A 57,671-nucleotide genomic window follows, 5' to 3' on the forward strand; every position below is an offset into this window, starting at 1 on the left:
CGTTGTTATGATTGAGTTTTCATATGCATCTGATTTTAAAAATTTCTTTCTAATAGGAACATTGTAAAATAAATCTCTAATGTAAATTGTTGTTCCTAAATTCATCCCTATCTTATTTTTTCTAATAATTTTATTATTTTCAAGATAACAGTGAATTCCGAATTCACTGTTCTTTGTTCTTGTATTAATGTCAACTTTTGAAATTGCAGATATACTAGCTAATGCCTCTCCTCTAAATCCATAAGAAAGAATAGAATATATATCTTCAAAATTATTTAATTTAGATGTAGCATGTTTGGTAAATGCCAACTCTATATCATCTTCTTCAATTCCACAGCCGTTATCAGAAATCATAATTTCTTTTTTACCTGCATTTTTAATTTCAACTTTAATAAATGTTGCACCTGAATCTATTGAATTTTCAACCAACTCTTTTATTACAGAATAAGGATTTTCTATAACTTCTCCTGCTGCAATTTTTTGAATTGTATCTTCTGACAATAATTTTATAGACATATAAATCTCCTATCTATTCATTATCACTTTTAGCTATATTTATTAAATCATTTAATATACCAAAAGCTTCCATTGGGCTTATTTTTTCAATATTTATACTATTTAGATTAGTAATTATTTTATCATTGACCTTAGTTTTTATTACATTTGAACTATCAATAATATCTTTTTCTATTTGAATTTCCTTCTTTTCAATGCTATCTAAAATAATTTTTGAACGATTTATAACTTCCATAGGAAGTCCCGCAAGTTTTGCAACTGCAATACCATAACTCTTATTAGCTCCGCCATCCATTATTTTTCTTAAAAAGACTATTTCATCATTTTCTTTATCTTCAATAACTTGAATATGTTTATTTTTTATGCAAGCAAAAGTATGTTCTAAGTCAATTAATTCGTGATAATGTGTAGCAAATAATGTTTTCGATTTTATATTTTTTGTAATATACTCAAGAATTGCCCAAGCGAGACTTAATCCATCAAAAGTTGAAGTTCCTCTTCCAACCTCATCAAGTATAAGTAAACTATTTTTAGTAGCATATCTTAAAATATTATTAACTTCTTTCATTTCTACCATAAAGGTACTTTCTCCTTTATATAGATTATCTGAAGCTCCAATACGAGTAAATATCTTATCTACTATCGAAATATTTGCACTATCAGCAGGTACGAATGAACCAATCTGAGCTAATATAACTATGAGAGCTATCTGTCTTATATAAGTTGATTTTCCACTCATATTAGGTCCTGTTATAATCTGAATTAAATTATCACTTTGCCCAATATTTGTATCATTAGGGATAAATTCATTTATTGAACTTAAAAAGCTTTCAATAACAGGATGTCTACCATTTTTTATATCTATTATCCCTTCTGAATTTAAAGTCGGTTTACAATAATTATTTTTAAATGCAACTATTGATAAAGAAAATATAGAATCTATGAATGAAATTATATCTGATAATTTTTGTAATGTTTTAATATTCATTTTTATTGTATTTCTTATTGAAATAAATAATTCATATTCTTTTTCTATAATATCACTTTCAGATCCGAATATCATATTTTCAATAGTTAGAAGCTCATTTGTTTTATACCTATTTGCATTAGTTAAAGTTTGTTTTAATTCAAAATATTTAGGAACTAAGTTTTGATATGATTTTGTAACTTCAAAAAAATAACCTGTTTTCTTATTAAATATTAATCTTAAATTTTTAATTCCGGTAATATTTCTTTGATCAACTTCATATTTAATTAGCTTTTGTTTTCCAACTATTTTATTATTTCTTATTAAATCAAGTTCGTCATCATAACCAATCTTTATCAAATTTCCTTCTTTCAATAAAATTCCTACGTCTTCAAGAATAGCTGAATTTATAAGATTATAGATATATTCGGTATCAGGAATATTTAAAGCTATATTAGAAAATAAAGTATTACTATCTAAAAATAATCTTTTAATCTTTGGAACAGCTGATAAAGAATTTTTTAAATGAATTAAATCTCTTGCATTACAATTTCCAAAAGAAATTTTTGAATTTATTCTTTCTATATCAGAAATACTTGCTAATAGTTCTTCTAATTCATTTCTTAAATTTGAGTTTAAAACTAAATCTTCAACCAACGATTGCCTTCTTTGAATTTTTTCTATTTCTATAAGCGGTTGATCTAACCATTTATTAAGTAGCCTAAATCCCATAGGAGTTTTAGTATAATTTATAACTGATAATAAAGAGCCATTTATGTCATTACTAAAATTATTTTTTTTAAGTTCCAAATTAATTCTTGAATTAGCATCAATTCTTAGATAATCACTTAATTTATATAAATTAACTTTTTTAAAATCATTCAATTTAACATTAAATCTGCAAACATATTTATAAAAGTTATCTATTGAAAAAAGTAATATTTTATTACTAAGATTATTAGAATAAAATTCTTCATTATTCTCTCTTAAAGATTTAAAATCTTGATCTATATCTACTTTTGTATAAATAATTCTTAAATTTTTTAATAATTTAACAACACTTTTTTCTAATGATTTTAATATATTTGAATTTATTATAACTTCTGACGGAGTTGTACGAATTACTTCTTCCTCTAAAGCGGTAATTAAATTATCTCTGTTCATTTCAAAAATACTTGTACAGAATATTTCACTGGTTGAAATATCAGAATATGTGATACTTAAATTTGTAGAATCCATATAGATACTCATAATATAATTATTTTTATTAGTAGCTAATTCATCAAATTCATCAATAGTTCCCGGAGTTACTAATTTAATAACTTCTCTCTTTACAATTCCTTTAGCAAGTTTTGGATCTTGAACTTGTTCACAAATAGCAACTTTAAAACCTTCAGAAACCAGCTTATACAAATATTGATTTACAACATGATGAGGAATACCACACATTGGTGCAGTTTTTCCACCACCACAATCTCTTTTAGTCAAAGCTAAATCCAATATTTTTGAAACTATTTTTGCATCATCAAAAAACATTTCATAAAAATCACCTAGTCTATAAAATATAATACAATCACTATAATTAGATTTAACTTCTAGATATTGTTTCATCATTGGTGTAAAATCGCTCATAATTACTCCTTACTAAACTATCTCTCCTTCAAGTGCAAATGAATTATGTCCAGTTATTTTAACGTTAACTAACTGTCCAATATTTCTTTTTCCACCTTTAAAATGTACTAATTTATATCCTCTTGTTCTACCTGTAAGAATATCTGGATTATTTTTACTAATTCCTTCAACTAACACTTCAAGAGTTTGTCCTAAACATTCTTTGTTTTTTTCATAAAAAATTTTATACATAGAATCTATTAGTCGCTGAAATCTTTCTTGTTTTACTTCATGTGGTATTTGATTTTGCATTTCAGCAGCTTTTGTACCTTTTCTTATAGAATATAGAAAAGTAAATCCTTGGTCATATTTAACCTTTTCCACCATGCTTAATGTATCTTCAAAATCTTCTTCCGTTTCACCTGGAAATCCAACAATTATATCAGTAGAAAGAGTAATATTAGGTACTTTCTCTTTTAATTTTCTGATTAATTCCAAATAATGTTCTCTAGTATATACTCTATGCATATCCTTTAGTATCTTATTACTACCAGACTGGAATGGTAAATGAATATTTTCACAAACTTTATCCAAATTTGCTATGGCATCTATTAATTCATCAGAACAGTCTTTCGGATGACTTGTCAAGAATCTAATCCTTTCAATTCCTTCTATCTCATTAACCATTTTTAATAATTCTGGAAATGTCACTTTAGGTCTTAAAGTTTTTCCATATGAATTAACATTTTGTCCTAATAATGTTATTTCTTTATATCCCTTTTTTGCCAATTCTTTTATTTCATTAATTATGCTTTCAGGGGTTCTACTAATTTCTTTTCCCCTAGCATAAGGAACTATACAAAAAGTACAATAATTATTACAACCTGTCATTATATTTACATAAGCAATAAATGGATGTTCTCTATTTATAGGAGTTTCATCATCAAGTATGTCTTCTTCTTCAATATCTACGACAACTTCTCCTGTACTTCTATGTCTTGAGATAAGAGAAGGCAATCTTGAGATATTTTTCGTTCCAAAAATTATATCTACATGTTTATATTTTGAAATTATAGTAGCTCTTGCATCACCTGTTTGCATCATACAACCACAAACGGCTATAATCATTTCCGGTTTCTTTCTTTTTAAATTTTTCAAAGCACCAAGTTGTCCATAAACTTTAAGTTCTGCATTCTCTCTGACTAAGCATGTATTATATATAATAAAATCTGATTTTTCTAAATCATTTTCTTTTGTATAACCTAAAGTTTCTAGTAAATATGATATTTTTTCTGAATCATGATGATTCATTTGACAACCATAAGTTATAATTGTATATTTTTTGCTCAAAAAATTCACCTCTATTTATATTTATTTTTTAGTGCATACTGTATCTTTCTCTCGTGTTCTTTTTCAAGCATACTGTCTCTCTTATCATAATTTTTTTTACCACGAGCGAGTGCAATGTCAAGTTTTATCCATCCGTTTTTAATATGAACATTTAAAGGAATTAATGAATAACCTTTTTCTTTAGTTTGTCCAATTAATTTATTAATTTCTCTTTTATTTAAAAGTAACTTTCTTTCTCTTGTAGGGTCTAAATTATATATATTCCCATAATCATAAGGTGTAATATTCATTCCAAGAATAAAAACTTCTCCATTCTTAATTGAACAATAACTTTCCTTAATAGAAACTTTTCCCTGTCTAATACTTTTGACTTCAGTACCTGATAAAGAAATTCCAACTTCATAGATATCTTCTAAAAAATAGTCATGTCTTGCCTTTTTATTATTAGCTATTATTTTTATAGTTGTTTTATCTCTCATAATATCACCTATTTAAATAAAAATTAATTTCATTAGTTATCTCATTAACTTTAGAAACAATAACTTCTACATCCATTCCTATATCAAATAATTTTTTTGTTCTTCTACCAACAGCAGTCAAAGTTTGTTCATCAAATTCATAGTAATCATCCATAATATCTTCATATTTAACTAATCCTTCAACAGTATTTTCTAATTGCACAAAAAGCCCGTATGAAGTAACTGAAACTATAATCCCTTTGAAAATTTGTCCTATTTTATTTTTCATAAATTCCACTTTTTTAATATCTTCCAACTTTCTTTCTGCATCTATAGCTAGTATTTCAGTATCATTTATATGATTAGAAATTATATCTAGGTAACTTATATAATTTTTTGGTATTTCATTATTTGAATGTAAATAATTTTTTAAAGTTCTATGAACGGTTAAATCTGCATATCTTCTTATTGGAGAAGTAAAATGGCAATATAAAAATGTTGATAATCCAAAATGAATATCAATATTCGGAGAATATCTAGCCTTAGTCATAGATCGTAAAATAGAATAATTTATAAAATCAGATTTATTTGTATCTTTAAATTGATCTACAATTTCACTTAAATATTTTGAAGAAATCATATCTATTGATTTCATTTTTATATTCAAACGATTTAAGTGATTTCTTAATATTTCCAATTTATCTTCAGGTGGTTTAGAATGTATTCTATATATAATCGGTATATCAAGATCTCCAAAATGCTTACCTACCACTTCATTAGTACAAATCATAAATGATTCTATTATTCTATTTGCAAGACCGTCTTCTTTTTTTGTTATATTTTCTACTTCACCATCTTTATTGAAAGTAATGTCAATTTCAGGAAAATTAAAATCTATAGTTCCTCTATTGATTCTTTTAGTAGTTAATATCTCATCTAATTCTTTCATAACAAATAACTTTTCTTTTAGTATTTCATCATCATAAAAATGCTTTTTACCTTCTAAAAAATTAGTTACATCGTCATAAACTAGTCTATAATTACTGTTTATTACAGATTCATAAAATTTATATTCTTTAACATTACCATTTTTATCTATAATCATTTTTACAGATAAAGTTAGTTTTTCTGTATTTGGATTTAATGAACAAAGATTATTAGAAAGTACTTCCGGTAACATAGGGACTACATAATCAAATAAATATACACTATTACCTCTTTTATATGCTTCCCTATCCAACTTGCTATCTTTTTTAACATAATGAGATACATCTGCTATATGAACATAAAGAACATAATCGTTCCCTTTTTTATCAATAGAAATAGCATCATCAAAGTCCTTTGCATCAGCTCCATCGATTGTAACAGTAAACAAGTTCCTAAAATCTACTCTATTTTTGAATTCTTTTTTTAAATCCATTTGAGATAATTCTTCTAATTCTTTATTAATCTTATTTGAAAATTTATATGGAATTTCCATATCTTTTAATAAAGAAATTATTTGAGCGTTTTTATCATTTTTATTTCCTATTATTTCAATTATTACTCCCTCAGGATTTTTCTTTTTATCTGGAAATTCAACTAATTTACATACAACCTTATCATCAGTTTTTGCTCCATTCTTATCGCCTTTTTTTATAAAAATATCATAATTACATTTAATATCATCAGGAACTACAAATCCAAAATTTTTATTTTCAGTAAATGTACCAACTATTAAATTACTATTTCTATTTAAAACTTTTATTACTCTTCCTTCGGCTTTTGAATTTACTCGCTTTTCTTTTATAATTTCTATTTCTACATCATCATTATGATTAGCATGATTTAATTCCTTTTTTGGAATAAAAATATCATCTATGTCTTCTTCTGAAACAAAAAACGCATTGCCTTTTGGAGTAAAAGTAATCTTTCCTTTTAATGTTTCCTTTTTTTCATAGATACTATATCTAAAATCATTTAATGATATTTTTTTACTATTAACAAGAGAATCTAATATTTTAAAAAATTTTTTTAAACTATTAAAATGAACATTTAATGCAACAGCAAGTTCTTCCTTTGTTAATGGAATATAATTCTTTTTTTTCATAAAATTTAATATTTGTTTTTCTAAATTCATTAAAATCTCCCTATATGTAAAAGTAAAAAAATATAAGGTAATACCTTATATTTAATTATATATATTAAGCAAAACTATAAGCCGTGTTCTGTATTTGACAATCATCTATCTAGACAAATTGTTGCCAATTTGTTCAAGCAATCTACCTATGAACGTAGCGAGCAACTACAAAAGTTCAATCTTGATCTTGCACCGAATGGGGTTTACATAGCCACATAGTCTCCTATATGCTGGTAAGCTCTTACCTCACCTTTCCACCCTTACCATTATAATGGCGGTATATCTCTGTTGCACTAGCCTTAGGGTCGCCCCCACTGGACGTTATCCAGCATTCTGCTCTATGGTGCACGGACTTTCCTCGTGGAATATCCACGCGATTGTCTGTCTTACTTAATTAAATTAAAATATATTTCTTTTAAAAATGTTATTTTCATAAATTAATATCTTTAAATCAATATTTTTATTTATAAAAAATTCTTTTAAAGATAACAAACCAAAAATTTCAGATTCATAATGTCCTAAATCAATTATCTTTAAATTATTTTCTAAAGCTAATTGAATATCATGATACTTAAAATCTGAACTGATTAATAAATCAGCTTTCTTAGAAATTGCATTCTTTATAGAAAATGCACCTGAACCGCCCAAAACAGCAATTTTTGAAATGATATTATCAGTATTCCCATAATATAACATTGGAAATTTAAAACTATTTTTTAACTTTGCAAGATAGTTTTTAAATGTATCATTTTCAATACTTCCAATTATTCCGTAACCATATCCTTCTTTATAATCAATGAAAACTTCCTTATTACTTAAAAAACATTTATCAGCCAAAAATTTATTAACCCCATTTGGATGAATATCTAATGGTGTATGTATAGAAATTACATTAACATTATTTTGCATCAACAGTTCAAGCTTTTTATATAAGTCAGAATTGACTTGCAAATTTTGAATTTTTTCAAAAAATAAAGGATGATGTGTCAAAATACAATTAATATTATTTTGTATTGCATAATTTATAGAATCAACTGTTAAATCAAGTGCTAATAAAATTCCTCCAACTTCATCTTCGTAATTTCCAATCTGAAAACCTGAATTGTCCCAATCTTCTTGCAAATAGAATGAATATTCAGTATTTAATAATTCTACTAAATCACTTACTTTAAAATTCATTTAAAATACCTCTAATTTCATTGATTAAATTAGTTATTTCTAAAATTCTTTCGTTACTTTTGCTTGCTAAATTTATTTTATCTAAAATATTCTCATACTTTTTTAATTCATTTTCTAAAAATATTCTTAAATTTTCAGATTTGTTTTTTATAAGCAACTTACCATATAGGAATTCATAACCATTTCTATAAAAGTCTTTGCCTCTTTTTACTTTCAAAATTTGATAATATTTTTTATTTTCTATTACATCATCTTCTTTTTCAATAACAAAATTATTTTGCAATAAAAACTTTCTTAAAATATCCAATGAATTATTTGGTGATAGAATTAAACTGTTTGCTGTCTTTGCAACAGACAAATTTTTTTCTAAAATTTCTTTAATTAGTATACCACCCATACCTGAAATAATTATAGTATCAACTTCAAATTCATCAAAACAGTATAGTCCATCAGATACTCTGGTTTCAATATTTACTATGTTACTGTTGTATATTAGTTTATGCTCTAATTTCTCCAAAGAATTTTTACTAATATCAGTTGCAATAATTTTTTTTGATATACAACTTTTTGATAATTCTATAGGAATTATACCATGATCTGTCCCTATATCTGCCACAATGGAATTTATATCAACTAAATTGCAAATCTTCTTTAATCTTAAACTAACCATATCTTTATTCCAAGAAATCTTTTAGTTTTTGACTTCTACTAGGATGCTTTAATTTTCTAAGCGCTTTGGCTTCTATTTGTCTTATTCTTTCTCTAGTAACCTCAAATTCTTTACCAACTTCTTCCAAAGTTCTAGGTGTACCATCATTAAGACCAAATCTAAGTTCTAAAACTTTTTTCTCTCTATCGGAAAGTGTACTTAAAACTTGGTTTAATTGCTCTTTTAACATTGAAAAATTAGCTGCTTCATCAGGAGCGATTGCTGTCTCATCTTCAATAAAATCTCCTAAATGACTATCATCTTCTTCACCAATAGGAGTTTCTAAACTAACAGGTTCTTGAGCAATTTTTCTAATTTCATTTACTTTATCAACTTCAATTCCCATATGTTCTGATATTTCTTCATTAGTCGGTTCTCTTCCTAGTTCTTGAACTAATTGTCTTTCAATTCTAACTAATTTATTTATAGTTTCAACCATATGAACGGGAATTCTTATTGTTCTAGCTTGATCAGCTATGGATCTTGTAATTGCTTGTCTTATCCACCAAGTAGCATAAGTACTAAACTTAAAACCTCTTCTAAAATCAAATTTTTCAACTGCTTTCATAAGGCCCATATTTCCTTCTTGTATTAAGTCAAGAAATTGCATTCCTCTACCGACATATCTTTTTGCAATACTAACTACAAGTCTTAAATTTGTTTCAGCTAATTTTTTCTTAGCTTCAATATCTCCGGTTTCCATATTTTCCGCTAAAATTCTTTCTTCGTCAGCACTAAGTAATGGTATTTTCCCAATTTCTTTTAAATACATCTTAACGGGATCATCTATATTAAAACCTTTTAAATCAGAAAAATCTTCTAATTTTATTTCTTCATCTTCAGAATCTTCTTTTTCATCCTCTAGGTCTATTAAATCATCAGTAATTTCAATATCTTCTAAATTTTCAATTTCATCGATAAACTCTACCTGATTTTCAGCTAACTTAGATTTTATTTCTTCAATATCATCAATATCAATAAAATTAAATAAATCTAACGATTCAAGATACTTATTATTAACAAAACCATTATGTTCATTAGCGTATTTAGTAAGTTCCTCTACTATTAGAATTTTTACTTCATCATATTCAATATCATTTAATTTATTATTCATGATGAACCCCTTTCTCAATATTTTTAAGATTTCTGTTTAATTCCATTAACTTTTCAACATTAAAATTTAAATTAGAAATTACTGCTTCATTATTTTTATCCATTTGCCTTAATTTTTCAATATTTCTAGTTGTTTTTCTAATTTCATAATTTAAAATAGTTATATCAAGTAACTTAATATAATCTAAAGTTGATAATTTAATTTGCTCATTATAACATTTAACAATATATTCTACTATTTTTAAATTATCAACATTATTCTTAAATTTCTCAATTAGAGCTGATGGAACAGTTATCGTATTATTCTTTACATTATTTTTGACATACCAAAAAATATCATATAAATTAGAAGTTTTACATAAATCTTCTAATTTATTACTTATATCTACTACATTATTTTCACATCTCATCAATAGTATAATACCCATTATTAAAACTTTTTTGTCAGAATTTAATAATAAATTTTCCGATTTATAATCCATTTCAATTTCTTTTTCTTTTTTTTCAATTATTTTATCTTTTTTATCAAAATTTAGAAAATCTTCTTTTAACGAATTTTTATCTATTCCAAACTCACTAGATATTTTATTTATATACAAATCTCTCAGTATATTAGTATCTATTTTTGTTAAAAAGTCTAAAATACTTTCATAAAAAATTGTATTATCAGTAATAGAATTACTATTTTTTTTGCTTTTTTTCAAAATTTCATAGTTAAAACCATTAATATCATATGGTGACTCTAAAAGTTTATTAAAGTCATTCAATCCATATTTTTTTATATAATCATCAGGATCCAATTTATCAGGAAGCATTATAATATTAGGTTTAACAGAAATTTCATTAAAAACAGAACTTGTTTTATTTGTTGCACTTATTCCTGCATTATCACCATCATAACATAAATAAACATTGTTTCTGAAATATCTTTTTATAAGTCTTGCCTGGTTTTCAGTAAATGCAGTTCCCAGCCCTGCAACAACATAATTAATTCCATTTTGATACAAAGATATAACATCCATATATCCTTCAACAATTAAAACTTTATCTCTTATATTATTTTCTATTATTTTATCAAGAGCATAAATATTATCACCCTTTTTAAAAATTACACTTTCAGGAGAATTTAAATATTTCGCACTATCATCAACAATAGTTCTTCCTCCAAAACCTATTACTTTTTTATTTTTATTTAAAATAGGAAACATAATCCTATTTCTAAACCTATCAACATAATCGCCAGTCTTAGTTTTGATTATAAGTCCAAGCTCTTCTGCAATTTCAATATCCATTTTTTTAAATTTTAACTCATTATAAAGAGCTTTCCAATTTTCATCAGCATAACCAATAAAAAAAAGATTAATTGATTTTTGATTAATACCTCTTTTTAGTAAATACTGTTTAGGAACAGAATTTTCCATCATCTTTTTATAATAAAACCTTGCGACAAATTCATTCATTTCATAATATTTATCAAGATTTTTTTTATCTATATAATCAAAAGAGTTGTCATACTCTAATTCTATTCCAAATTTTTCAGCTAATTTTTTTAAAGCACTAACATAATCCAAAGATTCCAATTCCATAACAAATGAAATGCTATCTCCATGTTTACCACATCCAAAACAATGGAAAGTATTAGTTTCAGGATAAAGAAAAAAAGAAGGAGTTTTTTCACTATGGAAAGGACAATTTTCCATATAATATCTTCCGCTTTTTTTCACAGATAAATAGTCACTAACAACAGAAATAATGTCCGCTTTTTCCTTTATTTCCTCTATTTTCTCTTTTTTTATATAAGACATTTTTCATCACCTTAAGTTAAAACTGTTTAATTTGTATATGTTAAAATTCAAACAGAGTGCATTTATCATTATTCCAAGAACTCTTGAAAAATCATATTTAATATTGTTTAATTCAGATTTTTCAAAACAATCTAAATTGTATAATAAGTAAATAAAATCAAATTCATATTTATCCAATACATAATTGTATTTAGAATTTAATTTTAAGCTTGAATTTATAACTAATTCATATATATCAAAATTAAAAGCTTTCGCATTTTTATCATTATCAAATAGTAGATGATAACCGTTAAAAAGTAAATATTTAATTATAAAATAAGTTAATAACATTTTATAATCAGTTTTTTTAATACTCAATACTTCTTTTATTAAATTATAAATCTCTAAATTTTTAAGCTCTTGCACACTTGTTTTTAAAATTATTTCTGAGAGAATATTCAAAAACAAAATATGTTCTTTTGATTCAAAAGAAATAAAATCTACAAGTTCATATTCATTACAATAAAAAAATTCATTTCGATAATTTAATTTAAAATTATAATTAGAGTACATAGATAAATACATTTCAATACTTTTACTATAAATTGAAATAAGTCCAAACTCATCAGTATAAACTTTGAATATTTTTCCTTTATTCAAATATGTGCTTTCTGAAATAATATATCCATTTATGTTATTATAAATATTATTTTCTAAAATATCCAAACTCTTTCACCTTAAATGATTTATTTCTCCAGTCATCATCTATCTTAACAAATAATTTTAAATTGACTTTTGAATCTAAAAACTTTTCTATATCTAATCTTGCAGATTTTCCAATCTTTAAAATCATATCTCCATTTTTCCCAATTACCATACCTTTATGTGATTTTTTTTCAACACAAATAATTGCGTCTATATCAATTATTGGTTTGTTTTTTCTTATTGAAAATTTTTCAATTAATACATTAATTCCATGTGGTATTTCATCTCTTAAGAAAGTAAGAGTTTTCTCTCTAATTATTTCTCCAACTATTTCTCTTTCAGTTTGATCTGTTATCATATCATCTGAGTAGTATTTAGGTCCATAAGGCAAATAAGATTTTATACAATCTATTAAATTATATACATTTGTTCCTTCTGAAGCGGATATAGGGATAATTTTTTCAAATAATTTCATATCTTTATATTTTGAAACAAGTTTACATATCTCCTCTGAATCCAAAGTATCTATTTTATTTATAATGCAAAGTTTTGGAAGATTTATCTTCTTTAACATATCAATTATTAATTTATCCAATTCTCCAATTTCAAAATTAACATCCACCATGTATAAAATTAAATCAACATCTTTTAGAGAATTTCGTGCTTCTTTTAGCATAAATTCTCCTAATTTATTTTTGGGATTTTGTATTCCGGGAGTATCTAAAAATACTATTTGAGAATCCAATGAATTATATATTAATTTTAAATTTGATCTCGTCGTTTGTGGCTTGTTAGAAATAATTGAAATTTTTTCTCCAATAATCCTATTTAACAAAGTTGACTTACCGACATTAGACCTTCCAACCAAACTTACAAATCCCGATTTTATATCATTCATATTATAAATCCTCTGGACCAAAACTATAAGGTAATAACTCAGAAAATTTTATTATCTTATATTCTTGTTCGTTTTTTATTACAATTATTTCACAATCAATAGTGCAAAATTCTCTAATTACCTGTCTACAAACCCCACAAGGAAATGTCAAAGAATTTTCTTTACCGACAACTGCGATTTTTTTTATCTTTTTTTCTCCATCATATATTGCTTTGAATATAGCCACGCGTTCTGCACAAATTGTAGGAGTATATGAAGCATTTTCAATATTACAACCACCATATATTTTACCTGATTCTGTTAATACAGCCGCTCCTACATTAAATTTAGAATATGGTGTATATGCTCTTTTTTGGCTATCTAAAGCACATTTAATCATTTTTTCATAAATATTCATTTAACCACCAACTATAACTAATATTTTAGGAATAAATATTAAAAGTCCAACTATTATAGATATAAAAGCTGAAACTAAAACTGCACCCGATGCCATGTCTTTAATAATTTTTATATTTAAATTATAGTCTTTACATAAAAAATCCATAATATTTTCAATGATAGTATTAATAATTTCTAAAGTCAAAACAACTGCTATCATAATTAATATTACAGATAATTCTACATAAGATAAATTAAAAATTAAAGAACAGAACAATACTAACACAGAAAACATTATATGAAATCTAAAATTTCTCTCTGTTTTGAAAATGTATATTATACCTTTAAAGGCACAAAAAAAACTTTCCATAAAACTAGAATTTTTTTTCATTTTTAAAAACTTCCATTAATTTCATAGTTTCTTTTTCCTTATTTCTCATAATTATTTTTTCAGACTCATCAATATGATCATATCCTAATAAGTGAAATACAGAATGACAAACTAAATATAAAATTTCTCTTTCAATACTATGTCCAAACTCTTGGGCCTGTTCAATTGATTTTTCTGTAGAAATTATAATATCTCCTAGAATAAAAGGCATACCTTCTTCTGAAAATTCAAACTCCATCGGAAAAGAAAGCACATCCGTTTCCCTATCAATATTTCTAAATTCAGAATTTATACTCTTTATTTCTTCATTTGTAACAAAAGAAACTGATACCTCAATATTATCTATCATTTTATTTTCAACTTTTAGAGCTGTTTCGATACATTCTATAATTTTTTCTTTAAGATTATCTGTAACTATGAATGCATCTTGCCTATCATCAAAAAGAACATTCATTATTTTTTCTCCGCTAAGCTATCTTCATATTTTGTATAGGCATCTATTATTTTCATTACTATACTATGCCTTACAACATCAGAACTATCAAAATAATTAAAATTAATTCCCTTAATATTATTTAAAATTTTACTTACTGAAACAAGACCTGAAATTTTTCTTCTACCTAAGTCAATTTGAGTAATATCTCCAGTTATAACAGCTTTAGACTCAAAACCTATTCTTGTTAAAAACATCTTCATTTGTTCATTGGTTGCATTTTGAGCTTCATCAAGAATTATAAAAGCATCATCTAAAGTTCTCCCTCTCATATATGCTAAAGGTGCAACTTCAATAATACCTTTTTCTTTTAGTCTAAGGAAATTATCATAACCTAATATATTATATAATGAATCATATAAAGGTCTTAAATACGGATCTATTTTTTCTTGTAGATCTCCTGGTAAAAATCCTAAATTTTCACCTGCTTCAACAGCGGGTCTTGTTAATATTATTTTTGAAACAGTATTGTTTTTTAATGCTTTAGCAGCCATTGCAATAGCTAAAAAAGTTTTTCCTGTTCCTGCAGGACCAATACCGAAAGTAATTATATTATCTTCAATTGCAGAGATATATTTTCTTTGTCCTAAGGTTTTTGGCTTTATAGGTTTTAATTTTGCATTCAAACAAATAACATAATCTAACCAATCATTTAATATCTCTTTATTTTCAGATTTTACTTTTTCAATTATATAAGAAATTTTTTGCTTATCTAAATTTTCGGAAGGATTATCTTTAACTAAAAACTCAATAGTCTTAACACATAATAAAACCATTTTTTCATCTCCTGTAATAGATAAACCTTCCTCACTATTTTTTATAGATACATCAAATTTTTTAGAAATAAAATCTATATTAGAATCTAAATTTCCAAATAAATTCCGAATATCATCAATATCTAAAATCAAATTTTCAGTAACTTTATTCATTCTTTCTCCAATTATTTCCTTAACTCACTTCTGTTATTATCCAAAACAGTAATTAAATCTCTCAATTTTTCTTGAGTTTTAGATAAAACATCATCTACATAAGTATTAGTTTGCATTTTTATAGTTTTAGCGTTTTGTTCAGCTTTCAATAATATTTCATTTGCTTTACTTTCAGCAGCAACAACAACATCATTTTCATTAATCATCTTTTGATATCTTGCTTCAGCATCAGCTTTAATTTTAGAAGCTTCTTTATTTGCTTGTTCTAAAATTTGATTTGCATCTTTAGTTGCATCATTTAAAATTCTATCTTTTTCTTCGTGAATCCATTCTGCTTGTTTAATTTCTTCTGGAATATTTTCTCTCATTTCTTTCAATATAAAAAATAAAGCTTCAGAATCTACCATAACTTTCTTTGAAAAAGGTAAACTTGAACTTTCTTCTACTAAGTCTTCAATACGATCAATTAATTCTAAAATTTCCATTACTCATTCCTCCTAAATTTTTCACCTAATATATCTAAAACAACTTTGTCTACATATAATTCGATATTGCCACCATTAAAATACACATCCTTAACAACAGTTGAACTTATATGTTCATCTAATTTATCAGAGAAAAACAAAATTGTTTCCACACCACAAAGTTCCTTATTAACTTTAGCATTTATCTTTTCAGATTCAAAGTCTAAAGTATTTCTAACCCCTCTTACCAAAACACTGACATTATTATTACTAATATAATCACATAATAATCCATAATGAATATGTACGTCAATATTTTTATATTTTTTAAATATATCTGAAATAATATTTTTTCTTTCTTCAAGAGAAAAAAGAGCTTTTTTATTGAAATTATTTAAAATTACAATATCTACATAACCGAAAATATCTAATGCTTTTAAAATAATATTCTTATGTCCATTTGTTAAAGGATCAAAGCTTCCCGGAAAAATCACCTTCATAATTATTTTTTCCTTCCTAAAAAAATCACTTTAATTTTTGAATATTTCTTTTCTTTTATTATTTCAAAATTTTCTATAGAAATATCTTTATCCGTTTCTATAATAATTATTCCATCTTCTTTTAAAATATTATTATTCCAAATAAAATCCAAAGCCTTTTTTATATACTCATATTTATAAGGCGGGTCCAAAAATATATAATCAAATTTCAAACCATTATTATAAAAATAGTTCAAACAATCCATATAATCCTTATTTATGATTATTGATTTATCTAAGAATTCAGAATTTTCAAGGTTTTTTTTTGTGGTTTTCAAACTATCTTCTGAAAAATCACAAAAATATACTTTTTTAGCTCCTCTACTTAAAAATTCAATACCAATTGCTCCACTTCCACAAAACAAATCTAAAACAATAGAATTATAATCTATTTCAAACAGAATATTAAAAATAGATTCCTTAATTTTGTCTGTAGTTGGTCTAACACTATAATCTACAGGTGATAATAATTTCAATCCCCTCTTTTTACCAGATATTATTCTCATTTTCCAACCCTAATCTTAATATTTTTTTACTTATAATATATATGAAATAAAAAATAATATTCAAACAAATATATTCATACTGAATTATACCATAAAAAGATTAAATTTTCAACATTTTATTAAAAAACTTTTTTGTAAAATATTATAAAAATTCAAACTTTTTTGTAAATAAAATATTTTTAAATTAAAAATAATTTTTTATAAAAGGAAAAATATGATATAATGTACTAAGATATAATTTACTAAAATATTATAATAGGAGGAGATATATGGACTTAAGAGAAAATTCTTTAGAAAAAAGCAAAATTATTGCTAATGAGTTAAAAACTTCTTTAGAAGAAAAAAATATTTTTCATTTAAGAGATATAATTTATGATACAAATGAAGTAACCCTTGCAAATATATTTGAAGAATATTTTGAAATTAAAGACATCCTATTTATGTTTAAAGTTATAAAAAAAGAAAAAACTGCTGAAATTTTTGCCTATCTTCCTCAAAATATGAAACAACAAGTAATAAATGGCTTACAAGATCACGAAATAAAAGTTATGTTAGATTATATGTTTACAGATGATATTAGTGAGTTTTTAGAAGAATTACCTGCTAATATAGTAAAAAGAGTTTTAAATTCTGCATCTAATCAAAGACGTAGTGAAATTAATATGATTTTAAACTTTAAAGAAAACAGTGCTGGGTCTGTAATGAGTACTGATTATGTTGAATTAGATCCGGAAATTACAGCAGATGAAGCTTTAAAAATGATTAAAGATAAGGAAAGGCTTGCAGAAACAATTTCTTATTGTTATATAACTAATGATCAACATATACTTTTAGGCTTTGTTTCAATGAAAAGTATATTATTAGCTTCTGCTAATACTTTGATTTCTGATATAATGGAAACAGATGTCATATCAGTAGAATGTGATGAAGACCAAGAAGAAGTCGCTAAAATTTTTACTAAATATGACCTGTTAGTTTTGCCTGTTGTAAATGATCAACATAGACTTATTGGAATTATTACAATTGATGATGTATATGACATTATTCAAGATGAAGTTACAGAAGACTTACAAAAGATGGGAGGTATCACTCCAATAGAAGGCTCTTACATAAATATGTCAATTATTGAAATGGTTAAAAGTAGAATAACTTGGCTTTTAATTTTAATGATATCAGCAACTGTTTCTGGACTAATTTTATCAAAAAATAGTGATTTAACTTTAAAAATCCCATCTTTAGTTATTTTTATTCCGATGTTAATGGATACTGCCGGAAACGCCGGAAGTCAATCAAGTGCAATGGTTGTAAGAGGAATTGCTGTTGACAATTTAAACATAGGTGATTTTAAATATGTTATTAAAACTGAATTTTTAAATTCTTTGATTTTAGGTGCTATTTTATTTGCCGTAAATATTCTTAGAATTTTAATATTTATGCCAAAAATTTCAATGACTATTGCTATTTTAATTTCAGCAACAATTTATATAATTGTCACTATTGCTAATTTAATTGGAGGGATTCTGCCATTATTGGCTAGTACATTAAAACAAGATCCTGCTTCAATGAGCGGACCGATTTTGACTACTGTTTGTGATGCAATTTCTCTTACAATATATTTTTCTTTAGCTTCATTATTTTTAGGAGGTGGACTATATGGAATATAACTTTTTAGAATACAGTAAAGAACAATTATCTTCCCTACTTCCTGAATTAATTAAAGACAAAAAAGTTTTATTAATTCGTGAAATATTCGACGAATATAATATAGTTGATTTAAGTGAAATATTTAGTGAGTTAGAACTAGATGAAGCAATATTTGTATTTAAAATTTTACCAAAAGATATTTCTGCAGAATTGTTTACCTATCTAGATTCCGAACATCAAGAGAGATTAATTTCAGCATTGTCATCTATGGAAGTAAAAAACATTCTCGACAATATGTTTAGTGATGATATAATAGATTTTCTTGAAGAAATGCCTGCAAATGTAATAAAATATATTTTAGAAAATGTCCCTGCAGATCACAGGAAAGAAATTAATACCCTTTTAAGTTACGAAGAAAACACTGCCGGTTCTGTAATGAGTACGGATTTTGTAGAACTTCATGAAGAGGATACTGTTGAAGAGGCAATAATAAAAATAAAAAAACAAGCTGAAATTGCTGAAACGATAAATGTTTGTTTTGTAATTGATAAAAAAAGAGTTCTTGTTGGTGTAGTAAACTTAAGAGATATAATTATTGCAAAAAATGATAAACTTATTTCAGAAATAATGGACAAAAACATTCACTATGTTTACACCAATACCGATCAAGAAGAAGTAGCTCGATTACTAAGCAAATATGACTTAACAACTATTTGTGTGTTGAATGATCAACATTGCTTGATTGGGATTGTTACCGCTGATGATGTTTTGGATATTTTGACTGAAGAAGCAACTGAAGACATTCATAAAATGAGCGGTATTATTCCAACAGATGGTTCATACTTAAAAACAGGAACTAAAGAAATGGTTAAATCCAGAATATCATGGCTTTTAATTTTAATGATTTCTGCTACTTTCACAGGATATATTTTACAGTATTTTGAAGATAAACTAAGCGCAGTAGCTATTTTATCTGCATCAATTCCAATTATAATGTCCACTGCAGGAAATGCAGGAGCACAAAGTTCAACAATGGTTATAAGAGGTATAGCTGTTGATGACTTAAGTATAAACGACATATTTATTGTCTTGAGAAAAGAACTTTTTGTTGGTTTGCTTTGTGGGGCGATATTATTTATTACTAATTTTATAAGGTTATTTATATTTGGATCAAAAAACACAACATTTAATATAAGTTTAGTAGTTAGCCTAACTATAACGATATCTTTAGTTTCTGCTAACATAGCAGGTGGAGTTCTTCCTTTACTTGCAAAAAAATTAAAAATGGATCCTGCGAGTGCCGCTGCTCCCCTTATTACGACTATAGTTGATGCAACAAGTTTAATAATATATTTTATGTTAGCAATAGTAATACTAAAAATTTAAAAACTCATAGTTTAGATATTATTCTAATATTTATAATATACAGAAAAAAGTGTAGATGAATTTATAAAACATCTACACTTTTTGTATTTACCATTTATATTATTTTTAAAACTATAAATTAACACAATACATAACAACCTTACCTAGTATATTAAATTCATCGTCTTTTGAAAATTTAAAATCTGTAAATGAATGATAAGTAGAAGCGGGTCTAAAAATTATATCATCTCCATCTCTAAAAAACAATTTTAAACTATACTCCCCATTATCAGAAAATACAACAATATCCTCATCTTCCAAGTTGTAAATAGGATAATTTAACTTAACAGCAATATAACTTCCATTAGGTATTATTTTATTCATACTCTCCCCGTTAACATGCATTATTAAAATATTATCATCGTTTGCGTATGGTCCCATAACAGAATCACTTATTTCAATTTTCTCAAAATCAACCTCATAATTAGGTCCATCTGGACTTCCCGCTGATACTCCATAAGGCAAATAATTATATAATGATGCCTTTGTAGAATTAGGTGTATTTGAATAATGTTTCCATCCCAAAATTTCTATTGGACTTGAATTATAAATTTCAGCTAACTTTACTAAACGATCAATTGGAATATTAGTAATTATATCATTTTCATATTTAAATAAATTTTGTTTACTTGTACCTATTAGTTCACCCGCATCTTGTAATGTAAGATTTGCTTTTTGTCTGAGCTCTTTTAATCTTTCACCTGTAGTCATACTATCACCTCTACTATTCTATAATAATTATACAATAAAATAACTTAAAAAGCAATTTATTTTTTATATTTTTAAAATTTTTCTCAAAAGTATCTTGACAAGTTATTTTTTATAGTATATAATATTAGTAACTTAAAAAGTGATTTTTTGATTGGAGGAAACAATTATGCAAAAGAGAAAAAATAAGAATCAAGATATAAATACTTTAGAAATGGTTAAATTACTATTAACTTTCACAACTTTTACTTTATCCTGTTTTTTCATGATAATGTATGGAGTAACTGGAAAGTTGATTTAATATAAATTTTAATTATTAAGAAATAATTTTTATTTTATTAATTGTTGAGCAATACTGGATTAAAGAAACATTTCAATATTGAAAATATTGAGATGTTTCTTTATTTTTGTTATAATTTTTGTAATATATATATATATATATATATTAGGAGGATTTTATGAGAAATTATGATATCATTTTAGCAAGTAACTCACAAAGGAGAAAAGAGCTTTTAAAATTCATATACAATGAATTCAAAGTAATTCCTGCTAATATTGATGAAAGAAAATTAGAACAAAAATTTTTAAGTAAAACATTTAAAGATAATAAATCAAAATTTAGTGAATTATGTGATATGCTATCTTTCGAAAAATGTAAGGACGTAAGTAAAAAACATAGTAATTCTCTAATCATTTCAGCTGATACTATTGTTTATGATGATAAATATTTATTTGGAAAACCTAACAATCTGGATGAAGCCAAATATATGTTAGAGTATTTATCCGGAAAAGAACATATTGTACAAACCTCAGTTACAATATACTTTAATGATACTTTCTCAACATTTTGTGAAAAAAGTTATGTATCATTTTATGACTTAGACGATATTCAAAAAGAAACAATTGAATCTTATATTAAAAATGAAAATCCATATGATAAAGCTGGTGGATATGGAATACAAGATGGTGCTAGTCTTTTAATAAAACACATAAATGGTGACTATTTTAATATCGTTGGACTTCCAATTTCAAAACTGAATAGAAAATTATTAGAAATTATATATTAAAAAATCTAGTGACTAAACACTAGATTTTTTCAATTTATTATATAATATTATTCAATTAAAAATTTGAAATACTAGATATCATCAACTTTATAGAATATATTTGTCATTTTTAATAATTTCCCATTTACTTGTGGAATAAGCTCTCCAATACCAATAAAAATATTATCACAGTATATTTTAAATATTCCTTCTTGTTCAATATCGAATGTTTTTCGAAGTCCATTTACAATATGTTTAAAATACTTTTTATCAAAATTTATTCTTTTATATTCAAGTACATCCTCTATTTTCACCAATGAATTATATAATTGTTTTTCATCAAACTTTTTAAGTCTTTCCAAAGAAAAAGCATTTTCAATTTTAAAAATTCCATATTTATTTCTACATAGAGAACTCATATAGGCAAAATTATCAGTATCTAACGCTATATCATTAAACAATGAGCGAATATATGTTCCTTTAGAACAATTTACTTCAAAACGTATTTTATTATCATAAAAATTAAGAATTATGAGCGAATCAATTTCAACTTCTCTTTTCTCTCGTTCTACTTCAATTCCTAACCTTGCATATTCATATAATCTTTTTCCACCTTTTTTCAAAGCAGAATACATTGGTGGTGTTTGCAAAATTGTTTTGTTATTATAGCATTTTATAACTTCAAAAAATTTATTCTTATCAAAAAAGATTTCCTTAGAATTTAGACTTTCTCCCCAAATATCTAAAGTATCAGTCTCTATCCCTAAAGTCATTTCTCCTATATAACATTTCCCCATACTTTGAATATAGTCAACAATCTTTGTAGCATTGCCAATAGCAATAGGTAAAACCCCTGTTGCATTAGGATCAAGTGTTCCGGCATGTCCAACCTTTTTAGTTTTATATAACTTTCTAACAACATTTACTACATCTCTACTTGTAAATCCTTTTGGCTTATAAACATTTAATATACCATTAAAATTCATTTGGATACTCACTTTTCAATTTTTCTAAAAACAAATCAACAACACAATCAAAATTACCATCTATAAGACAACCAGCTGCTTTTGTATGTCCCCCACCATTAAGATGTTTACATACTTTAGATACATCAACAAATTCTTTACTTCTTACACTACCTTTAAATTGATTATCTTTTAATTCTTTAAATAGTATAGAAACTTCAAATCCATTTATATCTCTATAATAATTTACTATATCATCAAGCATATCCATTGTTAAATCTGTACCTTCAAAATCCGATTCAAACATTCCGATTACAGCAACTTTATTATCAAAATATAATCTTGCTCTATTTATTAATTTATTCTTAAGCATTTCTACTTCAAAACTGTTATTTTGATAAAGTTTTTTATAAATAAAATCTTTATCCGCTCCTAAATCATAAAGGTCTGCACAAGCTCTTAATGTAGAAGCTGTTGAAGTTTCGTATAAAAATCTATAAGTATCAGTATTTATTCCTACTAATAAAGCATTCGCTACATCTTTTGAAATATTAAAATTAAATTCTTTAAACAAATTATAAACTATTTCACAAGTTGAACTCATATTAGGAAACACATAATTTAAGTCTCCAAAATAATCATTAGTTTTATGATGATCTATATTTATAATTTTTTTTGCTCTTGTTTTAAAAAGCTCACCAACTTCTCCGGGTCTATCTATTTCTCCACAATCTACATAAATTAATAAATCTAAATCTAGCTCCTCAATTTCTTTTATATTTTCAAGAGTGTCTAGAAATAATAAATTTTTTGGAAAGTTATCAACCTTTATTCCAAATATATTTTTATTTAGATTTTCTCTAATACCGAGTATTACTGATATTGTAGACCCTATATTGTCTCCATCAGGATTTTTATGGGAAATAACTCCAATTTTTTCAGATGATTTTATTATATTTAAAATCTCTTCCGGACTATTGTTCTTCTTCATCAACATTACCATATAATTCTCTCTTTTCTCTGTCCTCTTTTGAAACTTTTATGATTAATTCATTCATTAATGCTGCTTTTTCAAAAGATTCATCTAATTTAAAAATTAATTTTGGAGTGTGTCTTAAATCTAAAGATTCTGAAATTTTTTTCTTCATATATCCGGTTGCACTTTCTAAACCTTTCATAGTTTTTTCTTTAGTTTTTTCATCTCCAAAAATACCTATGTTAACGTAACAAATGCCTAAATCATTTGTTACGCTAACTTTAGTTATATTTGTTATTGATGGATTTATTCTGTTATCTTTTATTCCATTATAAATAGCATCTGATAATACTCTATTTATTTCAGATTCTATTCTTCCTAATCTTTTTTCATTCATAAAAAACCTCTATCTTTCAACTTCCTTATCAATATAGGCTTCAATTATATCAGTTTCTTTCAAATCATTATAATTTGCAATTCCCAATCCACCTTCATATCCGGTTAAAAGCTCTTTAGCATCATCTTTAAATCTCTTCAATGAACTAATTTCACCCTCATGTAAAATTATTCCATCTCTAAGAAGTCTTACTTTTGCATTTCTGGTAATTTTCCCATTTAAAACATAAACTCCAGCTACAGTACCAATTCCAGGAACTTTAAATGTTGCTCTAACCTCTGCTCTTCCAATTACTTCTTCAACAAATGTAGGAGCTAACATACCTTTTACAGCTAATTTAATATCTTCAATTGCATCATAAATTACTCTATATGTTCTGACATCAACATTTTCATGTCTTGATAAATCAATTGCACCTTGTGAAGGTCTAACATTAAATCCAATTATTATTGCATTACTAGCTGCTGCAAGCATTACATCAGATTCATTAATACCTCCAACTGCACCATGGATTATATTAACCTTAACTTCTTCATTACTTAATTTTTCTAAAGAATTCTTAACTGCATCAATTGTTCCTCTAACATCTGTTTTAACAATAATTTTAATTTCTTTTAAATTACCATCTTGAATTTTATCAAATAAATCATCTAGAGAAACTTTATTTCCGGAAGCAATCATATTTTCTTTTTGTACATTTATAATTCTTTGAGCATATCCTCTTGCAGTTTTTTCATCTTTAACTGCATATATAAAGCTTCCAGCTTCAGGGACTTCTGAAAGTCCTAAAATAACAGCAGGCATTGAAGGTGTAGCTTTTTTAATTTTCTTTCCTTTATCATCAAACATAGCTCTAATTCTACCGGTAGATGTTCCTGAAATAACTATATCTCCTGAATTTAAAGTACCTTTTTGTACTAAAATTGTAGCAACAGGACCTCTACCCTTGTCAAGTTGAGCTTCTATTACAGTACCAATAGCCATTCTATTTGGATTTGCTTTTAATTCTTCAACTTCAGCAACCATTAGAACCATTTCTAATAGTTCATCAATTCCTTCTCCCGTTTTAGCTGATACAGGCATCGTAATTACATCTCCACCCCAATCTTCAGGTAATAGTCCATTATCAGCAAGTTCAGTCTTTACTCTTTCAGGATTGGCTCCATCTTTATCTATTTTATTAATAGCTACAATAATTGGAACTCCTGCAGCCTTTGAGTGATTAATAGCTTCAATAGTTTGTGGCATAACACCATCATCAGCTGCAACTACAAGAATTGATATATCTGTAACCTTTGCACCTCTTGAACGCATAGCTGTAAATGCTTCGTGTCCAGGAGTATCTAAAAATACAATTTTACTATTATTAATATTTACAGTATAAGCTCCTATATGTTGTGTAATGCCTCCGGCTTCTTGAGTTGTAACTTTAGACTTTCTAATATAGTCTAATAAAGAAGTCTTACCATGGTCAACATGACCCATTACAGTTACAACAGGTGGTCTAGTTACCAAGTCTTCTTTTTTATCTTCATAGTCAAGTGATAAAATTTCATTTTCATCTGTAATTTCAGGAGTTTCTAATACTACTGTTTTTCCAAATTCTTCTGCAATTAAACTTGCACAGTCAAAATCTATTTCTTGATTTAATCCTGCCATTATTCCAAGAGCAATCAATTTTGAAATTACTTGGGAACCACTTACTCCTAAAAGTTCTGAAAAATCCTTTACAGTTATACTTTCAGGAATTTTTATTTCTCCAACATTTTCTATTTTGTTTTCAAATTCTAAATCACTATCACTTTTAGTTTTATGATTGGCTTTATTTTTCTTTTTTGCAGGTTTTAAAATAAGATTTGGATTTCTGTCTTCTCTCATTTTATGTTCATTTAATGACTTATTCTTTTTGTTTTTTTCTTGACCTTGAAGATGAGTTTTTCTTGCATCCCTTTTTTCTATTGATGGATCAACAACTTCAACAACATCATCTAAAAATTCTCTATTTCTATCATCAAACTTTCTTCCAAAATCTTTTTTATCCTTTGTAAAATTCTTACTATCTTTACCAAAACCATCTTTTTTATCTTTGTTAAAAGGTCTATTATCTTTATTGAAATTTTGTTTTTTATCTTTGTTATAACCTTCTTTTTTATCTTTACTATATCCTTTATTATCTTTGTTAAAGCCTTCTTTTTTATCTCTATTAAAAGGTCTGTTATCTTTATTGAAATTTTGTTTTTTATCTTTGTTATAACCTTCTTTTTTATCTTTACTATATCCTTTATTATCTTTGTTGAAACCTTCTTTTTTGTCTTTATTAAAAGGTTTATTATCTCTATTATTACCTTCTTTTAAATTTCTATTATCTTTATTGAAATTATCTTTTCTGTCTTTATTCACGTTATTTTTCTTTTCGTCAACCTTATTATCTGATTTTACTACTTTTTTTTCTTCTTTTTTAGACTTTTCAGATTCGATTTTTCTAAAATGTCCAATTACAACTTCTAAATCTTTTCCTTCAAGAATAGACATATGACTCTTAACTTCTACTCCCAATCCGTTTATTATATTTATTAATTCCTTGCTTTGAAGATTTAATCCTTTTGCAAGTTCATGTACTCTAACTTTACTCATACTAGCACCCCTTTGCTATTTAATAGAATCTACATATTCTTTCAATTCTTCATAAAATTCTTTACTAATTTCTGATTCTAATGCAACATTTAATCTTTTATTTTTCTTAGCTTTATCAACACATTTATTAGAAATACAGATATAAGCACCTCTTCCGTTTTTCTTTCCTGAAATGTCTAATAAAACTCCTTCTTCTTTATTATTTACAATTCGTATTAACTCTTTTTTTTCTTTTTGCTCTCCACAAGCAACACATTTTCTCATAGGAATTTTTTTCGTTTTCATACAATCTCCTATAGCTTAAAACCATTATCTATAAAATCTTGTTCTCCATCAAAACCGACTTCTATCAATCCGTTTTTTATATCTTCTTTATACTTTTCTAACCCTTTAATATCTATTCTCCAATTTGTAAGTTTAGCTGCAAGTCTAGCATTTTGACCTTCTTTACCTATAGCCAACGATAATTGTGAATCAGGAACAATTATTCTTGCTCTATTTTCACTTTCATTAGTAAATACAGCAACAACTTCAGACGGACTAAGTGAGTTTGATAAATATTCTTTTACATCTTTGCTGTAAACTATTATATCAATTTTTTCTCCTTTTAGCTCATTAATAATTGAACTTACCCTAGATCTTTTATAACCAACACAAGCCCCTACCGGATCTACATCATCATTTTTAGAAAAAACTGAAATTTTTGTTCTACTTCCAGGTTCTCTTGCAATTGATTGAATCTCTACAGTTCCATCTAAAATTTCAGGAACTTCCAATTCAAATAATCTTAGAACAAAATTAACATCAGATCTTGAAAGTAATACTTGTGCTCCTTTAGTAGTATTCTTTACCTCTTTAACATAAAATTTTAATCTTTCACCAACACGATAAACTTCTGTTTTTATTTGTTCTGGAGGAGTTACAATAGCTTCAAGTTTTCCTAAATTTATAAATAAATTGTTTCTATCAATTCTTTGAATTTGTCCTGATATAAGCTCTCTTTCTTTGTCTTGAAAGTCATTATATATTACTTCTCTTTCAGCATCTTTAATCTTTTGTATAACAATATTTCTTGCGGTTTGAGCAGCAACTCTCCCAAAGTCCATTGTTTTCAATTTTATAGAAACATCGTCACCAAGTGAATATTTTGTACTAATGGATCTAGCATCATCCAAAGAAATTTCAGTTATATTATCATCAACTACCTCAACTACCTTCTTAATAGCAAATAGTTCGACTTTACCTGTTGTTCTATTTATATTTATTTTTACATTTTCATATTCACCAAAATTTTTTTCATAACTTTTTAAAAGTGCTTTTTCTAAAGAATCAAAAATTATTTCTTTAGAAACTCCTTTTTCACGTTCAATTTCATCTAATGCTCTTAAAAAATCTGTTGTTCCTTTCATTATCTTCTCCTTAAATTTCAATTTGTGATTTAATTATAGCAATATCTTTTCTCAAAAAATCAAAACTTGATTTGCCAATTATTAAAGTTAATTTTTCATTATCAAAAGATTTCAAATTTCCTATAAATTCTTTCTCATTGTTTATCTTTTTATAACTTTTTACTAAAATTTTTTTCCCAATAAATGTTTTTAGTTGTTCATCATTTTTAATTTCTCTTTCTGCTCCAGGAGATGAAACTTCTAAAAAATATGAATCTTCTATAGGATCTACTTCATCAAGCCAATCACTAATTAAATTACTTGCAATTTCACAAGAATCCAAATCAACTCCACCATCTTTATCAATAAAAATTCTGAGCACATATCCCCTTGGTTCTTTAACATATTCTACATCTACAAAATATATACCTTTTTCTAAAAATATATTTGTAAATGTGTCTTTAATAGTGTTTAATAATTCAGTTTCTTTTTTCAATTTTATCTCCTTTCAACTACTAATTAAACTAAAACGAAAGAGTGGGATGACCCACTCTTAACTTAAAAGAATATTTTTATTTATTATAACATATATTATTTTTATTTTCAACTAATTTTATAATAAATTACATATCTCTACTTGCAACTATATTTGCACCAGTATCTAATACATTTTCTAAAATAACATCGCCAACTTTTATTGGAGAAATAACTTCAATTTTATTTAATTCTCTCATAATATCAAAAATCATATTTTTAGGAATTTCTGATGAAGTCTTAACAGGTAATCTATTGTGAATGGCATTCTTTATCTTCACAGTAGAAGTGATAGTTCTAGTTGGAAAAGTTAATTCTTTCTTTCCATAATTTGAACCTTTTGGACATTTATTTCCGATTACTTTATAATCATTTTCTTCATCAACAGATATTCTACAACCAACCGGACAAACAATACATACTATATCCTTCATTATTATTCATCTCCCTTTATCATTGAAATAACAATCTTATCAGTAGTAACAGACTCTACTTGCTTTTTTGTTAAGGCAATTTTTTCCATTTCTGCAGGTGCAACATGAGGTCTTTTAAATTCTTTTATAAGATTTCCATTCTCATCTGCAACTGAAATTACAATATTTTTTTCAACACTTTTAACTCTGAAAAATATTTCCAATCTATTTTCCATATTTTCAACTCTTATATTTTGAGGAACAGTATAAAAAATTCCTTCCCCATTTAGAATTTCAATTTTTCTAAAATTAGAATTAGAATTTTCTAAAATATATTTTGCGGCAGCTCTTCCTGCTTTTTGACTTTCTCCTGTAACAAAATCAACTAAATCATGGACATGACATACATTTCCACAAGCAAAAACTCCATCCATACTTGTTTCCATATTTTCAAATACAAAAGCTCCTTTAGTTCTTGAATCAATATCAATCCCAATTTCACGAGTAATTTCATTTTCTGGAATTAGTCCGACAGAAAGTAACAATGTATCACATTCCAATTCTATTTCAGTACCTTTTATAGGTATTCTATTATCATCAACTTTACTAATAACGACTTTTTCAAGTCTATCTTTTCCTATTATATCAGTAACTGTATGTGAAAGTAACAAAGGGATGTTATAATCATTCAAACATTGAACTATATTTCTTGCTAGCCCATTTGAATATGGCATAAGTTCAACACATGCAATGACTTCTGCACCTTCTAAAGATAGCCTTCTTGCCATAATCAATCCAATATCTCCAGATCCTAAAATTACAACCTTTTTCCCACACATAAGTCCTTGCATATTAACATACATCTGAGCAGATCCTGCAGTTAAAACTCCAGAAGGTCTATCACCTGGAATAGAGATAGCCCCTCTAGTTCTTTCTCTACATCCCATTGCAAGTATAATTGCTTTTGCTTGTATTACTTGATATCCATAATCTTTACTTATCGCATGAATAATTTTATTTTCATCAAAATCAAGAACCATTGAATTTAATCTAATCTCAACATTGTATTCTTTTGCTAAATCTATAAATCTTTGAGCATATTCTGGTCCTGTTAATTCTTCTTTAAAATAATGTAATCCAAAACCATTATGAATACATTGATTTAAAATTCCCCCTGCTTCTTTATCTCTTTCTAAAATTAATACTTTATCTATTCCATTTTTCTTGGCTTCACAAGCAGCTGCAAGTCCAGCAGGTCCGCCTCCAATAACCACCAAATCATAATTTTCTATATTAGACATTTTTCTCCCCTTCTTTTGTTCTTCCTGTTATTATATAACTTCCAAAATTTGTATTATAGACTTCTTCAGGAGGAATATTTAATTCTCTTGAAATAATATCTAATACTTTTGGACCACAGAATCCACCTAAACATCGTCCCATACCGGCTCCTGTTCTTTTCTTAACAGCTCCAAGAGTTCTAGGAGGTAAAGGCATTTTTAAAGAATCTATAATTTCTCCCTCAGAAACAGTAATACATCTACATATTATATTTCCATAAAGAGGATTTTCTTTAATTTTTTCAGCCCTTTCCTCAGGTGATAAATGTTTTATTCTAATAATTTTTCTACTATCTATATAATTTTCTTTTTCTATAAAGTTCACACCGATGTCTTTTAAAATATCTAAACACATTAATCCAATAGCTGCACAAGAAGCCAACCCTGGAGATTTTATTCCTGCCAAGTCAATAAAATTTTTACAACTTTTAGATTCTCTGATTATAAAATCAGCCTCTGTACTGTTTGCTCTTAATCCTGAAAAATTATTTATATTTTCCCAGTATGGAACATTAGAAATAGTTTTTGAAACTTTTTCCTTTACTTCATTTAATCCTTCAAAAGTTGTAGATTTATCAGAAAATTCTGAATTACTTTCAGCATTTGGTCCTATAATGATATTATTATGTGATGTAGGAGCAATCAAAACCCCTTTACCAACTTTAGATGGACATTGAAATAGTACATGTTTAACAAGATCTTTTTGACTCTTATCCAAAATAAAATATTGTCCTTTTGAAGGAATTATCTCAAATTCCTTATCACAAACCATATTATGAACTTTATCTGAATTTACTCCTGTTGCATTTACTATATATTTAGATTTATATGTATTATCATTTGTTTTTACTAAAAATGTATCATCTTCTTTTATAATATCTACAACTTCACTATTTAATTTTATTTCAACCCCATTAGAAACAGCAACTTGTGACATTGCAATACATAATTCCCAAGGATCAATAACTCCAGCTCCTGGTGAATACAATGCTTTAGTAACAGTTTTATTTATATTAGGTTCAATTTTTTCAATTTCTTTTTTATCAATTATTCTTAAATTTTCAACGCCGTTTTTAATACCATTATCTAATAATTTTTCTAATGTTTTTTCATCTTCTTCATTAAAAGCTAAAACTAAAGAGCCGCACTCATTGTATTGGACATCCAATTTTTTTACTAATTCTTTAATTCTTCTTGAACCTTCCACATTTAACTTTGCCATTAAGGTTCCTGGTTCTGGATCATAACCTGAATGCAAAATTCCACTATTAGCTTTTGTTGTTCCATCAGCAACATCAATTTCCTTTTCCAAAACTAAAACTTTTAGATTGTACTTAGATAATTCATAGGCAACGCTGGCGCCAATCACCCCACAACCTATCACTATAATATCATACATTTCTTGTATCTCCTGTTAATTATTCATATTTTTCATAAATGGATTATTTTCCTTTTCAAATCGTAAATTACTCTCTGCACCGTGACCAGGTAATACTCTATAATCTTTTTTTAAATCATATAGTTTCTTTATTGAATTAATTATTTCGTCAAAACTTCCAGTGGGTAAATCGCTTCTTCCTATGCTCGTTCTAAATAATGTGTCTCCTGAAAACATAACATTCCCCATAAGAATACATATACTACCAACTGTATGCCCTGGAGTTTCCATTATATAAAGTTTTTCTCCATAAAAATCAATTACCTCTCCATCATAAAGCCATCTATCAGCTATTAACTCTATATTTTTAAAAGGTGGAATTGACTTTGATAAATTTATAATAGGATCTTTTAGTAAATCTTTTTCTTTTATACTGGCATAAATTGGTACATTAAATTTTTCTTTTATTATATTTACAGCTCCTATATGATCTGCATGTCCGTGAGTAAGTAATATAAACTCTAAGTTTATATTTTCTTGTTCAATAAACTTAATTATGTCCTCACTATCTCCACCCGGATCAACTATAAAGCCTTTTTTTTCATTATTATATACTATATAACAATTAACTGCATATACTCCAACAACAATCCTTTTTATATTCATCTTTATCTCCTAGTAACACTTTTTAGAATCCAATTGAATTGTAACTGGTCCATCATTTTCCAATAATACTTTCATGTCAGCTTGAAATTTTCCCGTTTTTACTACAATATGATTATCATAAAATAGTTCTAAAAATTCCTCATATTTCCTTTTAGCTTCAATACTGGATAAACTATTATCAAAACTAGGTCTATTTCCTTTTCTACAATCTCCATAAAGTGTAAATTGTGAAACAATTAATATTTCATATCCTTTATCTAAAACAGACAAATTCATTTTAAAATTTTGATCTTCAAAGATTCTGAGATTTAAAACTTTTTTAAAAATATATTTTAAATCAACATCCGTATCTTCCTTACCAAAACCGACAAAAAGAAGAAGTCCTTTTTTTATTCTGGAAACTTCTTTTTTGTCAACTTCTACACTTGCAAAATTAACTCTCTGTATTATAGCTCTCATTAAGCACGTACCCTATATACGTCTAGTATACCCTTTAAAGATTTTATTTTATTGATTAATCTTTCTAATTCGTCTATATTTTTTATTTCAACTATAATATTTGTAATAAAAGTTTTATCCTTTCCTGTTTTTGCAGTTATCCCTACTAAATTCAATTTAGACTCCGAAATAATATGTGCTACATCAGCCAATGCGCCAACTTGATCTAAAGATATAACAGCAACTTCTACTTTATAATATAAATTTTTAGTATTAGTCCATTCAACAGCAATAAGTCTATCTCGGTTTTCAACATTTTTTACATTAGGACAATTACAATTATGAACAGAAATTCCTCTACCTTTTGTTATATAACCAACTATTTCATCGCCTGGAAGCGGATTACAGCATTTTGCAAAACTAACTTCTATATTATCAATACCTTTTACAATAACGCCTTTAGAATTATATTTACTAGAAGATTTTTCACTTTTTACTTTATTTATTATATCATCAGCAGATTCTTGATAGTAATCACTATAAAATTCCTTTAATCTTGGAATAATTTGTTTTAAGTTAATACTTCCAAAACCTATTGCTGCATACATTTCGTCAATAGTATTAAAACTTAATTTCTTTGCTATTTGTAAAAGCCAATCTTCTTTTAATATCTTACTATAAGTAAATCCTAATCTTCTAACTTCCTTTTCAAGCATATCTCTACCTTGAACAATATTTAAAGCCTTATTTTCCTTTTTAAACCATTGTTTTATTTTTGTTCTTGCTTGAGAGGACTTAACTATCTTAAGCCAATCTTTACTTGGTCCAGATGAATTTGGATTAGTAAGTATTTCTACAATATTTCCATTTTTTAATTTATAATTTAATGGAACAATTCTACCATCAACTTTAGCACCAACACAATTATTACCAACTGCAGTATGAACCTTATAAGCAAAATCTATTGGAGTTGCCCCAGCTATTAAATTTATGACATCTCCTTTTGGTGAAAAAACAAAAACTTCATCGGAAACAAAGTCCTCTTTAAAAGAAGTAATAAATTCTCTATTGTCATTTACTTCTCTTTGCCAATCCATAAGCTGTCTAAGCCAAGTTAATTTATCATCAAAACTAGTACTTCTATCAACACCTGCTTTATACTTCCAATGCGCAGCAATACCATATTCTGCTGTTTTATGCATTTCAAAAGTCCTTATTTGAACTTCAAAAACATCACCAGAATTACTAATTAGAGTATTATGCAAAGATTGATATAAGTTGGGCTTTGGAACAGCAATATAGTCCTTAAATCTTGAAGGAATTGGTTTCCACTTAGAATGAACTATTCCTAAAACAGCATAACAATCACTAATAGTTGGAACTATAATTCTAACTGCAGTTAAATCAAAAATTTCATCAAAACTTTTATTTTGTTTATACATTTTTTTATAAATACTATATAAACTTTTTGGTCTTCCGCTAATTTCTCCTTGAATATTGTGCTCTTTAAGACTTATCCTTATTTCTTCAATTATATCATTTATAATCTTTTCTCTTTCACTTCTCTTTTTCTTAACCCTTTCAGCTAAGTCATAATAAATTTCAGGTTCTAAATATCTTAAAGATAAATCCTCAAGTTCCCATTTAACATTACTCATACCTAATCTATAAGCCAGTGGAGCATAAATTTCTAATGTTTCTTTAGCCTTTTCCAATTGCTTAGCTTTTTTCATATATTCTAAAGTTCTTATATTATGAAGTCTATCAGCAATTTTTATTATTATAACCCTAATATCTGAGTTCATAGCTAATAGCATTTTTCTTAAATTATCTGCTTGAGATTCTTGCTTACTTTGATACTTTATCTTCTTAAGTTTTGTAACTCCATCTACAAGATTTGCAATTTCCTCATCAAACATTTCTGCCATCTGTTCGAATGTAACTTCAGTATCTTCTAATACATCATGCATAAGCCCGGCGATAATTGTCGAATCATCCATATATAAATCTGCTAAAATATTAGCAACAGCTACCGGATGAATAAAATATGGTTCTCCCGAATTCCTAAATTGACCTTCATGACATTCTTTAGTAAAATTATATGCCTTTGTAATTTTTTCAACATCAGCATTTGGATTATAACTTTTAATTTTTGATAATAATTCCTCTAACATTTTGCTCACCTCCTACCTTATATCTTTTATAAGTAATTGAATAGATTTAGTATTCATATACTCATTAATTACAGGAGTATATAAAATATCTATAAATTTATTTTTAATATTATTCTGTTCTGATATAATGTCATTAGTTTTGAACTTTTCATTAAAATATTTAATATATTTTTCAAAATTTGTAAAAATAATTCCGCTAAATTCTAAATCATCTTGACTCAAGACTAACTTTATAACATTTTTATTTTTACCTATTATTGAAATCGACTTAATTTCTACATTTTTCGCACCGAATAAAGGTTCCGGATTTGCCTTGCCATAAGGTTCCAATAACTTTAATTCCTCAACAATATTATAATTTAATAATTTAAAGTCCAAAGAACAATCTATCTTAACTTTTTCTATAAAATTTTCTAAAATCAAATCTGAATTTTTATTTAATTCATTTCTTAATATTTCTAAATTTTCTTTCTTTATTGAAAAACCGGCTGCCATAGCATGTCCTCCCAGTTTTTCAAAAAGATTTGAAAAATCTCTAAGTTTTGAAATTATATTATAATCTTCAATACTTCTGCCACTTCCCTTTAAAATACCATCTTCTTTTGCATTAGAAAAAACTAAAGTGGGTTTATAATAATAATCTTTTATTCTTCCTGCAACAATTCCTGCAATTGATTCATGAATTTTATCATCATATACTACAATAATATCATCATCAAAATACTTATTATCTCTAATTTTTGAATTTACTCTGGAATAAGCTTCATTAGTTAAATCTTTTCTCTTTTCATTCAACTCAACCAACTTTTTTGCATAATTACCAGCTATTTCTTCATTTTTTTCTAAAAACAACTCTACACCTATACTTGCAGATTCTAGTCTACCAGCAGCATTAATGCAAGGTCCTAATTTATATCCTAATGAAGTAGTTGTAATCTTTCCAACTTCATTTTCTGCTTTTAACTTATTTATTCCAATATTATCACTTGAATTTAGTATTTCTAATCCTTTTTTCACAAAAAATCTATTCTCATCAACCAAATCAACAATATCACAAACTGTTCCCATTGAAACAAATTGTAGTAAGTCTATTAAATAATCTTCATCTCCACCTAACTCATCATATAATGCCTGCATTAATTTAAAAGCTACACCGGCACCACATAATTCTTTAAACGGATATTCACAATCTACTCTATGAGGATTAATAACAGCACTAGCTTTAGGCAATATTTGATTTCCTTCATTGTCAAAACACACTTGATGGTGATCTGTTATTATCATTGGTATATTCAAAGAATTACAATAATCCGCCACTTCAAAAGCTGATATTCCATTATCACAAGTTATAATTAAATCTACTCCATTCTTTTTAGCATTATCTACAATTCCTTTTGAAATACCATAACCATCTTCTATTCTATGAGGAATAGCAAAACTTATATTATCAGTAAAAAAACCTAGACCTTTCATTAAAACAACTGTTGCAGAATTACCATCTTGATCATAATCACCGACAATTTGTATATGTAAATTATTATCTATTGCATCAACTAGAATTTCGATTGCTGTATCTAAATCTTTCATCAAAAAAGGGTTATGAAGGTATTTATAATCAGGATATAAAAAATTTTTTACATTTTTATAGTCAATTTTTCTATTTGCTAAAAGTTGACAAGTTATATAAGAAAATTCACTATTATTTTTAAAATTTTCTTTAGTCAATCCATTATCAGACTTAATAAACCATCTTTTCATAAATACCTCCTTTTTATACTATCTATAAAGAAAAAATAGACGAAATCCGTCTATTTAATAAAAACTAATTTTCTTCACTATCTTCCTCTTCATCATCTTCTTCAACAGAAGACTCTTCAGATTTGCTAACGACAGAATGAATAGCAGATTTAATAAATTCTATTTTTGTTCCATCATCAGATGTCTCAATTACAACTTCAGTATCGCTAAGTTCAACAATCTTACCTTTTATACCTCCAATAGTAATTATATTATCCCCTATCTTCAAATTATCTCTCATATCCATTATGGCTTTTTGTCTTTTCTTTTGTGGTTTAATCATAAGAAAATAAGCAATAACCATAAAACCACCTATAATAACTAATTGCATAGTTAACTGATCCATAATATTCCTCCTAAACTTAAATATACGACTATATTTTAACATAAAATGTATTTTATTTCAAATATTTATTTTAATATTTTTCAATCAATTCTAAATAAATTAGATAAAAGAGCTAATATTTTCTTAGCTCTTTATCTTTTTAAAATACAAATTTATGAAATACAAATTTTTCCGTCAATATTTTTAAAATAAATTGTAGAATTTGGAGTAATTTTACCTTCAATTATCTTTGTTGCTATTTCCGTTTCAATATGTTTTTGTATATATCTTTTAATTATTCTAGCTCCATAGTTAAATGAATATGTTGAATCTAAAATTAATTTCTTACATTCTTCATCTAAATTAATTTTTACACCTATATCTTGTAATCTATTTTCAATTTCTGAAATAGTCATATCAATTATCTTGTAAAGTTCTTCTTTTTGCAATGGTTTAAATAACACTATATCATCAACTCTATTTAAAAATTCAGGTCTAAAAGAATTCTTTAATTCTTTCATAACCTCATTTTCAGCTTCTTTTGTTATTTTGCCATTTTCATCAATTCCATCTAATAAATAAATTGAACCTATATTTGAAGTCATAATAATAATTGTATTTTTAAAGTCTACAACTCTTCCTTGATTATCAGTAAGTCTTCCATCATCTAGTACTTGTAATAGAATATTAAAAACATCAGGATGAGCTTTTTCTATTTCATCAAATAGAATTACACAATATGGATTTCTTCTAACTTTTTCGGTAAGTTGTCCACCTTCATCATAACCTACATATCCCGGAGGAGCTCCTATAAGTCTTGAAACTGAATGTTTTTCCATATATTCACTCATATCAATTCTAACAAGATTTTTTTCGCTATCAAACATACTTTCACATAATGTTTTTGCTAATTCTGTTTTACCAACTCCTGTAGGACCTAAGAAAATAAATGAACCAATAGGTTTATTTTCATCTTTTAATCCACTTCTTGATCTTAAGATACAATCTCTAACTAAATCAATTGCCTCATCTTGTCCAACAACTCTTTTATGCAAAATTTCTCCAAGATGCAATAATTTTTCTTTTTCACCTTCGACTAACTTCTTTATCGGAATATTAGTCCATTTTGAAATTACTTCTGCTATTGTTTCTTCAGTAACTTCTTCTTTTAAATAACTTTCTTTTTCTTTTTTCTTTTCATTAAGTTCAGCTAATTTTAATTCTAAATTTGCAAGTTTTCCATATCTTAATTCAGAAAGTTTTTCAAAATCATACTCTCTTTCCGCTTTTTCAATATCAATTCTAACAGAATCAATTTCCGCTTTTACAGCTTTTATTTCATTAATATCTTTCTTATCACTTTCCCATCTAGCAAGTTCAACATTGTACTTGTTTTTCACATTTGAAAGTTCTTCCTCTAAATCTTGCAATCTCTTTTTACTAATTTCGTCTGTTTCTTTAACAAGACCTGCCTTTTCTATTTCCAATTGTAAAACTTTTCTTCTCATATCATCAATTTCTTGAGGCATTGAATCAATTTCAGTTCTTATCATAGAAGATGCTTCATCCATCAAGTCAATAGCCTTATCTGGTAAAAATCTGTCAGTAATATATCTATCACTTAAAGTTACACAAGCAATAACAGCTGCATCTGTTATTTTAATTCCATGATGAATTTCGTATTTTTCTTTTATTCCCCTAAGTATTGAAATTGTATCTTCTACAGTAGGCTCTTTTACTAAAACTTTTTGAAATCTTCTTTCCAATGCTCCATCTTTTTCGATATATTTTCTATATTCATCAAGTGTTGTTGCTCCTATTGTATGCAATTCTCCTCTTGCGAGCATCGGCTTTAACATATTTGATGCATCTAAAGCTCCATCTGTTTTTCCTGCACCAACAAGAGTATGAATTTCATCAATAAATAGAATTATTTCACCTTCTGAATTTTTGATTTCTTCAAGAACAGCTTTTAATCTTTCTTCAAACTCTCCTCTAAATTTCGCTCCAGCAATTAAGCTTCCCATATCTAATGAAAAAATTATCTTATTTTTTAATCCATCAGGTACATCATTATTTACAATTCTCTGTGCCAAACCTTCTACGATAGCTGTCTTACCAACTCCTGGTTCACCTATTAAAACAGGATTATTTTTTGTTCTTCTTGATAAAATTCTAATTGAATGTCTTATTTCTTCATCCCTACCAATAACTGGATCAAGTTTACCATTTCTTGCTTCTTCGGTTAAATTCCTTCCATATTTTAACAACTCTTCACTTGTACTTCCCTCTTTATGTTCATTTTTCATATTCTTAATTCCCATTAAAGCATATTTAAAAGAATTGTATGTTATATTATACTTTCTAAAAATATCTGATGATTTTATATTCTTTTCTTTCAAAAGAGAAAGGTAAATATGTTCAGGTAAAATTGTACTATCTCCTGTTCCTTTTATTTCATCTTCGGAATTAAGCAAAATTCTTTGATAAACGGTATTTGGATAAATGTTAGAATCTCCATATTGTGAAGGTAAATTATCAAATGCAAGTTTTACATCATTTCTATAATTATCTATATTTACATTCATGATATTTAAAATTTTAATAATTATATTATCATTATCAATCAAAGCTTTGTGTAAATGAATATCTGATATTTCTACATTTGCATTTTTTATTGCTAAACTTTGAGACTCTTCTACAATTTTCATTGCATCACTACTAAATTTTTCTAAATTCATAATACTCCTCCTTTTTTTGAATTTAACTTTTCACTTAAAAATTAAATTCAACATAATTAAATATTTATTGCATAATAATAAAACTTTATTCAACTTAACATATACATTCTGTAATAGATAAGTTAAATATCATTATTTTAATCTTATTTTTCCATTAATTTTTTATATAATTCTAATTTTTCACCTGATAAGTTTTTAGGGTTATTTATAACTATTTCAAGATATAAATCTCCTGTTTTTCCTTTTAAATCAGTATATCCCTTGTTTGAAATTCTTATTTTTTTCATACTTTCTATCTTTGCAGGAATCTTAACTCTAACATTTCCGTTTAAAGTTTCAATAACCTTTGTAACTCCAAAATATGCTTCCCATGGATATAAACTAACTGTCTTTATTAAGTCTAAACCTTCAAGTCTATATTCATCATTTATAACATTTATTTTTACATATATATCACCATCAAGCTTATACTTATCTCCATTGACTTTTACCTTTTTACCTGTTGTAATTCCTCTAGGTATCTTAACAGTTATTTTTTTAGGAGAATTATTTATATTGACGTAAAGTACTCGCTCTATTCCGGAATATGCTTCTTTAACAGATAAATTCAAGCTAGTTTCATATTTTTGTCTTTGAGGTTGTCTTCCAAATCCTGAGTAAGAATTTCCAGAATATGCATTTGAATTTGTAAAACCATCAAATCCTGAAAATCCGCTAAAATGTGATGAAGTTTTTCCACTTCCACCAAAAAACATATTAAAGAAGTCAGAAAAACCACCCATATCACTTCCACTATAGGAAGCACTAAATCCATAATTTCTTGGGTCAAAATTATCTCCACCACTAAAATTATAATTTGATCCGAACATATCATATTGTTTTCTTTTTTCTTTATCAGACAAAACTTCATAAGCTTCATTTATTTCTTTAAATTTATTACTTGCAGCTTCATTATTTTGATTAACATCAGGATGATATTTTTTTGCCAACTTTCTATATTCTTTTTTTATTTCTGCATCAGTCGCGTTCTTATCGACGCCTAAAATTTTATAATAATCTTTATATTCCATAAATTCCTCCTTGATTTGACTTTCTTTGACCTTTAATTCTATTATACCCTGAATAGACTATTTAAACATTACTTTTTACAAAAAATTATATTTATATAACTTTTTTAAAATTTATTTAACTTCAAATTTAATATTTTTATTCAAACTTAAAGTTTTATATTAATATATATAAAAACATAAATTATACGATATACACAATAACTTGTATTAATAATATTTATATTGTATAATTACATTGTATAAATTAAATTTTTTGGAGGTAAATTATGAAAGAAATTAATGCAAAAGGTTTAGCTTGCCCTCAACCTTTAATTTTGACTAAAAAAACTATAGAAAGTTCAGAAGAAAAAGATTTTTTAGTTATAGTTGACAATGATACTGCGGTTAAAAATTTAGAAAAATTTGCAAAAAGTAGCAATTTGGATTTTAGATTTGAAAAAATTTCTGATAATGAATTTAATGTATTTGTTTCAAAAAATACAGATACAGAATTAAAAGAAGCAGCTGCTTTTTGTTCAATCGAGAACTCATCAGGTACAGTAATTGCAATTTCAAAAGATTTTATGGGAAATGGGTCTGAAGAATTAGGAAAATTATTAATTAAAGGATTTATTTATACATCAAGCGAATATGAAAAATTACCTAAAACTTTAGTATTCTTTAATTCAGGTGTTAAATTAACTTGTGAAGAATCACCTTGCATTGATGACCTACAAAAACTTCAAGAAAAAGGAGTGGAAATTATTTCTTGTGGAACTTGTCTTGATTACTTCGGATTAAAAGAAAAACTTTTAGTTGGTGAAATAAGTAATATGTACACAATATATGAGACTCTTTTCAATGCAGGAAAAGTAATTAATATCTAGTAAGCAAAAACCGGCTAATATTAGCCGGTTTTAACTTTAAATTATAATTTATATGATAATACTCCAATTATATTCTTTTCATAATTTTTTAAATTTTGTAATAATTTTTCAAAAGATGAATATCTAGTTATTCCATATTCTTCAACTAATATAACATTTTTTAAATTCATTATATTATTTAAGTCATTTGTTTTCAATATATTTACTTTATCAATATTACAATCATTTAACTTATTAATAATATTTGAATTTGAACTAATTATACTTAATTCTTCAATATTTTCATTATTAATTTTATATTTCAGAACTTCAAACAAATCATTATTATTTTTTATTTCTTGAACAAATTTTATATTATATTTTCTATAATCTCCTTCTCTGTTAATAGTTGGATCAAATATATACATAACAAAATTCATAATAGCAACTAAAATTATTAATGCTATTTCAATTGCAAAAACTTTTACTAATAATTTTTTCATACTATATCCACTATTAATATTTTCTTTAGAACTAAGTTCTTTAGAATAATTAGATTCAACTTTTTCAATAGTAACATTATTATAAACAGATTTATATTTATTTATTAATTCATCAAATTTTTTTTCAATCAAATCATTTACCAATTTACTTGGTGTTAAAATTTTTACAGAAACGCCTAAATTAGTTGAAATATAATTTACTACTACTTTTTTGTCCCAATAATCAAAATTTGAATTTTTTAAAGTTACGGCTGATGTATCTAATTCTTTAGCCATTTGTGATAACTCTTTATCACTTACGTCATTAAATAAATAAGCACCATTTAAATTAGATACTAGTAATTTTTCATAAAAATCAGAATATCCTCTTCTACCATATAGTGCATTTGCATTGTCAGTTTCCGGAGCAGTAATCTTATAAGCCAAATAAGTAGAATATTGTACCCCTTCTTTTACTACTGTTTTTTTGTTTATCGTTTGTAAAACCAACGGACAAACCAAAACAACACTCAGTACTAAAAACGCTACTAAATTTAAAACTCTTTTTTTATATATATTGGATAGTAAATCTCCAAATGAATAATTTTCAAACATATCATATCTCCTTCATTTTAAAAATTGTATAACAATTATCTTTTGATATTAATTTTGCTACTACAAATATTAATAAAACTATAAACCAAAATTGGAATGTAAGTAATATTGAAAAACTTTCTGAAAAACTGCTTCTAGGCATAAAAAACAAATTATTCAATATTATTAATGTACAAATAAAGCGTAAAGTTTTATTCTTATAAGAAACATTAAGCATTCTTATAAATAAAAAACCTAAAAATATACTAAATAAAAATACACCTAAGTATCCAAAATCAGTATAATTTTCCATTATAAAACTACTTCCTAATCCATGCCCTTGTAAATAATCATCTTTTATTGCTATATAAGAAATATTATGAGCATAACTATTACTTTTTATTGCTAATTCAATACTATTCGTTGTAGTTGTAAATGGCTTTGTATCAAACAATAACTTACCAAAATTTCCATAAGTAAAATATTCAATAATCGGTCCAAAAGTAAAATTTGTAAAACTTCTTACAGCAATATTGCTATTATACAAAAATCCTCTTGCTAAAACTCCAAAACTTGTTCCCTGTTTATAGATAAAATCTACAAATATATCAAATATCTTAAAATTCGAAACCTCAACATTATCTCTGACATAATTTAAAAGTCCCATACCAACAATTATTATTGGAAGACTTGTATAAATTAATATCCTTTCTTTTACTCCTATCCATTTATTTTTAATATCTTCTTGTCCTCTTATAAAGTAATATATAAAAGAAAATATCAAAGTTAAAATAAATGGATTTCTAGTCCCAATAACTAAGTATATTGCATTTGCAAACAAGTTGCTGATTAACACTATAGTAGCATTTCTTTTGTTTGGTTTAGATGCCAAATATATACACATAGAATATACTGTAAAAACCGACAATATATATGTAAAGTAAGGCAAATTACTTTTAAATGATGCATAATATGTGTAATAGGATGTATTTAACTTAAATATCAACCTTTCAATTAGCCTTAAAGTATAAAATGGATATGTCAATATATATACTGCAAGTGAAACAATTCTTACATTTTTTAACCAAATAATATTTTCTATTTTTCTACTTTTATCATCTAATTTTTTATTTTTTTTAGTTTTTAATAATGCTTTAGAAATAATTCCTCCAATAAACAGTCCAGAAAGTGAAATCATAACTATAATAAAAGCAAAAACATAAGCATCTTTTTGATAAGTATTAAAACTATAATTTCTTAAATAATCTATTGTAGGTCTTGAAACTAAAAATATAAAAATAGTTATATAAAAAAATAAATGTATTATATAATACTTTATATCAGTAAAACAAAATATTATCAAGCTAACAAAAAAGGATAATAATGTAAAAAGTAATATATCCAATCTCTCTGTATATAAGTAGCTCACTCCAAGAAATAGAGTGAAAATAAAAGAAAATGCTGTAATTAAAGAATAAAATTTTTTAAAAGTAATATTCATATAATTATCTCCATTATTCTATAATTTCATTTATATTTTTTATTTGTTCTGGAATAGTAAATTTTGTTATAAAATTTTTCATTTCTGATTTATCCGCTATTCTACAAGTTTCAAAAAAGTCAACAATATTTTCACAAGCTTCATCAATAGAGTTTACAATTCTACCAAATTTACCGTTATTTGAAAGTTCCTTTACTCCTCCAACATCTGTAGAAATAAAAGGAATTCCTAAAGCTAATCCTTCAACAATAGCACCTGAAAAACCTTCTTGTTTAGACATTGAAAACATCAAATCCATTTTTTTAATATATTTATATGGATTTTTTTGATATCCTAAAAAATGAATATAATCTTCCAAATTGTCTTTTTTTACCAACTCTTTTATATAATTTTCCAATTCTCCAGACCCTAAAAAATATAAATGATATTTTTTATTTAAATTTTTGTGTAATTTTTTAATTGTTTCATAGACTTCTAATGAACCTTTTAAGTTTTCAATTCTACCAATTACACAAATTGCATTTTTTTCAATATTAATATCTGTAACCTCATTTGATTTACCCAAAATACTATCAAAATCATAGCCATTATAAATAGTTAAAACTTTATCTTCGTACTCAGGATAAACCGAAATTATAGACTCTTTAGTTTTTTCTGATACAGAAATTATTTTATCAACCTCCTCTAAATGTTTTCTATGATTATTTCTTTTTTGAGAATCTTTCATAAAATCTTCAATACTTCCATGTATCCAAGCAAATTTTTTTACATTCTCATCTTTTGAAAATTCAAAAGGAGGATTGATTATAGTAAATGAAATTTCTATATCATATTTTTCTTTAACCATTATTTTTCTTACTAAATTTGGAAAAAACTTTCTTATTCTCCACAAAATAGCTCTTTTTACCTTAGATTGTCTATAATCTTGCCATGATTTTAATACTCTTACATTATCACTAACGGGCTCATAACCCTTATCAAAATGCTCAATTTCAAGTATATCAATATCATATTTTTCACTATCAAGATTATTTACAATTGTTGATAATATTTTTTCAGCCCCTCCCCCTAAAGAAAAGGACCATAAAAAAAATAATATTTTCTTTTTTTTCAAATAATCACCTTATTTCCAAATTTCTTCATAATTTGTATAGCTATTTTTTAAATCTAAAAAGAGTAAATCATGATGCGGTATTTGTTTTTCTTTGGGTGGTAATTTCATATAATCTCCAAATGCAGTTTTTAAATATCCATCATATCCAATAGGAATTGGCATTTTTGTATCTTCAAAGTCAAAATACTTCTTATCTACAAACCATTCTTTTCTATACACCTTTTTCATATAATACGGTCCAGAACAAAGCTCTGTAATATATTTTGAATCATCAATTTTATATTTAGTCATCTTTTTTTCCGCGAACTTCCAAATTTTATATCTAATGTTATTAGATTTAAAAATTGATAATAATAATTTAGAAACTTTTTTCTTTAAGCCTCCATGCTTTTCAGGTAAAACCTGAGCACAAAAAAGAGAATAAATAAGTCCCCACATAATTTGAAATTTTCGCTTAAATTTTCCTTTTGGACAACCATCAAGAGGTAAAATATCAAGCGCTACTCCATGACATATATTTAAGCCCTTTTGATATGGTTTTATAGCTGTTGTTTCGTTATCCCTAATAGTTATAAAAAGGTTATGGTCAACTAAATCTTTATTAGCTTTAACAAGTGAATATTTTTTAGTATTTGCCTTTTCATTCCATATCATAACTAATTTTTCATAATCTTCTCTTGGCATAAAAAAGTCCAAATCATCATCCCACGGGATAAATCCAGAATGTCTTAAACTGCCAATAGCTCCACCACCACAAAGATAACATAATAAATTATTTTCTTCACAAAAAGAGACAAAATATTTTCCCATTTCTAAACTCTTAAGTTGTAATTCTCTTAAATTTATTTCTTCCATAATTTATAAAATTTTTATTAATTAAATATTCCACTTTGCAACAGTTTTAAAAGGAGTATTTAAGTCATTTTTGAAAAATCTGTGAATATCATCAATACTATTTATTTCATCATCTTCAAATACAATAGACTTAAATCTATTTTGAATTTTTTTGTTTTCAAGCATTTTTATAGCTTCTTCAAAATCTATCCTTCCTGATCTGGAGCATCCAATTAATGTTAATCCTTTCTCCAATATATCTCTAGTATTAACTGCAACTTTATTTTCACTAACACCCATCAACATAATTGAACCTTGAGGTTTAATATACTTTATTATGTTATTAATAGCATCTTCACTTCCGGGTCCTCCAGCACACTCAAATCCATGATCTGTAGAAAAACCTTCAGGAATATCATCACTTGAATATACCTCATCAACAAATGAAAATATTTTTAATTTTTCCAAGTTTCTGCCGACAACAACTATTTTACTATTAGGAAATTTATATTTTAAAACATTTGCCATAATAAAACCTAAACTTCCATTTCCAAAAATAGTTATAGTTTCTTTACTTTCAAGTGAGTTTTTTACAAACCTATCATAAGCATGAAAACCTACCGAAATAAACTCTAAAATAGAAGCTACAGGTAACTCAATGTTATTAAACTTAACAAGTCTATCTGGAGAGATTTTTACAAATTCTCTCATAAATCCATCATGACCACTTGACAAAAAATATGAGCCTTTTACATAATTTTCATAAATTCTTTCATCAAAATTACAAGGTGGTGTATTTGGAATCATTGAAACTAAATCTCCAACTTGAAAAGTATTTGTAGGATCAAAAACAACCTCACCACAAGATTCATGGATTGGAGCCATTGGTAATTTTTTTTCTAATACTTTCGGATCTCTTTTTCCTAAATAATATCTCTGATCTGCATGGCATAAAGATACATATAAAGGTTTTACAATAACTTTATCTCCTAAAAAGCTTTCATCAACATATTTAACTGAAATAAAACCCGGTTTCATTAATTGAAAAATTCTATTTATCATTTTAAATCTCCATTAACATTGCTTTAGCTATCTTTAAATCTGTTACCGTAGTAATCTTTATATTTGAAAAATCACCATTAACCAAAAATACTTTTTCTCCATTTAATACAAATATTTTACAAGCATCTGTTAAAATATTTTTTTCTTCATCTGTTAATTTATTATAGTATTCCATAAATTTATTAATTTTAAATGTTTGAGGAGTTTGTCCTTGAAACATAGTTTTTCTATCAGGAATAGATGAAATAAATTTACCATCTTTAGAAACAACAATTGTATCAAAAGCGGGTACTACTGTGTCAATAATATTATATTTTTTGCAACTTTCGATGTTTTCATCAATCATTTTAATTGAAACAAAAGGTCTAACTGCATCATGTGTCACAAGAATATCTTCATCTGTTAATCCATTATCATTATCAATAGCTGAAATAATATTTAAAATTGTAGAATTTCTATCTTTACCACCATCTACAACAACAATTTTTTCAGATAAATAATTATAATCTTTTTCTATTATATCAACAAGATAGGAATTCCAATCAGGATTTACTCCCACATAAATTTTGTCAATTTTGTTACTTAATAGAAATTTTTCAATTGTATGAATTATTATAGGTTTATCTCCAATATTTAAAAATTGTTTTGGGATATTGGAAATATTCATCCTACTACCTATTCCTCCGGCAAGAATACCAGCATAAATCATAGCCTAGTCCTCCTTATTATATGTTTTTAAAAATGATGGGATTTTTAAAAATCCTATCAGTGTGCCATATCCATAACTTATATGTAAAAGGAAAAATACAATTGGAAGCAATAAATTATAAGGATTAAATTTTCCTTTAAAAATTGAACTTAGAGACATCAATATATTCACTATAATATATGAACCAAATACCATTAAAAATAAGTATTTAGTAAAAAATAGTGAAATAATTGATACAAAAAGTGCCACTAAAAAAGCAAAAGGAATATAATGATATAAATTTAAACACTCAGGACAAACTGCAGTCGTAAGTCCTATCCACATTCCATTAGCTTTCTTTTGTTTAATCATTTTTGAAAGTGAATTTCTAGTATGTTGATAAGAAATAATATCATCATCATAACAAAGTTTATATCCAGCTTTTCTAATTCTATAGTGAAATTCATTGTCCTCAGTTCTTAATAATTTTTCATTAAAAAATCCAACTTTTTCCAATACTTCTCTTTTATACATTGCATGAAACATAGACTTTACATATTTTTTTACTGATGCATTTCTAAAAGGTGCAATCCCACTACCAAACATAGATGACTCTGCTTCCAAAAGCATTTTTTTATAAGCAGTATCCTCATCAATAATATTTGGTCTTTTTCCTCCTGAAACATCTTCTCCTGATTCTATATTTCTAACATTTTTTTCTATAAAATCTTTTGGAACTGATGAGTGTGCATCTATTCTTACTAAAACATCCCCTGTAAAATTTCTTATCACTATATTCCATCCTGCAGATTGAATCTTTTTTGGATTATCTATAATTTTAACATCTAAAAAATCATTATTCTCTTTAAAATCTTGCATAATTTTTTTTGTATTATCTGTAGATATTCCATCAACTAAAATTATTTCAATCTCGCTATGGGGATATGTTTGTAATTCAAAATCTTTAAAAAGAGAAGGTAAAGTTTTCTCCTCATTCAAGGCAACTACACCAATACTAACCTTCATTATTTTTTCCTCCAAAAAAAACAGATAAAAATGTTTTGAACATAATTTTTATATCATACCAAAAAGAAAATCTTTCAATATATTCTAAATTATACTTCATTTTATCCGGTAAAATATAATTCACATAAATATCATCAATATTTGAATCATTATCTAAGTGTTTTGATATTATTTCATCCTCATCTTTATAATTTATACTGGAATATGATGTAAGTCCCGCAGGGAGCAATAAAGTCGCATACATATAATCAGAATACCTTTCAACATATTTTGTTACTTCAGGTCTCGTTCCAACAAAACTCATTTCTCCTAAAAATATATTAAAAATTTGTGGAAATTCATCTAATCTATATTTTCTTAAAAATTTTCCAACTTTAGTTATTCTCGAATCTGATTTCACAGTTACAAGTGTTCCAATTTTATCCGCATTTGAAACCATTGTTCTAAATTTAAAAATTCTAAATTTTTTACCGTATGTTGTAACTCTTTCTTGTCTATAAAATATACTACCTTTTGAATCTAACTTTATAGCTATAGAAATTATAACTATCGGAATAAATAATATCAGTAAAATTAAAACAGAAAAAATAATGTCAAATATTCTCTTAAAAACTAAACTTAGTCTCTTTTTTGAAACTATTTCATAATATTTTTTTACAGAATCATTTTGAAATTCTATAGGCAAATCTTCATATTTAATCAAAATATTTTCTCCTTATTTAAACGTCTGTAATATAATAACATATATTTAAAATAAAGTAAAATTAAAGAACTTTAACATCACCATCATAAACTAAACCACCAACAGTATCTATTGTTACAAGTTGTTCATCTTTAATCAAATTTGTTGCATTTTCAGCACCAATAATTGTTGGAATATTAAAATGTAATGCAATTATTGCTGCGTGTGAAGTTAACCCTCCCGTTTCAACTATAATTCCTGATGCTCTATCAATAAATTCGACATATTCTCTATCCGTGAATTTAGATACTATTATATCTCCATCTTTAAATTTATTTTTTAAATCATCTTCACAATTTATTACACAAACTTTTCCTGTAACTGAATCTTTTCCAATTCCAAAGCCTTTTATCAAAATTTTTCCAACTGTATGCACTTTAATTAAATTTGTTGTTCCTGCTACACCTACAGGTATTCCGGCAGTTAAAATAACTGTATCACCATCACTAATATAATTTGCATTTAAAGTAGCTGATATTGAACGTTCAATTACTTCATCTGTATGATCTGATTTTTGAGATATCAAGCTAGTAACCCCCCAAAATATTTGCAATTTTCTTCTAACCCTTTCAGAGTATGTTACAGCTATAATATCAACAAATGGTCTAAATTTTGAAATTGATACTGGCGTAATTCCTGAAGCTGTAGCACAAATAATTGCTTTTGCTTTTAAGTTCTCGGCAATTTCCTTTGTAGATAAACTAATTGAATTCATCGTATTTAAAGTGTCATGTCTGTTTTTGTTTTTTATACTATTTTGAAAATCAAATGAATTTTCTGTTGTAATAGCTATATTATTCATAACTTTAACTGCATCCTTTGGATATTTTCCTGCAGCTGTTTCACCGGATAACATAACACAATCACTTCCGTCAATAATTGCATTTGCAACATCTGTAACCTCTGCTCTTGTTGGTCTAGGATTTCTAATCATTGAATCCAACATTTGAGTTGCAGTTATTACAGGTTTTCCTATCAAATTACATTTTCTAATAATTTCTTTTTGAATTTTTGGAATAAATTCCGTTTTAATTTCAACACCTAAATCTCCTCTAGCAACCATTATTCCGTCTGATGCTTCTATAATTTTATCAATATTTTCAACACCTTCTTGATTTTCAATTTTAGATATAATTTTAATATCAGAATTATTTTCATCTAAAATTTTTCTTATTTCATAAACATCTTCAGGTTTTCTAACAAAAGAAGCAGCAATAAAATCTAAATCATTTTTTATTGCAAATAAAATGTCACTCTTATCCTTTTCTGTAATTGAAGGTAAATGTATTATTTCATTTGGAATATTCACACCTTTATTGCTCTTAATTACTCCGTTATTTTTTACCAAACATTTTATTTCTTTATCTGTTTTTGAAATAACTTCCATTTCTACCAAACCGTCATCAACTAAAACTGTTCCGCCAATTTTAACATCGTTTGGTAATAATTTATATGAAACAGAACAAATATTTTGATTTCCTAAAACCTCATCTGTCGTAAAAGTATAAATATCTCCTGCTTTCAAAACAACTTCATCAACACTAAATTTTCCAAGTCTAATTTCAGGTCCTTTAGTGTCAAGCATTATCGCTATAGGTAAATCTAATTCTTCTCTTGACTTTTTTATATTATCAATTCTAACTTGATGTTCTTCCTTGCTTCCATGTGAAAAATTCAATCTACAAACATTCATTCCACAAAGCATTAATTCTTTTAAACTTTCAACTGAATCTGAAGCAGGTCCAATTGTACATATTATTTTTGTTTTTTTCATAATTCTCTCCTAAATAGATAATTCATCTACTATATCATATAAATCTTTATTAAATATTTTTTGGGATGAAACAGCATCTTCAATAGAAATATATTCAATACTATTATTCCTAAATGCTAAAGCTAAATTTGTCTTATCTTTTAATAATAATTTAACAGCCATACTTCCCATTTGACTAGCAATTATTCTGTCAAATGAACTTGGAGTACCTCCTCTTTGAATATGTCCAAGAACAGTTACTCTTGTATCTATATTCGCCTTTTCCTGAATTTGTCTCTTAAGCTCATAAGGGCTTAAAATACCTTCTGTTAAAACTATTATATGATGTAACTTTCCTCTTTTTCTACCACGAATTATCTTATTACAAACTTTATCTATATCAAAGTCAACTTCCGGAACTATTATACTTTCTGCTCCTCCGGCAAGCCCGGAATTTAAAGCAATATCTCCACATTTTCGTCCCATAACTTCTAATATATTAGCTCTTCCGTGTGAAGATGAAGTATCACGAAGTTTTGATATAGCATCTATAACTGTATTTACAGAAGTAAAAAATCCTACCGTATAGTCAGTATATCCCATATCATTATCAATCGTACAAGGTATAGCTATCGTCTTTATTCCATATTTACTTAGTACATTAGCTCCTCTAAAAGTACCATCCCCTCCTAAAACTACAAGACCTTCTATACCGTATTTCTCTAAATTTTTAACTGCCTTCTCCTGACCTTCTATAGTCATAAATTCTTTACTTCTTGCACTACCTAATATAGTTCCCCCTTTTTGAATTATATCAGCAACACTGGATACATTCATTTCAAAAATATCCCCTTTAATAAGACCATCATATCCAAATTTTACACCATAAATTCTAATATTATGATAAATACATGTTCTTACAACTGCTCTTATTACAGGATTCATTCCTGGAGAATCACCTCCACTCGTAAGAATAGCAATTTTTTTCAAAATATACCTCCATTAGTTTATACGAAAACAATCTTTTCCAAAATTATTTTCTAATTCAATAAGTAAATTTTCATTTTTTAAATCAAATTTATTTTCTAATCTTAAAGTTTTATTGTTAGATAAAATATACAAAATTACTTGATTTTCTCCACCATATTTTTCTGAAAATTCTCCAAGTTTTTTCTTAATATTATTATCAAAATTTTCTAATTTTATATATAGTTTCTTACTATAAATTTCTTCAATTTCCTTAGCATCAATTATAGTATAATTAGTATTTCCAAATGAATTAACAGCTACTTTAACTGATATTTCATAAATTTTCCCTTTATGAATATCTAAATCCATTACATCTAAGAGTTCAATACTACTTGAAAAGTCTTCAACATTTACAGTTTTTAACATTTTATTTTTTTTATTTCTTCTTGTTTTTACAGAATTTACATAAACTATTACTTTATAGATACCTTTGTCTAAAACTTTTAAATCAATCAACTTCATAGTTTTTTTAGATTTTATATATTCTTTATAATCATCTAATGGATGTGAAGAAATATAAAATCCTAAAACTTCTTTTTCAAATTCAAGAATATCGTCCTTTGAAAATTTTTCAGACTTAACAAATTTTTCTTGCATAAAATCCGAACTGATTAAAGAAAGCTGTCCCGATAATTCATTTTTACTTTTTGAAACTATTTGTGTAAATAAAGTTTCAAAAGAATTCAAAATTTCTATTCTGCTTTCTTCTATTTCATCAAAAGCCCCCGACTTTATTAAATTCTCAATAGATGTCAAATTAATATTCTTTGAATCTTTTAATTTTTCTAAGAATTCTTTGAAATTTTTAAATTTCCCATTCTTTCTTTCTTCAATTATATCTTTAGCTAAAAGTCTGTTAAATCCTTTTATCTGTGAAAAACCTATTCTCATAAAATTTTTTTCTGTACTAATTTTATAAAAACTAAAGTTTACACTTGGAAGTAAAATCTTTATACCCATCTTTTTAATTTCTTGAAAATATTGAAAAAATTGTCTTTCATAATTAATAACAGAATTTAAAAGGCAAACCATATATTCAAGTGGATAATAATATTTTAAATATGCAGTTCTATAAGCATTTAATGAATAACAAGCACTATGTGATTTATTAAATGCATAATTTCCAAATTCCACAATTAAATCAAAAATATTTTGTGCAAGTTTCTCATCCACTCCATTTCTAACACAACCTTTAATTTTTATACTACCATCTAAATTATCCAAGCCATAAATAAAAATCTTTCGATTATATTCCATAATATCCATATGTTTTTTCCCGATGGCTTTTCTTAAATTATCCGCCTGTCCCCAAGAATATCCTGCAAGCTCTCTAGCAATCTGCATAACCTGTTCTTGATATACAATAATTCCATAAGTAGATTTTAAATACTTTTCTAAACGCTTATCTAAATATCTAATACCATTAGGATTTCTTTTATTTTTTATATAATTAGGTATTTGATTCATTGGTCCTGGTCTAAATAGAGAATTTGCTGCAACTAACTCATTAAAATTATCTGCTTTTAAATCTTTTAAAAACAACCTCATACCTGTACTTTCAAATTGGAAAACTCCAATTGTTTCTGCAGTTTTAAATAAATTTAAAACATTTTTATCATCTAATGAGATTTTTTCTATATCGATATCTTTATTATATTTTTCTTTAACAAGTTTTATAGTATCATCAATTACTGTAAGAGTTCTAAGTCCTAAAAAGTCCATCTTTAAAAGACCTAATTCCTCTAATTCTATCATATTAAATTGTGTTACAATATTTTCTCCACTTTTTGAAAGTGGAATATATTCTGTAAGTTCTTCCTTAGTTATAACAATACCTGCAGCATGAATTGATATATGTCTATGAAATTTTTCAAATTTTTCAGAAGTGTTAATAAGTTTTTTTATATTTATATCTTCATCATATAATTTTTTTAATTCTAAACTATCTCTTAATGCATTTTTAAAAGTAACATCCAAATTATTTGGAATTAGTTTTGCTACTTTATCAACAGTTGATAACTTATATCCTAAAACTCTACCAATATCTCTAACTGCAGCTCGGGGTTTCATAGTTCCAAAAGTTACAATTTGAGAAACATGATTTTTTCCATATTTTTTTATTACATAATCAATAACTTCTTCACGTCTTTCATTACAAAAATCTATATCAAAATCAGGCATAGATATTCTTTCAGGATTTAAAAATCTTTCAAATATCAAATCATACTCTATTGGATCTATATCAGTAATTTCTAAACAATATGCGACAATTGAATTGGCTCCGGACCCTCTCCCCGGTCCTACAGGAATTTTATTTTTCTTAGCAAAATTTACAAAATCCCAAACAATAAGGAAGTAATCTGTAAATCCCATTTTATTTATAATTGAAAACTCATAATTAACTCTTTTTTTGATTTCATCAGTAATATTTTCATATCTATTTTTCATGCCTTCAATAATTAAACTATGCAAATAGTCTTCCTTTGTACTTACACCATCAGGAACCTTATATTCAGGCAAATGATATGTTGAAAAATCAAATTCTACATTACATCTTTGAGCAATCATTTTTGTATTATATATTGAATCTTTAAGCGAAGAAAATATTTTTAACATTTCTTCTTCACTCTTTAAATAATATTCTGATTTAGTAAAATTATCTTCCTTTAATTCAGACAGTAAAACTCCTTTAGATATACATCTTGCAATATTAAATAAGTTAAAATCTGTATTTTCTAAGTAATGGACGTCATTAGTTACAACAGTTTTTACATTAACTTCATTTGCAAATTCCAAATACTTATTTATCATCAATTCATCTTTTTCTTCAAAATGAAAATTTAATTCCAAGAATAAATCTTCTTTATTAAACAAACTTTTAAAATTTAATATTTCATTTTTTGCACTTTGAATATCATCTTTATACAAACATTTTCGAATAAAACTTCTCTTTGAACCAACTATTAAAATTAAATTTTTAGAATATTTTTCAAGTTCATCAAAAGTAATAAATTCACCAGTCCTATTTTCAATAACATATAAATTAGAAACTAATTTACATAAGTTTTTATAACCGAGATTGTTTTTAGCCAATAAAATTATATTATAAAATTCGTTATTCGGGTATAACAAAGTTAACTCACAACCAATAATTGGTTTTATTGAATTTTTCTTACATTTTTTATAAAAATCAATAACACCATACATATTATTATAATCTGTAATAGCCATAGCTTTAAAATTTAATTCTTTTGCTTTTTCTATTAATTTCCCCATAGGATTATAATTGTTCAACAGACTATATTCAGTATGAACATTTAAATGTACAAAATCATTAGCCAAAATTATCACCTCTTTATTGATTTTACCATATTTTTAATAATTTTTAAATATATTTTTGTTAATCACTTTATATTTTTATTATTTTATGTTACAATCTTATAGTATGAAGGGAGAAATGATATGAAATTTACATTAATAACCAATAATATTGACTTATATGAAAAAGTAAAAAATAAGAAAGATTTAGACATAATATTTGACGAGAAATATACATATGGAGATATTTTGGATATAGTTAAGAAAAAACTTCAAGATGGTTATGAACTTTCTACTCACCCTCTTTGTGGAAGTATAAAACCTAACGAGACACCTTATAGATCTATTTTAATAACGAAATCAAAAGAATTAGATATTAAAGGAATAATAATAATTGATGAAGCAATAGAAACTTATAAAAAATTCCAAAATAATATGAAAACACCTCTATGGATTGATAGAGTTCTTAGAGATTTTAGGTATGTTGACTCTAATATTCTTGTTCAAACAATTGAAAAATTAGGAATAGAATAACTATTTAAAAGCCTTTTACATAATTATTCTAATTAAATAATATAAAATTTAAAAAGCAAAAAATACCATGTTATTTTTACAATAAAAACCGCTAATTTTACTTAGCGGTTTTTCCTTTATCTAATTTATTAATAATATGAAAACAAGAAGTATTATTCCAAAATTTATTTTTCAGAATCTTTTTCTTCGTCCTCATCATTTTCTACAACTTCTTCTTTAGGAAGAACTATTCTAACCTTTTTAACTCTATGTTCATAAATTGATAAAATATTATAAATAACGCCATTATCTTCAACAGTAAGCTTTTCCCCGTCGTTTGGAATATAGCCTAAAAGGTACATAAGCATTCCACCTAATGTATCATAATCTTCAGAATTTTCATCAAGTTTTAGATTACAAGCATTATTAACATCCTCTATTTCACAAGCACCTGTGGCAATAAAATGTCTATCATCTATCTTTTTGATAGCAGGATTAGTTTTCTTATCATACTCATCATCTATTTCTCCCATAACTTCCTCAATCAAATCTTCCATAGTAACTATCCCTGTAAAACCACCATATTCGTCAATTAATACAGCCATCTGATTTCTCGAATTTTTAAGTTCAAGAAATAAGTCATTTATATTCTTTCTTTCTGGAATAAAATATGCAGGTCTCAAAATAGAACGTATATTAACATTTTCAAATCCAACTTTATATGCCTCTAAGAAAAAGTCCTTAATATATAAAATTCCTATTATATTATCAATGTCATCCTCATAAACTGGAACTCTTGAATACCTCATTTGCATTAATGTTTCAAAATCTTTATCAGGTTCATCAATATCAATCATAAATACTTCAGTTCTTGCAGTCATTACTTCTTCTGCTAAAATGTCATCAAAAGAAATTACACCATCAATCATTTCTCTTTCAGTAGGATTAATTATACCTTGTTCTTGACCTACTTCTACAATAGATTTTATTTCCTCAAGAGTA

54 protein-coding genes and 1 other RNA gene (2 of these 55 cut by a window edge) are annotated in these 57,671 nt (G+C 26.0%); 6 read left to right on the forward strand and 49 right to left on the reverse strand.

The features are described 5' to 3' along the window. The 19 genes from mutL to rsmD all read right to left on the reverse strand — a co-directional run. Positions 1–516 carry the 5' portion of a DNA mismatch repair endonuclease MutL gene (gene mutL, locus ACMX2D_RS02280; RefSeq protein ID WP_414972565.1) on the reverse strand. The gene continues 1,335 nt to the left of window position 1, outside the view, so only the first 516 of its 1,851 coding nucleotides appear in the window; it begins with the start codon at positions 514–516; its stop codon lies off the left edge, out of view. Between the two features lie 13 nt (positions 517–529). Then, positions 530–3,115, reverse strand: a complete 2,586-nt coding sequence (gene mutS, locus ACMX2D_RS02285; RefSeq protein WP_414972566.1) for a DNA mismatch repair protein MutS — start codon at positions 3,113–3,115, stop codon at positions 530–532. A 12-nt stretch (positions 3,116–3,127) separates the two neighbouring features. Further along, complete coding sequence (miaB, locus tag ACMX2D_RS02290; RefSeq protein WP_414972567.1) at positions 3,128–4,444, reverse strand: tRNA (N6-isopentenyl adenosine(37)-C2)-methylthiotransferase MiaB; 1,317 nt, start codon at positions 4,442–4,444, stop codon at positions 3,128–3,130. A gap of 11 nt (positions 4,445–4,455) precedes the next feature. Continuing rightward, on the reverse strand, positions 4,456–4,923 hold the full coding sequence (smpB, locus tag ACMX2D_RS02295; protein WP_009448551.1) for an SsrA-binding protein SmpB: 468 nt from the start codon (positions 4,921–4,923) through the stop codon (positions 4,456–4,458). 4 nt (positions 4,924–4,927) lie between these two features. After that, positions 4,928–7,021, reverse strand: a complete 2,094-nt coding sequence (rnr, locus tag ACMX2D_RS02300) for a ribonuclease R (RefSeq protein WP_414972568.1) — start codon at positions 7,019–7,021, stop codon at positions 4,928–4,930. Positions 7,022–7,082: 61 nt separating this feature from the next. After that, an RNA gene (gene rnpB / locus ACMX2D_RS02305) (RNase P RNA component class A) lies at positions 7,083–7,414 on the reverse strand. Positions 7,415–7,420: 6 nt separating this feature from the next. Then, entirely contained in the window at positions 7,421–8,200 is a 780-nt protein-coding gene (locus ACMX2D_RS02310; protein WP_414972569.1) for a Nif3-like dinuclear metal center hexameric protein, read from the reverse strand. Beyond that, positions 8,190–8,870: a tRNA (adenine(22)-N(1))-methyltransferase gene (locus ACMX2D_RS02315; protein WP_414972570.1), complete on the reverse strand. Its 681-nt coding sequence runs from the start codon at positions 8,868–8,870 to the stop codon at positions 8,190–8,192. The genes ACMX2D_RS02310 and ACMX2D_RS02315 overlap by 11 nt, the downstream gene beginning before the upstream one ends. A 4-nt stretch (positions 8,871–8,874) precedes the next feature. After that, positions 8,875–10,023 carry an RNA polymerase sigma factor RpoD gene (gene rpoD, locus ACMX2D_RS02320; RefSeq protein ID WP_009448821.1) on the reverse strand — a complete coding sequence of 383 codons (1,149 nt, stop codon included), beginning with the start codon at positions 10,021–10,023 and terminating at the stop codon, positions 8,875–8,877. Continuing rightward, the gene (gene dnaG, locus ACMX2D_RS02325) at positions 10,016–11,827 is read right to left on the reverse strand and encodes a DNA primase (protein ID WP_414972571.1); all 1,812 of its coding nucleotides are present in this window, start codon (positions 11,825–11,827) and stop codon (positions 10,016–10,018) included. The genes rpoD and dnaG overlap by 8 nt, the downstream gene beginning before the upstream one ends. A 6-nt stretch (positions 11,828–11,833) precedes the next feature. Beyond that, positions 11,834–12,532 (reverse strand): hypothetical protein, encoded by a 699-nt coding sequence (locus tag ACMX2D_RS02330; protein ID WP_009448592.1) that lies wholly within the window; start codon positions 12,530–12,532, stop codon positions 11,834–11,836. Further along, the gene (gene era / locus ACMX2D_RS02335; protein ID WP_414970726.1) at positions 12,513–13,409 is read right to left on the reverse strand and encodes a GTPase Era; all 897 of its coding nucleotides are present in this window, start codon (positions 13,407–13,409) and stop codon (positions 12,513–12,515) included. Before era ends, ACMX2D_RS02330 begins: the two co-directional genes overlap by 20 nt. 1 nt (position 13,410) lies before the next feature. Then, the gene (cdd, locus tag ACMX2D_RS02340) at positions 13,411–13,806 is read right to left on the reverse strand and encodes a cytidine deaminase (protein ID WP_414970725.1); all 396 of its coding nucleotides are present in this window, start codon (positions 13,804–13,806) and stop codon (positions 13,411–13,413) included. Beyond that, positions 13,807–14,178: a diacylglycerol kinase family protein gene (locus ACMX2D_RS02345; protein WP_414972572.1), complete on the reverse strand. Its 372-nt coding sequence runs from the start codon at positions 14,176–14,178 to the stop codon at positions 13,807–13,809. Beyond that, a complete protein-coding gene (gene ybeY, locus ACMX2D_RS02350; RefSeq protein WP_414972573.1) occupies positions 14,162–14,632 on the reverse strand; it encodes an rRNA maturation RNase YbeY in 471 nt (156 codons plus the stop codon). Before ybeY ends, ACMX2D_RS02345 begins: the two co-directional genes overlap by 17 nt. Next, positions 14,632–15,600 carry a PhoH family protein gene (locus tag ACMX2D_RS02355; RefSeq protein WP_009448950.1) on the reverse strand — a complete coding sequence of 323 codons (969 nt, stop codon included), beginning with the start codon at positions 15,598–15,600 and terminating at the stop codon, positions 14,632–14,634. The genes ybeY and ACMX2D_RS02355 overlap by 1 nt, the downstream gene beginning before the upstream one ends. 11 nt (positions 15,601–15,611) lie before the next feature. Then, positions 15,612–16,085: a hypothetical protein gene (locus ACMX2D_RS02360; protein WP_009449011.1), complete on the reverse strand. Its 474-nt coding sequence runs from the start codon at positions 16,083–16,085 to the stop codon at positions 15,612–15,614. Further along, complete coding sequence (coaD, locus tag ACMX2D_RS02365; protein ID WP_414972574.1) at positions 16,085–16,564, reverse strand: pantetheine-phosphate adenylyltransferase; 480 nt, start codon at positions 16,562–16,564, stop codon at positions 16,085–16,087. The genes ACMX2D_RS02360 and coaD overlap by 1 nt, the downstream gene beginning before the upstream one ends. 2 nt (positions 16,565–16,566) lie before the next feature. Further along, positions 16,567–17,109: a 16S rRNA (guanine(966)-N(2))-methyltransferase RsmD gene (rsmD, locus tag ACMX2D_RS02370; protein ID WP_009448597.1), complete on the reverse strand. Its 543-nt coding sequence runs from the start codon at positions 17,107–17,109 to the stop codon at positions 16,567–16,569. A gap of 269 nt (positions 17,110–17,378) precedes the next feature. Here rsmD and mgtE (ACMX2D_RS02375) point away from each other — a divergent pair, with 269 nt between their 5' ends. Then, positions 17,379–18,773, forward strand: coding sequence for a magnesium transporter (gene mgtE / locus ACMX2D_RS02375; protein WP_414970721.1), 1,395 nt, complete (start codon positions 17,379–17,381; stop codon positions 18,771–18,773). Then, on the forward strand, positions 18,763–20,139 hold the full coding sequence (gene mgtE / locus ACMX2D_RS02380) for a magnesium transporter (RefSeq protein WP_414972575.1): 1,377 nt from the start codon (positions 18,763–18,765) through the stop codon (positions 20,137–20,139). The genes mgtE (ACMX2D_RS02375) and mgtE (ACMX2D_RS02380) overlap by 11 nt, the downstream gene beginning before the upstream one ends. 111 nt (positions 20,140–20,250) lie before the next feature. On the opposite strand, the gene ACMX2D_RS02385 is transcribed toward mgtE (ACMX2D_RS02380), so the two are convergent. After that, complete coding sequence (locus ACMX2D_RS02385) at positions 20,251–20,889, reverse strand: XRE family transcriptional regulator (RefSeq protein ID WP_414972576.1); 639 nt, start codon at positions 20,887–20,889, stop codon at positions 20,251–20,253. A 166-nt stretch (positions 20,890–21,055) separates the two neighbouring features. On the opposite strand from ACMX2D_RS02385, the gene ACMX2D_RS02390 reads away from it, so the two are divergent. Together ACMX2D_RS02390 and ACMX2D_RS02395 are read left to right on the forward strand one after the other, a co-directional pair. Next, positions 21,056–21,187: a hypothetical protein gene (locus ACMX2D_RS02390; RefSeq protein ID WP_009449143.1), complete on the forward strand. Its 132-nt coding sequence runs from the start codon at positions 21,056–21,058 to the stop codon at positions 21,185–21,187. Positions 21,188–21,344: 157 nt separating this feature from the next. Beyond that, the gene (locus tag ACMX2D_RS02395) at positions 21,345–21,953 is read left to right on the forward strand and encodes a Maf family protein (RefSeq protein WP_009448533.1); all 609 of its coding nucleotides are present in this window, start codon (positions 21,345–21,347) and stop codon (positions 21,951–21,953) included. A gap of 71 nt (positions 21,954–22,024) precedes the next feature. On the opposite strand, the gene truB is transcribed toward ACMX2D_RS02395, so the two are convergent. The 17 genes from truB to ACMX2D_RS02480 all read right to left on the reverse strand — a co-directional run bounded on the left by truB (position 22,025) and on the right by ACMX2D_RS02480 (position 41,168). Then, positions 22,025–22,918 carry a tRNA pseudouridine(55) synthase TruB gene (truB, locus tag ACMX2D_RS02400; RefSeq protein WP_414972577.1) on the reverse strand — a complete coding sequence of 298 codons (894 nt, stop codon included), beginning with the start codon at positions 22,916–22,918 and terminating at the stop codon, positions 22,025–22,027. Next, positions 22,908–23,900, reverse strand: coding sequence for a DHH family phosphoesterase (locus ACMX2D_RS02405; RefSeq protein ID WP_414972578.1), 993 nt, complete (start codon positions 23,898–23,900; stop codon positions 22,908–22,910). Before ACMX2D_RS02405 ends, truB begins: the two co-directional genes overlap by 11 nt. Next, positions 23,872–24,270 (reverse strand): 30S ribosome-binding factor RbfA, encoded by a 399-nt coding sequence (gene rbfA / locus ACMX2D_RS02410; RefSeq protein ID WP_009448885.1) that lies wholly within the window; start codon positions 24,268–24,270, stop codon positions 23,872–23,874. Before rbfA ends, ACMX2D_RS02405 begins: the two co-directional genes overlap by 29 nt. Before the next feature lie 9 nt (positions 24,271–24,279). Next, positions 24,280–26,904 (reverse strand): translation initiation factor IF-2, encoded by a 2,625-nt coding sequence (gene infB / locus ACMX2D_RS02415; protein ID WP_414972579.1) that lies wholly within the window; start codon positions 26,902–26,904, stop codon positions 24,280–24,282. 15 nt (positions 26,905–26,919) lie between these two features. Beyond that, a complete protein-coding gene (gene rnpM / locus ACMX2D_RS02420) occupies positions 26,920–27,189 on the reverse strand; it encodes an RNase P modulator RnpM (RefSeq protein ID WP_414970715.1) in 270 nt (89 codons plus the stop codon). Positions 27,190–27,197: 8 nt separating this feature from the next. After that, the gene (nusA, locus tag ACMX2D_RS02425; protein ID WP_414970714.1) at positions 27,198–28,313 is read right to left on the reverse strand and encodes a transcription termination factor NusA; all 1,116 of its coding nucleotides are present in this window, start codon (positions 28,311–28,313) and stop codon (positions 27,198–27,200) included. A 10-nt stretch (positions 28,314–28,323) separates the two neighbouring features. Next, positions 28,324–28,788 carry a ribosome maturation factor RimP gene (gene rimP / locus ACMX2D_RS02430; RefSeq protein ID WP_009448738.1) on the reverse strand — a complete coding sequence of 155 codons (465 nt, stop codon included), beginning with the start codon at positions 28,786–28,788 and terminating at the stop codon, positions 28,324–28,326. 127 nt (positions 28,789–28,915) lie between these two features. Further along, on the reverse strand, positions 28,916–29,260 hold the full coding sequence (locus ACMX2D_RS02435; RefSeq protein WP_009448932.1) for a DUF1667 domain-containing protein: 345 nt from the start codon (positions 29,258–29,260) through the stop codon (positions 28,916–28,918). 2 nt (positions 29,261–29,262) lie between these two features. Next, positions 29,263–30,540, reverse strand: coding sequence for an NAD(P)/FAD-dependent oxidoreductase (locus ACMX2D_RS02440; RefSeq protein WP_414970713.1), 1,278 nt, complete (start codon positions 30,538–30,540; stop codon positions 29,263–29,265). Beyond that, positions 30,533–31,978, reverse strand: coding sequence for an NAD(P)/FAD-dependent oxidoreductase (locus tag ACMX2D_RS02445; protein WP_414970712.1), 1,446 nt, complete (start codon positions 31,976–31,978; stop codon positions 30,533–30,535). The genes ACMX2D_RS02440 and ACMX2D_RS02445 overlap by 8 nt, the downstream gene beginning before the upstream one ends. Before the next feature lie 15 nt (positions 31,979–31,993). Next, entirely contained in the window at positions 31,994–32,623 is a 630-nt protein-coding gene (locus ACMX2D_RS02450) for an MBL fold metallo-hydrolase (RefSeq protein ID WP_414972580.1), read from the reverse strand. A 9-nt stretch (positions 32,624–32,632) separates the two neighbouring features. Continuing rightward, on the reverse strand, positions 32,633–33,082 hold the full coding sequence (gene dtd / locus ACMX2D_RS02455) for a D-aminoacyl-tRNA deacylase (RefSeq protein ID WP_414970710.1): 450 nt from the start codon (positions 33,080–33,082) through the stop codon (positions 32,633–32,635). Next, entirely contained in the window at positions 33,082–35,235 is a 2,154-nt protein-coding gene (locus tag ACMX2D_RS02460) for a RelA/SpoT family protein (RefSeq protein ID WP_414970709.1), read from the reverse strand. Before ACMX2D_RS02460 ends, dtd begins: the two co-directional genes overlap by 1 nt. Positions 35,236–35,247: 12 nt before the next feature. Beyond that, the gene (gene recJ, locus ACMX2D_RS02465; protein WP_414970708.1) at positions 35,248–36,993 is read right to left on the reverse strand and encodes a single-stranded-DNA-specific exonuclease RecJ; all 1,746 of its coding nucleotides are present in this window, start codon (positions 36,991–36,993) and stop codon (positions 35,248–35,250) included. A gap of 64 nt (positions 36,994–37,057) precedes the next feature. Beyond that, positions 37,058–37,378, reverse strand: a complete 321-nt coding sequence (yajC, locus tag ACMX2D_RS02470) for a preprotein translocase subunit YajC (protein WP_009448507.1) — start codon at positions 37,376–37,378, stop codon at positions 37,058–37,060. Between the two features lie 152 nt (positions 37,379–37,530). After that, entirely contained in the window at positions 37,531–40,098 is a 2,568-nt protein-coding gene (locus ACMX2D_RS02475; RefSeq protein ID WP_414970706.1) for an ATP-dependent Clp protease ATP-binding subunit, read from the reverse strand. Positions 40,099–40,241: 143 nt separating this feature from the next. After that, a complete protein-coding gene (locus tag ACMX2D_RS02480; RefSeq protein WP_004833301.1) occupies positions 40,242–41,168 on the reverse strand; it encodes a DnaJ domain-containing protein in 927 nt (308 codons plus the stop codon). Positions 41,169–41,434: 266 nt separating this feature from the next. Here ACMX2D_RS02480 and yedF point away from each other — a divergent pair, with 266 nt between their 5' ends. Next, the gene (gene yedF / locus ACMX2D_RS02485) at positions 41,435–42,034 is read left to right on the forward strand and encodes a sulfurtransferase-like selenium metabolism protein YedF (RefSeq protein WP_414972581.1); all 600 of its coding nucleotides are present in this window, start codon (positions 41,435–41,437) and stop codon (positions 42,032–42,034) included. Positions 42,035–42,075: 41 nt separating this feature from the next. Here yedF and tarQ read toward each other — a convergent pair whose 3' ends face one another. The 11 genes from tarQ to dnaE all read right to left on the reverse strand — a co-directional run bounded on the left by tarQ (position 42,076) and on the right by dnaE (position 56,180). Beyond that, complete coding sequence (gene tarQ, locus ACMX2D_RS02490) at positions 42,076–43,110, reverse strand: teichoic acid biosynthesis protein TarQ (RefSeq protein WP_414972582.1); 1,035 nt, start codon at positions 43,108–43,110, stop codon at positions 42,076–42,078. A 1-nt stretch (position 43,111) separates the two neighbouring features. After that, complete coding sequence (locus ACMX2D_RS02495; RefSeq protein ID WP_414972583.1) at positions 43,112–44,590, reverse strand: O-antigen polysaccharide polymerase Wzy family protein; 1,479 nt, start codon at positions 44,588–44,590, stop codon at positions 43,112–43,114. A gap of 13 nt (positions 44,591–44,603) precedes the next feature. Next, the gene (locus tag ACMX2D_RS02500) at positions 44,604–45,704 is read right to left on the reverse strand and encodes a glycosyltransferase (RefSeq protein ID WP_414972584.1); all 1,101 of its coding nucleotides are present in this window, start codon (positions 45,702–45,704) and stop codon (positions 44,604–44,606) included. Between the two features lie 9 nt (positions 45,705–45,713). Beyond that, positions 45,714–46,514, reverse strand: a complete 801-nt coding sequence (locus tag ACMX2D_RS02505) for a LicD family protein (protein WP_414972585.1) — start codon at positions 46,512–46,514, stop codon at positions 45,714–45,716. Between the two features lie 66 nt (positions 46,515–46,580). Continuing rightward, positions 46,581–47,600, reverse strand: a complete 1,020-nt coding sequence (locus ACMX2D_RS02510; RefSeq protein WP_009448801.1) for an alcohol dehydrogenase catalytic domain-containing protein — start codon at positions 47,598–47,600, stop codon at positions 46,581–46,583. A 1-nt stretch (position 47,601) separates the two neighbouring features. Next, positions 47,602–48,309, reverse strand: coding sequence for an IspD/TarI family cytidylyltransferase (locus ACMX2D_RS02515; protein WP_414970699.1), 708 nt, complete (start codon positions 48,307–48,309; stop codon positions 47,602–47,604). Positions 48,310–48,312: 3 nt separating this feature from the next. After that, positions 48,313–49,314 (reverse strand): glycosyltransferase family 2 protein, encoded by a 1,002-nt coding sequence (locus tag ACMX2D_RS02520; protein WP_414972586.1) that lies wholly within the window; start codon positions 49,312–49,314, stop codon positions 48,313–48,315. Then, positions 49,304–50,017 (reverse strand): sugar transferase, encoded by a 714-nt coding sequence (locus tag ACMX2D_RS02525; RefSeq protein WP_414970696.1) that lies wholly within the window; start codon positions 50,015–50,017, stop codon positions 49,304–49,306. Before ACMX2D_RS02525 ends, ACMX2D_RS02520 begins: the two co-directional genes overlap by 11 nt. Before the next feature lie 61 nt (positions 50,018–50,078). Beyond that, a complete protein-coding gene (pyk, locus tag ACMX2D_RS02530; RefSeq protein WP_414972587.1) occupies positions 50,079–51,830 on the reverse strand; it encodes a pyruvate kinase in 1,752 nt (583 codons plus the stop codon). Positions 51,831–51,839: 9 nt separating this feature from the next. Continuing rightward, the gene (pfkA, locus tag ACMX2D_RS02535) at positions 51,840–52,799 is read right to left on the reverse strand and encodes a 6-phosphofructokinase (RefSeq protein ID WP_414970693.1); all 960 of its coding nucleotides are present in this window, start codon (positions 52,797–52,799) and stop codon (positions 51,840–51,842) included. Between the two features lie 12 nt (positions 52,800–52,811). After that, positions 52,812–56,180 carry a DNA polymerase III subunit alpha gene (dnaE, locus tag ACMX2D_RS02540; protein ID WP_414970692.1) on the reverse strand — a complete coding sequence of 1,123 codons (3,369 nt, stop codon included), beginning with the start codon at positions 56,178–56,180 and terminating at the stop codon, positions 52,812–52,814. Between the two features lie 120 nt (positions 56,181–56,300). Here dnaE and ACMX2D_RS02545 point away from each other — a divergent pair, with 120 nt between their 5' ends. Continuing rightward, positions 56,301–56,690 carry a GrdX family protein gene (locus tag ACMX2D_RS02545; protein WP_414970691.1) on the forward strand — a complete coding sequence of 130 codons (390 nt, stop codon included), beginning with the start codon at positions 56,301–56,303 and terminating at the stop codon, positions 56,688–56,690. Positions 56,691–56,854: 164 nt separating this feature from the next. On the opposite strand, the gene ACMX2D_RS02550 is transcribed toward ACMX2D_RS02545, so the two are convergent. Further along, on the reverse strand, positions 56,855–57,671 hold the 3' portion of the coding sequence (locus ACMX2D_RS02550; protein ID WP_009448577.1) for a hemolysin family protein. The gene runs 542 nt beyond the window's last position; the window shows 817 of its 1,359 coding nt (coding positions 543–1,359); the start codon falls outside the window, past its right edge; it ends in the stop codon at positions 56,855–56,857.

Source organism: Parvimonas oralis, assembly GCF_047608425.1.
Classification (GTDB): domain Bacteria; phylum Bacillota; class Clostridia; order Tissierellales; family Peptoniphilaceae; genus Parvimonas.

Coding starts and splice junctions, on each gene's coding strand:
- mutS (WP_414972566.1), bottom strand. CDS start 3,115: ATGAGCGATTTTACACCAATGATGAAACAATATCTAGAAGTTAAATCT.
- smpB (WP_009448551.1), bottom strand. CDS start 4,923: ATGAGAGATAAAACAACTATAAAAATAATAGCTAATAATAAAAAGGCA.
- rnr (WP_414972568.1), bottom strand. CDS start 7,021: ATGAATTTAGAAAAACAAATATTAAATTTTATGAAAAAAAAGAATTAT.
- ACMX2D_RS02310 (WP_414972569.1), bottom strand. CDS start 8,200: ATGAATTTTAAAGTAAGTGATTTAGTAGAATTATTAAATACTGAATAT.
- ACMX2D_RS02315 (WP_414972570.1), bottom strand. CDS start 8,870: ATGGTTAGTTTAAGATTAAAGAAGATTTGCAATTTAGTTGATATAAAT.
- rpoD (WP_009448821.1), bottom strand. CDS start 10,023: ATGAATAATAAATTAAATGATATTGAATATGATGAAGTAAAAATTCTA.
- dnaG (WP_414972571.1), bottom strand. CDS start 11,827: ATGTCTTATATAAAAAAAGAGAAAATAGAGGAAATAAAGGAAAAAGCG.
- era (WP_414970726.1), bottom strand. CDS start 13,409: ATGAATGATATAAAATCGGGATTTGTAAGTTTGGTTGGAAGGTCTAAT.
- cdd (WP_414970725.1), bottom strand. CDS start 13,806: ATGAATATTTATGAAAAAATGATTAAATGTGCTTTAGATAGCCAAAAA.
- ACMX2D_RS02345 (WP_414972572.1), bottom strand. CDS start 14,178: ATGAAAAAAAATTCTAGTTTTATGGAAAGTTTTTTTTGTGCCTTTAAA.
- ybeY (WP_414972573.1), bottom strand. CDS start 14,632: ATGAATGTTCTTTTTGATGATAGGCAAGATGCATTCATAGTTACAGAT.
- ACMX2D_RS02355 (WP_009448950.1), bottom strand. CDS start 15,600: ATGAATAAAGTTACTGAAAATTTGATTTTAGATATTGATGATATTCGG.
- ACMX2D_RS02360 (WP_009449011.1), bottom strand. CDS start 16,085: ATGGAAATTTTAGAATTAATTGATCGTATTGAAGACTTAGTAGAAGAA.
- coaD (WP_414972574.1), bottom strand. CDS start 16,564: ATGAAGGTGATTTTTCCGGGAAGCTTTGATCCTTTAACAAATGGACAT.
- rsmD (WP_009448597.1), bottom strand. CDS start 17,109: ATGAGAATAATATCTGGTAAAAAGAGGGGATTGAAATTATTATCACCT.
- mgtE (WP_414970721.1), top strand. CDS start 17,379: ATGGACTTAAGAGAAAATTCTTTAGAAAAAAGCAAAATTATTGCTAAT.
- mgtE (WP_414972575.1), top strand. CDS start 18,763: ATGGAATATAACTTTTTAGAATACAGTAAAGAACAATTATCTTCCCTA.
- ACMX2D_RS02385 (WP_414972576.1), bottom strand. CDS start 20,889: ATGACTACAGGTGAAAGATTAAAAGAGCTCAGACAAAAAGCAAATCTT.
- ACMX2D_RS02390 (WP_009449143.1), top strand. CDS start 21,056: ATGCAAAAGAGAAAAAATAAGAATCAAGATATAAATACTTTAGAAATG.
- ACMX2D_RS02395 (WP_009448533.1), top strand. CDS start 21,345: ATGAGAAATTATGATATCATTTTAGCAAGTAACTCACAAAGGAGAAAA.
- truB (WP_414972577.1), bottom strand. CDS start 22,918: ATGAATTTTAATGGTATATTAAATGTTTATAAGCCAAAAGGATTTACA.
- ACMX2D_RS02405 (WP_414972578.1), bottom strand. CDS start 23,900: ATGGTAATGTTGATGAAGAAGAACAATAGTCCGGAAGAGATTTTAAAT.
- rbfA (WP_009448885.1), bottom strand. CDS start 24,270: ATGAATGAAAAAAGATTAGGAAGAATAGAATCTGAAATAAATAGAGTA.
- infB (WP_414972579.1), bottom strand. CDS start 26,904: ATGAGTAAAGTTAGAGTACATGAACTTGCAAAAGGATTAAATCTTCAA.
- rnpM (WP_414970715.1), bottom strand. CDS start 27,189: ATGAAAACGAAAAAAATTCCTATGAGAAAATGTGTTGCTTGTGGAGAG.
- nusA (WP_414970714.1), bottom strand. CDS start 28,313: ATGAAAGGAACAACAGATTTTTTAAGAGCATTAGATGAAATTGAACGT.
- ACMX2D_RS02435 (WP_009448932.1), bottom strand. CDS start 29,260: ATGAAGGATATAGTATGTATTGTTTGTCCGGTTGGTTGTAGAATATCT.
- ACMX2D_RS02440 (WP_414970713.1), bottom strand. CDS start 30,540: ATGTCTAATATAGAAAATTATGATTTGGTGGTTATTGGAGGCGGACCT.
- ACMX2D_RS02445 (WP_414970712.1), bottom strand. CDS start 31,978: ATGTATGATATTATAGTGATAGGTTGTGGGGTGATTGGCGCCAGCGTT.
- ACMX2D_RS02450 (WP_414972580.1), bottom strand. CDS start 32,623: ATGAATATAAAAAGGATTGTTGTTGGAGTATATGCAGTTAATTGTTAT.
- dtd (WP_414970710.1), bottom strand. CDS start 33,082: ATGAGAGCTATAATACAGAGAGTTAATTTTGCAAGTGTAGAAGTTGAC.
- ACMX2D_RS02460 (WP_414970709.1), bottom strand. CDS start 35,235: ATGTTAGAGGAATTATTATCAAAAATTAAAAGTTATAATCCAAATGCT.
- recJ (WP_414970708.1), bottom strand. CDS start 36,993: ATGAAAAGATGGTTTATTAAGTCTGATAATGGATTGACTAAAGAAAAT.
- yajC (WP_009448507.1), bottom strand. CDS start 37,378: ATGGATCAGTTAACTATGCAATTAGTTATTATAGGTGGTTTTATGGTT.
- ACMX2D_RS02475 (WP_414970706.1), bottom strand. CDS start 40,098: ATGAATTTAGAAAAATTTAGTAGTGATGCAATGAAAATTGTAGAAGAG.
- ACMX2D_RS02480 (WP_004833301.1), bottom strand. CDS start 41,168: ATGGAATATAAAGATTATTATAAAATTTTAGGCGTCGATAAGAACGCG.
- yedF (WP_414972581.1), top strand. CDS start 41,435: ATGAAAGAAATTAATGCAAAAGGTTTAGCTTGCCCTCAACCTTTAATT.
- tarQ (WP_414972582.1), bottom strand. CDS start 43,110: ATGTTTGAAAATTATTCATTTGGAGATTTACTATCCAATATATATAAA.
- ACMX2D_RS02495 (WP_414972583.1), bottom strand. CDS start 44,590: ATGAATATTACTTTTAAAAAATTTTATTCTTTAATTACAGCATTTTCT.
- ACMX2D_RS02505 (WP_414972585.1), bottom strand. CDS start 46,514: ATGGGAAAATATTTTGTCTCTTTTTGTGAAGAAAATAATTTATTATGT.
- ACMX2D_RS02510 (WP_009448801.1), bottom strand. CDS start 47,600: ATGATAAATAGAATTTTTCAATTAATGAAACCGGGTTTTATTTCAGTT.
- ACMX2D_RS02515 (WP_414970699.1), bottom strand. CDS start 48,309: ATGATTTATGCTGGTATTCTTGCCGGAGGAATAGGTAGTAGGATGAAT.
- ACMX2D_RS02520 (WP_414972586.1), bottom strand. CDS start 49,314: ATGAAGGTTAGTATTGGTGTAGTTGCCTTGAATGAGGAGAAAACTTTA.
- pyk (WP_414972587.1), bottom strand. CDS start 51,830: ATGAAAAAAACAAAAATAATATGTACAATTGGACCTGCTTCAGATTCA.
- ACMX2D_RS02545 (WP_414970691.1), top strand. CDS start 56,301: ATGAAATTTACATTAATAACCAATAATATTGACTTATATGAAAAAGTA.